General features: G+C 35.1%; 51 protein-coding genes (2 of these 51 cut by a window edge). 32 read left to right on the top strand and 19 right to left on the bottom strand.

The window, feature by feature from the left end; translation table 11 throughout:
- From IEV77_RS13010 to IEV77_RS12990, 6 genes are all read right to left on the bottom strand, one after another.
- Positions 1-487, bottom strand: the beginning of a protein-coding gene (locus tag IEV77_RS13010) for a M14 family metallopeptidase (RefSeq protein WP_188465522.1). 2,006 nt of this gene lie to the left of the window's left edge; 487 of the gene's 2,493 nt are visible here — the first part of the coding sequence; it begins with the start codon at positions 485-487; the stop codon falls past the left edge of the window.
- 354 nt (positions 488-841) lie between these two features.
- Positions 842-1,090 (bottom strand): YdeI/OmpD-associated family protein, encoded by a 249-nt coding sequence (locus IEV77_RS17600; protein WP_308419220.1) that lies wholly within the window; start codon positions 1,088-1,090, stop codon positions 842-844.
- An 80-nt stretch (positions 1,091-1,170) separates the two neighbouring features.
- Positions 1,171-1,479 (bottom strand): DUF1801 domain-containing protein, encoded by a 309-nt coding sequence (locus IEV77_RS17595; protein WP_308419227.1) that lies wholly within the window; start codon positions 1,477-1,479, stop codon positions 1,171-1,173.
- Positions 1,480-1,545: 66 nt separating this feature from the next.
- Complete coding sequence (locus IEV77_RS13000) at positions 1,546-1,755, bottom strand: helix-turn-helix domain-containing protein (protein WP_188465520.1); 210 nt, start codon at positions 1,753-1,755, stop codon at positions 1,546-1,548.
- Between the two features lie 3 nt (positions 1,756-1,758).
- Positions 1,759-2,298 (bottom strand): DUF2975 domain-containing protein, encoded by a 540-nt coding sequence (locus IEV77_RS12995; protein ID WP_188465518.1) that lies wholly within the window; start codon positions 2,296-2,298, stop codon positions 1,759-1,761.
- A gap of 104 nt (positions 2,299-2,402) precedes the next feature.
- Entirely contained in the window at positions 2,403-2,984 is a 582-nt protein-coding gene (locus IEV77_RS12990; protein ID WP_188465517.1) for a MiaE family protein, read from the bottom strand.
- 117 nt (positions 2,985-3,101) lie between these two features.
- Here IEV77_RS12990 and bshC point away from each other — a divergent pair, with 117 nt between their 5' ends.
- The 18 genes from bshC (at position 3,102) to IEV77_RS12900 (ending at position 25,046) form a co-directional block, all read left to right on the top strand.
- On the top strand, positions 3,102-4,706 hold the full coding sequence (gene bshC / locus IEV77_RS12985) for a bacillithiol biosynthesis cysteine-adding enzyme BshC (RefSeq protein ID WP_188465515.1): 1,605 nt from the start codon (positions 3,102-3,104) through the stop codon (positions 4,704-4,706).
- A 4-nt stretch (positions 4,707-4,710) separates the two neighbouring features.
- Positions 4,711-6,081 carry a pyridoxal phosphate-dependent decarboxylase family protein gene (locus IEV77_RS12980; protein ID WP_188465513.1) on the top strand — a complete coding sequence of 457 codons (1,371 nt, stop codon included), beginning with the start codon at positions 4,711-4,713 and terminating at the stop codon, positions 6,079-6,081.
- Positions 6,082-6,137: 56 nt separating this feature from the next.
- The gene (guaA, locus tag IEV77_RS12975; RefSeq protein WP_188465511.1) at positions 6,138-7,673 is read left to right on the top strand and encodes a glutamine-hydrolyzing GMP synthase; all 1,536 of its coding nucleotides are present in this window, start codon (positions 6,138-6,140) and stop codon (positions 7,671-7,673) included.
- A 261-nt stretch (positions 7,674-7,934) separates the two neighbouring features.
- Entirely contained in the window at positions 7,935-9,854 is a 1,920-nt protein-coding gene (locus IEV77_RS12970; protein ID WP_188465509.1) for an amino acid ABC transporter substrate-binding protein, read from the top strand.
- 52 nt (positions 9,855-9,906) lie between these two features.
- Positions 9,907-10,464, top strand: a complete 558-nt coding sequence (locus IEV77_RS12965) for a DUF922 domain-containing protein (protein ID WP_188465507.1) — start codon at positions 9,907-9,909, stop codon at positions 10,462-10,464.
- 2 nt (positions 10,465-10,466) lie between these two features.
- Positions 10,467-10,697, top strand: coding sequence for a DUF3820 family protein (locus IEV77_RS12960; protein ID WP_188465505.1), 231 nt, complete (start codon positions 10,467-10,469; stop codon positions 10,695-10,697).
- 125 nt (positions 10,698-10,822) lie between these two features.
- A complete protein-coding gene (pyrG, locus tag IEV77_RS12955) occupies positions 10,823-12,457 on the top strand; it encodes a CTP synthase (RefSeq protein ID WP_188465503.1) in 1,635 nt (544 codons plus the stop codon).
- A 141-nt stretch (positions 12,458-12,598) separates the two neighbouring features.
- Entirely contained in the window at positions 12,599-14,503 is a 1,905-nt protein-coding gene (yidC, locus tag IEV77_RS12950; protein ID WP_188465501.1) for a membrane protein insertase YidC, read from the top strand.
- Positions 14,504-14,772: 269 nt separating this feature from the next.
- Positions 14,773-15,483, top strand: coding sequence for a toxin-antitoxin system YwqK family antitoxin (locus IEV77_RS12945; protein WP_229736671.1), 711 nt, complete (start codon positions 14,773-14,775; stop codon positions 15,481-15,483).
- A 378-nt stretch (positions 15,484-15,861) separates the two neighbouring features.
- Positions 15,862-17,055: a tRNA 2-thiouridine(34) synthase MnmA gene (gene mnmA / locus IEV77_RS12940; protein ID WP_188466241.1), complete on the top strand. Its 1,194-nt coding sequence runs from the start codon at positions 15,862-15,864 to the stop codon at positions 17,053-17,055.
- A gap of 187 nt (positions 17,056-17,242) precedes the next feature.
- Positions 17,243-18,844 carry a S8 family serine peptidase gene (locus IEV77_RS12935; RefSeq protein ID WP_188465499.1) on the top strand — a complete coding sequence of 534 codons (1,602 nt, stop codon included), beginning with the start codon at positions 17,243-17,245 and terminating at the stop codon, positions 18,842-18,844.
- Positions 18,844-19,785: an NAD(P)H-dependent flavin oxidoreductase gene (locus IEV77_RS12930; protein ID WP_188465497.1), complete on the top strand. Its 942-nt coding sequence runs from the start codon at positions 18,844-18,846 to the stop codon at positions 19,783-19,785. Before IEV77_RS12935 ends, IEV77_RS12930 begins: the two co-directional genes overlap by 1 nt.
- 44 nt (positions 19,786-19,829) lie before the next feature.
- Positions 19,830-21,017, top strand: a complete 1,188-nt coding sequence (locus IEV77_RS12925; protein ID WP_188465495.1) for a T9SS type A sorting domain-containing protein — start codon at positions 19,830-19,832, stop codon at positions 21,015-21,017.
- 18 nt (positions 21,018-21,035) lie between these two features.
- Positions 21,036-21,794, top strand: coding sequence for a toxin-antitoxin system YwqK family antitoxin (locus tag IEV77_RS12920; protein ID WP_188465494.1), 759 nt, complete (start codon positions 21,036-21,038; stop codon positions 21,792-21,794).
- A 53-nt stretch (positions 21,795-21,847) separates the two neighbouring features.
- Entirely contained in the window at positions 21,848-22,612 is a 765-nt protein-coding gene (locus IEV77_RS12915) for a toxin-antitoxin system YwqK family antitoxin (RefSeq protein WP_188465492.1), read from the top strand.
- A 305-nt stretch (positions 22,613-22,917) separates the two neighbouring features.
- Positions 22,918-24,294, top strand: a complete 1,377-nt coding sequence (locus IEV77_RS12910) for an MATE family efflux transporter (protein ID WP_188465490.1) — start codon at positions 22,918-22,920, stop codon at positions 24,292-24,294.
- 74 nt (positions 24,295-24,368) lie between these two features.
- Positions 24,369-24,722, top strand: coding sequence for a four helix bundle protein (locus IEV77_RS12905; protein ID WP_188465488.1), 354 nt, complete (start codon positions 24,369-24,371; stop codon positions 24,720-24,722).
- Positions 24,723-24,818: 96 nt separating this feature from the next.
- Entirely contained in the window at positions 24,819-25,046 is a 228-nt protein-coding gene (locus tag IEV77_RS12900; protein WP_188465486.1) for a DUF8828 family protein, read from the top strand.
- A 59-nt stretch (positions 25,047-25,105) separates the two neighbouring features.
- Here the strand turns inward: IEV77_RS12900 and IEV77_RS17560 are convergent, their stop codons facing one another.
- Entirely contained in the window at positions 25,106-25,237 is a 132-nt protein-coding gene (locus tag IEV77_RS17560) for a hypothetical protein (RefSeq protein WP_262891660.1), read from the bottom strand.
- 47 nt (positions 25,238-25,284) lie between these two features.
- Between IEV77_RS17560 and IEV77_RS12895 the strand changes: the two genes are divergently transcribed.
- Complete coding sequence (locus IEV77_RS12895; RefSeq protein WP_188465484.1) at positions 25,285-25,857, top strand: phosphatase PAP2 family protein; 573 nt, start codon at positions 25,285-25,287, stop codon at positions 25,855-25,857.
- Position 25,858: 1 nt separating this feature from the next.
- Here the strand turns inward: IEV77_RS12895 and IEV77_RS12890 are convergent, their stop codons facing one another.
- The 3 genes from IEV77_RS12890 to IEV77_RS12880 are packed head-to-tail and all read right to left on the bottom strand — an operon-like array spanning position 25,859 to position 28,826.
- Entirely contained in the window at positions 25,859-27,496 is a 1,638-nt protein-coding gene (locus IEV77_RS12890; protein ID WP_188465482.1) for an ArnT family glycosyltransferase, read from the bottom strand.
- On the bottom strand, positions 27,493-28,113 hold the full coding sequence (locus tag IEV77_RS12885) for a lipid-A-disaccharide synthase N-terminal domain-containing protein (RefSeq protein ID WP_188465481.1): 621 nt from the start codon (positions 28,111-28,113) through the stop codon (positions 27,493-27,495). The genes IEV77_RS12890 and IEV77_RS12885 overlap by 4 nt, the downstream gene beginning before the upstream one ends.
- Positions 28,113-28,826 (bottom strand): glycosyltransferase family 2 protein, encoded by a 714-nt coding sequence (locus tag IEV77_RS12880; RefSeq protein ID WP_188465479.1) that lies wholly within the window; start codon positions 28,824-28,826, stop codon positions 28,113-28,115. Before IEV77_RS12880 ends, IEV77_RS12885 begins: the two co-directional genes overlap by 1 nt.
- A 156-nt stretch (positions 28,827-28,982) precedes the next feature.
- Between IEV77_RS12880 and IEV77_RS12875 the strand changes: the two genes are divergently transcribed.
- Entirely contained in the window at positions 28,983-29,927 is a 945-nt protein-coding gene (locus tag IEV77_RS12875; RefSeq protein WP_188465477.1) for an NAD-dependent epimerase/dehydratase family protein, read from the top strand.
- A 16-nt stretch (positions 29,928-29,943) separates the two neighbouring features.
- Here the strand turns inward: IEV77_RS12875 and meaB are convergent, their stop codons facing one another.
- Both meaB and IEV77_RS12865 read right to left on the bottom strand, forming a co-directional pair.
- Complete coding sequence (gene meaB / locus IEV77_RS12870) at positions 29,944-31,026, bottom strand: methylmalonyl Co-A mutase-associated GTPase MeaB (RefSeq protein ID WP_188465475.1); 1,083 nt, start codon at positions 31,024-31,026, stop codon at positions 29,944-29,946.
- 204 nt (positions 31,027-31,230) lie between these two features.
- Complete coding sequence (locus tag IEV77_RS12865) at positions 31,231-31,785, bottom strand: DUF2911 domain-containing protein (protein ID WP_188465473.1); 555 nt, start codon at positions 31,783-31,785, stop codon at positions 31,231-31,233.
- Positions 31,786-32,155: 370 nt separating this feature from the next.
- Between IEV77_RS12865 and IEV77_RS12860 the strand changes: the two genes are divergently transcribed.
- Genes IEV77_RS12860 through IEV77_RS12850 form a run of 3 tightly spaced genes read left to right on the top strand, consistent with a single transcriptional unit; the run spans position 32,156 to position 34,767 of the window.
- Positions 32,156-32,707 (top strand): RNA polymerase sigma factor, encoded by a 552-nt coding sequence (locus IEV77_RS12860; protein ID WP_188465471.1) that lies wholly within the window; start codon positions 32,156-32,158, stop codon positions 32,705-32,707.
- The gene (locus IEV77_RS12855; protein ID WP_188465469.1) at positions 32,691-33,275 is read left to right on the top strand and encodes a hypothetical protein; all 585 of its coding nucleotides are present in this window, start codon (positions 32,691-32,693) and stop codon (positions 33,273-33,275) included. The genes IEV77_RS12860 and IEV77_RS12855 overlap by 17 nt, the downstream gene beginning before the upstream one ends.
- Positions 33,276-33,285: 10 nt before the next feature.
- On the top strand, positions 33,286-34,767 hold the full coding sequence (locus IEV77_RS12850) for a hypothetical protein (protein WP_188465467.1): 1,482 nt from the start codon (positions 33,286-33,288) through the stop codon (positions 34,765-34,767).
- 175 nt (positions 34,768-34,942) lie between these two features.
- On the opposite strand, the gene secA is transcribed toward IEV77_RS12850, so the two are convergent.
- The 5 genes from secA to IEV77_RS12825 form a co-directional block, all read right to left on the bottom strand.
- A complete protein-coding gene (gene secA, locus IEV77_RS12845; RefSeq protein WP_188465465.1) occupies positions 34,943-38,299 on the bottom strand; it encodes a preprotein translocase subunit SecA in 3,357 nt (1,118 codons plus the stop codon).
- A 161-nt stretch (positions 38,300-38,460) separates the two neighbouring features.
- Positions 38,461-38,682, bottom strand: coding sequence for a DUF2795 domain-containing protein (locus IEV77_RS12840; protein WP_007648604.1), 222 nt, complete (start codon positions 38,680-38,682; stop codon positions 38,461-38,463).
- 249 nt (positions 38,683-38,931) lie between these two features.
- Entirely contained in the window at positions 38,932-39,504 is a 573-nt protein-coding gene (locus tag IEV77_RS12835; protein WP_188465463.1) for a cob(I)yrinic acid a,c-diamide adenosyltransferase, read from the bottom strand.
- A gap of 317 nt (positions 39,505-39,821) precedes the next feature.
- Positions 39,822-40,589: an O-methyltransferase gene (locus IEV77_RS12830; protein WP_188465461.1), complete on the bottom strand. Its 768-nt coding sequence runs from the start codon at positions 40,587-40,589 to the stop codon at positions 39,822-39,824.
- 545 nt (positions 40,590-41,134) lie between these two features.
- Complete coding sequence (locus tag IEV77_RS12825) at positions 41,135-42,997, bottom strand: ABC-F family ATP-binding cassette domain-containing protein (RefSeq protein WP_188465459.1); 1,863 nt, start codon at positions 42,995-42,997, stop codon at positions 41,135-41,137.
- A 103-nt stretch (positions 42,998-43,100) separates the two neighbouring features.
- Here IEV77_RS12825 and IEV77_RS12820 point away from each other — a divergent pair, with 103 nt between their 5' ends.
- From IEV77_RS12820 to IEV77_RS12810, 3 genes are all read left to right on the top strand, one after another.
- On the top strand, positions 43,101-43,895 hold the full coding sequence (locus IEV77_RS12820; protein ID WP_188465457.1) for a polysaccharide biosynthesis/export family protein: 795 nt from the start codon (positions 43,101-43,103) through the stop codon (positions 43,893-43,895).
- 3 nt (positions 43,896-43,898) lie between these two features.
- On the top strand, positions 43,899-46,373 hold the full coding sequence (locus IEV77_RS12815; protein ID WP_188465456.1) for a GumC family protein: 2,475 nt from the start codon (positions 43,899-43,901) through the stop codon (positions 46,371-46,373).
- Positions 46,374-46,802: 429 nt separating this feature from the next.
- Positions 46,803-48,092, top strand: a complete 1,290-nt coding sequence (locus tag IEV77_RS12810) for a nucleotide sugar dehydrogenase (RefSeq protein WP_188465454.1) — start codon at positions 46,803-46,805, stop codon at positions 48,090-48,092.
- 850 nt (positions 48,093-48,942) lie between these two features.
- Here IEV77_RS12810 and IEV77_RS12805 read toward each other — a convergent pair.
- Complete coding sequence (locus tag IEV77_RS12805) at positions 48,943-49,314, bottom strand: endonuclease domain-containing protein (protein ID WP_188465452.1); 372 nt, start codon at positions 49,312-49,314, stop codon at positions 48,943-48,945.
- An 891-nt stretch (positions 49,315-50,205) separates the two neighbouring features.
- Between IEV77_RS12805 and IEV77_RS12800 the strand changes: the two genes are divergently transcribed.
- Positions 50,206-51,204 (top strand): SDR family oxidoreductase, encoded by a 999-nt coding sequence (locus tag IEV77_RS12800; protein WP_188465450.1) that lies wholly within the window; start codon positions 50,206-50,208, stop codon positions 51,202-51,204.
- Between the two features lie 661 nt (positions 51,205-51,865).
- On the opposite strand, the gene IEV77_RS12795 is transcribed toward IEV77_RS12800, so the two are convergent.
- Positions 51,866-52,615 (bottom strand): hypothetical protein, encoded by a 750-nt coding sequence (locus IEV77_RS12795; RefSeq protein WP_188465448.1) that lies wholly within the window; start codon positions 52,613-52,615, stop codon positions 51,866-51,868.
- A gap of 517 nt (positions 52,616-53,132) precedes the next feature.
- Between IEV77_RS12795 and IEV77_RS12790 the strand changes: the two genes are divergently transcribed.
- The 5 genes from IEV77_RS12790 to IEV77_RS12770 all read left to right on the top strand — a co-directional run.
- On the top strand, positions 53,133-53,510 hold the full coding sequence (locus IEV77_RS12790) for a hypothetical protein (protein ID WP_188465446.1): 378 nt from the start codon (positions 53,133-53,135) through the stop codon (positions 53,508-53,510).
- A gap of 712 nt (positions 53,511-54,222) precedes the next feature.
- A complete protein-coding gene (locus tag IEV77_RS12785) occupies positions 54,223-54,861 on the top strand; it encodes a hypothetical protein (protein ID WP_188465444.1) in 639 nt (212 codons plus the stop codon).
- A 339-nt stretch (positions 54,862-55,200) separates the two neighbouring features.
- Positions 55,201-56,046: an ABC transporter permease gene (locus IEV77_RS12780; RefSeq protein WP_188465442.1), complete on the top strand. Its 846-nt coding sequence runs from the start codon at positions 55,201-55,203 to the stop codon at positions 56,044-56,046.
- 45 nt (positions 56,047-56,091) lie between these two features.
- The gene (locus IEV77_RS12775; RefSeq protein WP_229736670.1) at positions 56,092-57,327 is read left to right on the top strand and encodes an ABC transporter ATP-binding protein; all 1,236 of its coding nucleotides are present in this window, start codon (positions 56,092-56,094) and stop codon (positions 57,325-57,327) included.
- Between the two features lie 15 nt (positions 57,328-57,342).
- Positions 57,343-57,671, top strand: the 5' end (the start) of a protein-coding gene (locus IEV77_RS12770) for an FkbM family methyltransferase (protein ID WP_188465440.1). 814 nt of this gene lie beyond the right edge of the window; only the first 329 of its 1,143 coding nucleotides appear in the window; its start codon is at positions 57,343-57,345; the stop codon falls past the right edge of the window.

Below are 57,671 nucleotides of genomic sequence, written 5' to 3'. Positions count from 1 at the left end.
GCCCATCAGGATTCACGCAAGGATCAATGATAATCATGGTATTGTTTAGCCAGTCTTGCTTCTGGGTAACTAGGGTATAAAGTGTTTCCATTGATGCTTCTGTACTCGACGCTTCATTACCATGAACATTATAACTTAACCAAACAATGGCCACATCTGTTGTGTTAGAAGTACCATCTAAAATCCCAGCATTTTTTAAATTGTTTTGCTGAATGGTCTCACGCTTACTCATATTGTCTTTGGAACTCAAATATGCTAGATATAGAGGTCTATGTTCATAGGTTTCTCCATATTTTTCAAGTACGACTTGATTAGGCATACTTTCAGCTATATATTTGAAATAGTCTATGACTTGATGATATCTTGTAAACCGAGTACCCAATTCGTATTCTAAAAATTCTGAAGGGGACTTTATGTTTTGTGATGTTACATTGAAAGTGCAGAAAACAGCAGAAACAATTAGAAGGAATTTTGTATATGATTTCATAAGGTGAATGATAAACGGCTAAAGTAATTAAATTAGGGGTTTAAAGATTTGTTTTTATCATGAATGTTTTAGATGAAAAGTTAAATGAGAAGAGACTAAAATTTAGTTAAAAACAGTTAGATTTTTAATTAAAAAAATCACTAAAAATAATAGACTTAGAGTTTTAAAAAAGGGTTTCTGTCATTCAGAGCAAAGCGAAGAATCTGTAACTTAAAGATATAGTTTCTTCTTATAGATGGAATAACATAGTTAATTTAAGTACTTAGGTTGTAAGTTGTTTTATTTTTAGGATTTTGATTTAACACTTAATACCCATTTGCTGGCACAAAGTCAAAACAAGCTTGCTTTTTCAACTTATTCTAATTGTTTGTGAGAGCCATCACAATTAGGTTTTCGTTTAGATAATCCACAAGTACAATCGTTTAAACCATAACCATCAAGTATTCTTTCCATGTTTGTTTCAATTCGTGAAAATCGGGTTTTGGCTTGTTTTGGTTTAGTAAAATGTAAAAGATAACCTCTTTGTCTTCCTTCAGTTAGATTTTTAAAGGCTTTTTTAAATTCCGGATTTACTTCAAATAGTTTCTTTAATTCTTCTGGCATTTCAAATTCTGACGTTTTTTTCTTTTTTACCTCTAGGCCTGCTTTTTCAACTTCAATAGCTTCATAAATATAGGCTTTGATTACAGATTCACGTTCATTAATTTCTGAAGTACTTGTAAACCTAATTTGTCTTGTAGATTGCGTGTTTTCTGTTGATGGACTAAAATATTCATGGAGTCCTTCAACAAGGCTCCCTTGTGGAAAAGAATCGCACAATAATTTTTAAACTCGTGAATTAATACAATATTTTTATTCTTATAGGTATAGCAAGGATGCATCCATTTATATTCTTCGTCCAAACCACAATCAAGGATGAGCTTGCGAAGTTTCGTTAATTCCTTATTCCATTTTTTAAGGTTATTAAGATAAGTATCTACTTCTTGATTCATATTTACTGGGTCTGTCTGCCAATTAGCAGAATCGAAGTTAGTGTATTTCAGGAAAATATTCAAATACTAACTGTCTTGTTCATTCACCAACAAATCTCCAGGTTGGCAATCTAATGCTTCACAAATAGCTTCCAAGGTGCTAAATCTGATGGCTTTTGCTTTTCCCGTTTTAAGAATGGATAAATTTGCTAAGGTTAAGCCTACTTTTTCTGAGAGTTCATTTAGGGACATTTTTCGCTTGGCCATCACAACATCTAAATTTACAGTTATTGCCATGACTTATACAGTTAGTTCATTTTCGGTTTGCAAATCAATCCCTTTTTTGAAGATGAGAGAAATGATAAAAATAATTCCTGCCAGAAGTAGAAATTCCTTGCCTCCGTCTAAATAGTACTGTGTGTCAAGTATAGATTCTTTGCTTCTAATAAGCCAAATATTATATCTGCTTGCTATAATGGCTAAAACCCCAATGCCTAAAGCAATATGGCTAATCTTGCTGATTAATAAAGAGGTAGCTTCAGTAAAAGGTTTTTTAAAATCAATTTTTGAGAAAATCTTGAGAACCAAAAAGGCTAAATACCCTTTTAAAGCTGAAATAGAAATAATGAAACTTGCTACATGAATGTAATACCACTGATTGGTGTTTTGTAATTCAGATAAATCAAGTCCTAGGTATAAATTACTTGCAGCTTCTGGGTTTACTGCCAAGCTTACAATAAAAGAGATTAGTAAAGCCCCTGTTTTAATGCATAATCCAATAAATACAACCCAAAAGATCACTTTCATGGCTGTAAGAATAAGGTCGGTTTGTGTTTTCATTATTATTCGATTTAAAATTATTTAAAGCAAATATCAATAAAAATTTATTGAAAAACAATAAAAATATATTATTATTTAATAAATAACATAATCCTTAAGAATATTTAACCATGCATTGTTTCTTCCTTTCCGTAGCTTTTAATTACTTCTCCTTCAAATTCTATTAATTCTTTCCAGCGCTTGTCTACATCTACATCTTGGCCATATTGTCGGGCAAATCCAATAAAAGTTGTGTAATGTCCAGCTTCACTAATCATTAATTCATGATAAAATTTAGAAAGCTCTGGATCTTTAATTTTTTGAGATAAAAGTTTAAAACGTTCGCAACTTCTGGCTTCAATCATGGCTGAAAACAAAAGTCTATCTACCATGCTTTGAACTCTGCTTCCGCCTTTATTCATAAACTTATAAAGCTCATTGACGTAACTATCCTTGCGTTCGCGTCCAAGTGTATAACCTCGTTTTTTGATAATGTCATGTACCATTTGAAAATGTTCAAGTTCTTCTTTTGCCAAAGCAAGCAATTCCGTAACTAAATCTTCATGTTCCGAATTTAGCGTGATAATAGTAATAGCATTCGTAGCTGCTTTTTGTTCGCACCAAGCGTGATCTGTTAAGATTTCTTCAATATTCGTTTCAACAATATCAACCCATCTTGGGTCTGTAGCTAATTTTAAACCAAGCATATCTCTATTTTTAGGTAAATATAAGTATTCTTTCTAGCTCTAAACCACATATATTTTAAGTTATTTTTAAGACTATAAACCGTATCTTTACTTTTTTAAAAACAGTAAAGAAACACTATGCCATCAGACTGTATCCCCTTTAAAGACACCAATTATTTCTCAGCTTTAATTTGTAATTATTTAGATGAAGAAGACCATCTAAAACCTTTCTATAATAGGTTTCCTAACCTGGGGAATTTTAAAAATCAAATAGAAGAAAAAGGAATATCTTTTTCAGAAAAGTCTAGAACAACTTTGGTGTCCAGTTTAAAACATCAATATCAAGACCTGAAAATTTCATCGCTTACAGATCAAAATATTCAATCTTTACTAGAAGAAAATACCTTCACAATTACAACGGGTCATCAACTTAATTTGTTTACAGGACCTTTGTATTTTTTCTATAAGATTATTTCTACCATCAATCTATGCAAAGAGCTAAAACAAGCCTATCCAAAGCAAAATTTTGTACCTGTTTATTGGATGGCAACAGAAGATCATGATTTTGAGGAAATTAATTATTTTAATTTTGAAGGTAAAAAAATCCGATGGAATAAAGATGCTTCAGGAGCTGTAGGAGAATTAGATTTAGAAGGGTTACAACAAATATCAGATCTGTTTGGATCGCATTTAAATTCTGGACAAAATGCTGAAAGTTTAAAGATTTTGTTTGAAAAGGCTTATACCAAACATGCTAATTTAACCGATGCCACCAGATATTTGGTAAACGAGATGTTTGCAGAAACAGGTCTTGTTATAATTGATGGAAATGATACAGATTTAAAGCGTGAATTTATTCCTAATGCAAAAGACGAATTACTAAATCAAACGTCTTTCAAGAAAGTTACTGAGACTTCTGAACAACTGAATACCTTAACCGAGAACTATAAGATACAAGTTAATCCAAGAGAGATTAATTTATTTTATTTAAATAAAAATCTGAGAGAACGTATTGTTTTTGAAGAAGAGATCTTTAAAGTTCTAAATACAAATATTAAATGGAGCAAGGACGAGATAATAGAACACCTCAATGAGTACCCAGAGCGTTTTAGTCCCAATGTTATTTTAAGACCTTTATATCAAGAAGTGATTCTTCCAAACCTTTGTTATATTGGAGGAGGTGGAGAATTGGCTTATTGGTTTCAGCTAAAGTCTAATTTTGAAGCACATCAAGTGCCTTTTCCTATTTTATTACTTAGGAATTCTGCTTTGTTAGTGTCAGAAAAGCAACAGGCTAAACTGGAAAAATTAGAGCTTACTTTAGCAGATTTATTCCTGAATCAAGTCGACTTAATTGAAAAAGTAACCAGAAAACTTTCGGAAATAGATATCGATTTTTCGAACCAAAAGAATCTCTTAAAAAAGCAATTTGAAGACTTATACGATTTAGCTAATAAAACGGACAAGTCATTTCTAGGAGCAGTCTCTGCTCAAGAAAAGAAACAAATTCAAGGTTTAGAGAATCTTGAGAAAAGATTATTAAAAGCTCAAAAAAGAAAATTAAAAGAGATTTTAGACCGCGTAGTTTTACTTCAAAACGAATTATTTCCAAATCAGAGTCTTCAAGAACGACAAGCTAATTTTTCTGAGTTTTATTTGGAGTATGGAGACCAATTTATTCAGCAGTTAATGTTAAATTTGCAGCCTCTAAAAGGAGAGTTTTTAATATTAAATTTAGAGTAATTCCATGCACAAAATAGATATAGACCTAATAGAAATGACCTTAGATGTTATGAAATATGCCATTGGTAGAATTTCTGCAACCGAGCATCCTATAGGGAAACCAAAAAAGTACGAAGAACTTAAAGAGCTTGTTGGCGAGACCGTAACCGAAAGTGGTGTTGGTGGCGAATATGCTTTCAACTTATGGAAAGAGCATTTGTCTAAAGCCAATGTGCCGGTGGATCATCCTAGAAATTTAGCTTTTGTGCCTGCATCTCCAACACGTGCGGCAATTATGTTCGATTTGGTAACTTCTGCCTCTAGCATTCATGGTGCTTATTGGATGGAAGGTGCAGGTGGTATTTTTTGTGAAAATGAAGCCATGAAATGGATTGTTTCCTTAACAGGTTTACCTGAAGGAGCTTTTGGTGTGTTTACTAGTGGTGGAACTGCAGCCAATTTATCTGCTATAGTAACTGCTAGAGAACATTGGAGGGAAGATGATACCTACAAAAGAGAAAAAGGTTTAATTATTACGTCAATTGGAGCGCATTCATCAGTAAAAGCTATGGCGAAAGTAGCCGATGTGGATATTCTTTTGGTAGATTCTGAAGAGCGATTAACGGGATCTGATCTCCGTGAAACAATTGATAAACTAAATTTTCATCAAAGAAAACGTTTGTTTGCCGTTGTTGCAACTGGTGGTACAACCAATGCCGGAATTATCGACGATTTAGAAGGTATTGCAGAAATTTGCGAAAAAGAAAATATTTGGCTTCATGTAGATGCCGCTTATGGTGGAGGTGCTTTGGCGGCCGATTCTGTAAGACATTTATTTAATGGTATTGAAAGAGCAGATAGTATTACCATAGATCCTCATAAATGGATGTTTTCGCCATACGATTGTGGCGCAGTTATTTATAAAAATCCAGAATTAGCTAAAAACGCGCATTCGCAACAAGGGTCTTATTTGGATATTTTTAAAGATGAAGGTGCTCATGGTTTTAATCCAACAGATTATCAAATACAATTAACGCGTCGTGTTCGTGGTTTACCTTTATGGTTTTCTTTAGCAACACACGGAACCGATAAATATAAAGAAGCCGTAGAGCGTGGTCTGGAATTAGCCCAGATTGCTGGTAAATTAATTGAAGAAAATCCGAATGTCGAATTGGTAAGAGAACCAAGTTTGTCTTGTGTTCTTTACAGAAGAATTGGATGGAAGCCGGAAGACTACACGCATTGGACTTACGAAAATCATAAAAAAGGCTTTGCTTTAGTAACGCCAACCAAATGGAAAAATGGAGATACTTTTGAAACGGTTTCTCGTTTTTGCTTTATCAATCCGGATACCACAGAAGAAGATATTCGGTTGATTTTGGAGTCCATGAATTAATTTCAAAAACAGGTTTGCTAAACAGAGAATTAAAGAATCAATTACTATTTTTGCACATGCAGCATAACAAGGTACTTATATTAGATTTCGGTTCGCAATACACACAACTTATTGCACGAAGAGTGAGAGAACTCAATATTTATTGCGAGATTCATCCCTTCAATAAAATTCCTAACAACGTAGAAGAATACAAGGCAGTCGTTCTTTCTGGAAGTCCATTTTCAGTTAGAGGCGAAAATGCACTTCATCCTGATTTATCAAAAATTAGAGGCAAAAAACCCTTATTAGCTGTTTGTTATGGCGCACAATATTTGGCACACTTTTCAGGTGGCGAAGTAGCTCCTTCAAATACAAGAGAATATGGGCGAGCAAACTTATCTTTTGTAAAATCTGATGAAGCCTTTTTTGAAAATATAAACAAAGGAAGCCAAGTCTGGATGAGTCATAGTGATACCATCAAAAATCTTCCTACTAATGGCGTTTTATTGGCAAGTACAAACGATGTGCAAAATGCCGCTTATAAAATTGAAGGTGAGGATACCTATGCCATTCAATTTCATCCGGAAGTGTATCATTCAACTGATGGGAAACAATTATTAGAAAACTTTTTAGTTCATATTGCAAAAGTTGAGCAAGACTGGACACCACAATCTTTTGTTGAAGAAACGGTTGAAGATTTACAAACCAAATTGGGTAACGATAGAGTTGTTTTAGGTCTCTCTGGAGGAGTTGATTCTTCCGTAGCTGCCATGTTATTGCATAAAGCTATTGGTGAAAACTTGTATTGTATTTTTGTAAATAATGGTTTGTTAAGAAAAAATGAGTTTACAGATGTCTTAGAACAATATAAAGGCATGGGCCTTAATGTAAAAGGTGTCGATGCTTCAACTCGCTTTTTAGATGCCCTTGCAGGACTAAGCGATCCAGAAGAAAAAAGAAAGGCTATTGGTCGAGTATTCATTGAAGTTTTTGATGATGAGGCTCACGAAATATCAGATGTTAAATGGTTGGCTCAAGGTACTATTTATCCAGATGTTATAGAAAGTGTTTCGGCAACTGGAGGTCCAAGTGCTACTATTAAAAGCCATCACAATGTAGGTGGTTTGCCGGATTTTATGAAACTTAGAATAGTAGAGCCTTTAAAAGCTTTATTTAAAGATGAAGTTCGCCGTGTAGGTGCTTCTATGGATATGGATGCTACACTTTTAGGGCGTCACCCATTTCCCGGTCCTGGATTGGCCATCAGAATTTTGGGTGATATTACTGCTGAAAAAGTGCGTATTTTACAAGAAGTGGATGCTGTTTTTATCAATGGTTTAAAGGAATGGAATTTGTACGATAAAGTATGGCAAGCTGGAGCCATTCTCTTACCTGTTAATAGTGTAGGAGTAATGGGAGACGAGCGTACCTACGAAAAATGCGTGGCTCTTAGAGCCGTAGAAAGTACGGATGGTATGACGGCCGATTGGGTGAATTTACCATACGAGTTTTTACAAAAAACTTCAAACGATATAATAAATAAAGTAAAAGGCGTTAATAGAGTAGTGTACGATATTAGCTCAAAACCGCCAGCAACTATCGAGTGGGAGTAGAATTCCTGCGCAGGCAGGAATCTCATTCATAGGAACTCATATTTTTATGTTATGGAAGCTTGCCAGTCGAAAAGTATCGTTTTACACTTAAATCTTTTTTCGCTATTTTTAATGCTTTGGCATAAAAATGGCTTATTAAAAGAACCATGTTTTAGTAACTCAGATAATTAATCATATTTGGGTTTAGGAAGCAAAACAGTAGAAAACGTTTTAACGATTGATGATTATAATTAAAAGTCACTCATTTTCAAGAGTACCCCTATGAAAAAAATAATATACATCCTATGCTTAGTTTTTATGTTTGGTTGTTCTGCTACCCAAGCTCAAAACTTCAAGACCCATAAAGTAAAACAAGGAGAGACCATTGAAAGCATTGCAAAAACTTACCAAGTTTCTGTTAATGATGTCTATGGTTTAAATCCGGATGCTAAAAAAGGTATTAAACCTAATACCGTTTTAATTATTCCAAAGTCTAAAGATTTAAATACTGCGCCACAAGCTACTATAGTAAAAGAATTGGTTGGTTTTAAACAGCATAAAGTTAAACGTAAAGAAACTATGTATAGTTTAGCTAAGGAGTATGATGTTACCCAAGACGAACTAAAAAAACACAACACCTTTTTATATGCCAACAACTTAAAAAAGGGAGATGAATTAAAAATTCCTGTTTACAAAAAAGTTTTAGTTGTTACTGAACCAGAATCCACTACTAAATTATACACCGTGCAGCCTAAGGAAGGAAAATGGCGTATAGCTTATAAATTTGGAATCACAGTAGAACAGTTAGAGGTTTTAAACCCTGGAATGAATGAGGTTCTTAATGCTGAAGACCAAATAAATGTTCCAAATATTGAATTAAAAGAAGAAAAACCAATTGACGACGGGTACTCTTATTATAAGGTTTTACCTAAGGAAGGTTTTTATAGGCTTAAATTAAAACTTGGTTTAGAGCAGGTACAATTAGAAACATTAAATCCAGAGCTTAAGGAGGCTGGTTTAAAAGAGGGGATGATTTTAAAAGTGCCTTACAACGCTTCATTGGAAAAAACAGTTGTAATTGTAGAAGAAGAAGGCACCGATTTAACAGACAATATAAAAAGTTATAAAACCAAGCATATTGTAATTATGCTTCCTTTTCAGCTTAATAAGGTGCATGCCGATTCAATTCAAGATGCAAAAAGAGAATTAAGAACAAATCATTTTTTAAGCACATCTTTAGATTTTTATTCTGGTTCTTTAATGGCCTTAGATTCCCTTAAAAAGTTAGGTATTTCATTAAAGGTCGATGTGTACGACACTAGAAATTCACTAAGTGAAGTTTCAACTATTCTCAGCACAAAATCCTTTAGCGGTGTCAATGCGGTTATCGGTCCAATTATGCCAAATAATATCGAAAAAGTAGCCTCAGAATTAAACGCGTATAACATTCCTGTAATTTCACCAATTACAAAAAATGTCACGCTTTCTGAAAATGTATTTCAATCCAGACCATCTGAAGATTTGTTATATGATAAAATGGTTAATTACGTTAAAAATGATAGTTCTGTAAGTCAGGTGATTATTGTTTCAGATATAAAACATACAAAAGAAAACGATAACTTGAAGCGCACCTTTCCTGCGGCACCACAAGTGTTTTCTAGAAAAAACAAAAAAGAGGAAGACGCTTTCTATATTTTAGATAACGACATTACAAGTAGATTGAAGCCCGGAAAAAATATCATATTTTTAGAAACAGATAATCCTGGATTTATTTCTAATGTAACTAGTAAATTAAATTCCTTAAAAACCAGTACGAGTAGTATTGTTTTAGTTACCACTAACATGAATGATGCTTTTGAAAACGATGAGGTTTCTAATTACCATCTATCGAATTTGCAATTTCATTTTCCTACTATTTCAAAATCTTATAGTGAAGAGGATAGAAATCCGTTTGTAAAAGCCTATGAAAAACGCTACGGAATAACACCAAATAAAATTGCAGTTCGTGGTTTCGATCTTACTATGGATGTGGTGTTGCGTTTAGTAACATCAGAAGATTTATATTTATCTGTAACCGAAACGCCGTTAACAGAATATGTTGAAAATAAATTTGCTTACAAAAAGAAGTTTTTGGGTGGCTATTATAACGAAACGGTTTACCTTGTTAAATATCAAGATTTAAAAATTATAGAAGTAGAATAGCGCTTATTAAAGTCACAAGTTTGATTAAATAATTTGATATAATTGATTTTTTATGTGGCTTAGAAAAATAGGGTTTTTTATTCTTCTTGGAAGTTGGTTTTTTAGTTTCTCACAAAACGAAGAACCAGTAATTATATGGGAAGAATCCAATAAATTATCTTGGGAAAATTTTAAAGAGAAGCCGGAGCCAAATTCAGATGCTGTAGCTATTACAGCTTCGGGAATAACGTTCCAATATGCAGTACAAACAAGCGACAACCAAATTACAGGGTTTACTACTCAGGTACAAACACTTTTTTATCCTGAAAAATCGTGGTGTAAACCTGAAAGAACAAATGCCCATATTTTGTCTCATGAGCAACTTCATTTTGATATTACAGAATGGCATGCAAGAAAATTTAAACAGCAAATAAAAGCTTTAGAAATTTCAGAAAAGCTACCTAAAAATTTAGATGCCTTATATAAAAATAGTATTAAAGATCTAAATAAAATGCAGGACTTATACGATTCTGAAACAGATTATTCCAGAAAAATAGAAGCTCAAGCTAAATGGCAAGAGCAAGTTCATAAAGAATTAACCCAGCTTTCAAATTTTAAATCCTCCAATTAATTTTGTTAGAACCAGATAAAGATTTTTTAATTAAATTGGCTCATACCAAAATGCCATACGGGAAATATAAGAATAGAGATCTTATAGAGCTACCCGAATATTATGTGGTTTGGTATCATAATAAAGGGTTTCCAAAAGGGAAATTGGGCGACATGCTTCAAACAGTTTATGAACTAAAGTTAAATGGTTTAGAAGATTTAATTAGGAATATTAAAAGGCAATTCCCAAAATAAATTAGGTTAAAGTAAGTTAATTCTCCATCGAATGACCTTCATAATAAAATGCCGAATAAATTACTAGAAACAATACCTTAATAACTCTTTAATTTTGTAATTTTGCAGGCGTTTAACAACGCAACATGACAACTACAACAAAATACATATTTGTAACAGGAGGTGTTACTTCTTCTTTAGGAAAAGGAATCATAGCCGCTTCTCTTGCAAAATTACTTCAAGCCCAAGGTTACCGTACAACCATACAGAAACTAGATCCATATATCAATGTCGATCCAGGAACTTTAAACCCATACGAACATGGCGAATGTTATGTAACCGACGATGGTGCTGAAACAGATTTAGATTTAGGTCATTACGAGCGTTTTTTAAACGTCCCTACTAGTCAGGCAAATAATGTCACGACTGGGCGTATCTACCAAAGCGTTATTCAAAAAGAACGTAGAGGTGAATTTTTAGGAAAAACCGTTCAGGTTATTCCTCATATTACAGACGAAATTAAAGAGCGTGTTCAAATTCTAGGGAAATCTGGAAATTTCGATATCGTTATTACTGAAATTGGTGGAACTGTTGGAGATATAGAGTCCTTGCCATATATTGAAGCTGTAAGACAGTTAAAATGGGATTTAGGAGATAACAATGCTATTGTAATTCATTTAACCCTAGTGCCATATTTATCTGCTGCTGGAGAGTTAAAAACAAAACCAACCCAACACAGTGTAAAAACCTTAATGGAAAGTGGTGTGATGGCAGACATTTTAGTGTGTAGAACAGAACATGAATTACCACAAGAGTTAAGAAGTAAATTAGCAAAGTTTTGTAATGTTCGTGAAGAAGCTGTAATTCAGTCTATAGATGCTTCAACCATTTATGATGTGCCTAACTTAATGTTAGAACAAGGCTTGGATAAAGTTGTTTTAAAGAAACTAGCTTTAGAAAGTCGCATTCCAGATTTAACCAAATGGAACAAATTTGTACAACGTCATAAAAACCCAAAAACTGAAATCACTATTGGTTTGATTGGGAAATACGTTGAATTACAAGATTCTTATAAATCTATTTTAGAATCTTTTATTCACGCAGGAGCTGAAAATGAAGTGAAGGTTAATGTAGAGCCAATCCATTCAGAATATTTAAACGAAGACAACATAAAGGCAAAACTATCTCATTTAGATGGTGTTTTAGTAGCTCCAGGTTTTGGAGAAAGAGGTATTGAAGGAAAAATAGCCGCTGTAAAATATGTACGTGAAAATAACATTCCCTTTTTAGGAATTTGTTTGGGAATGCAAATGGCAGTTATAGAGTTTGCTAGAAACGTGCTAAACCTTAAAGATGCTAATTCTACCGAAATGGATAGCAAAACACCAGATCCTGTTATTGCATTAATGGAAGCCCAAAAAGATGTTACAGAAAAAGGAGGTACCATGAGACTTGGTGCTTGGGCTTGCGATTTAAAAATGGACTCTCTTGCTCAAAAAATTTATAAAGCGAACACCATTTTAGAAAGACACAGACATCGTTTTGAATTTAATAATGAATACAAGGAAAAGATTGAAGCAGCAGGAATGCTTGCTACAGGATTAAATCCAGAAACAGGACTTGTGGAAATTATTGAAATTCCAAATCACCCTTGGTTTGTTGGCGTACAATACCATCCAGAATATAAGAGTACGGTTGCCAATCCGCATCCGCTATTTGTTGCTTTTATTAAGGCCGCTTTAAAGCATAAAAAAAATGCCAAAAGTGTCAGTATGGCATAAAAATAATATTGGATTAATTTTTGACTAATTAATCGATCCAGACCTACCAGGTTTCTAAAACCTGGTAGGTCTCAAATACATTAAGATAAAAACTAACCACTACTTGGCTCTCTTCATATAATAGAGGAGAAAATATTAAATATGGAAGAAAAGAAACTTGACGTAAAATCTATAATCGGATTTGTACTAATTTTTGGAATACTTGTGTACATGATGTACATGAACAAACCAACCGAAGAAGAGCAAGCCGCTCAAGAAAAAGCCAAACAAGAACAAGTTGAAGCAGAGAAAGTAGCCGCCATAGAAGCCGATGTAGCAGTTGCAGTTGCCGAAGATTTTTCAGTAGCAACAACTACAGATTCTCTACAATTAATTGCTTTAAACAATAAATTAGGCGCTTTTGCTTATTCTTCAACGCTTCCTTCAGCAACAGATAACGAAACAGTTATTGAAACAGAGGTGCTAGCCCTGAAATTCAGTAACAAAGGTGGTTATTTATCTGAAATAAAATTAAAACAGTTTGTCGATTTTGATTCTGTTCCAATTTATTTGGTTAGAAATGGTAATACGGATTTCAATATCAATTTTGGTACTACAGACAGTCGTATTTTAAATACCAAAGATCTTTATTTTCAACCTACAGTTACAAAAAATGGTGAGAATACAGTAGTTTCTATGAAACTGATGGTGTCTCCAGAAAAATATTTAGAGTATCGTTACGAATTGAAACCAGACGATTATATGGTAGATTTTACCATTAAATCTCAAGGTTTAAATAATGTGATTAATAGTTCTCAAGAGGTTAATTTAGATTGGAAGTTAAAAACCTATCGTCATGACCAAAGTATTACTTATGAAAATCGTTACACACGTTTAACATACCAATACGAAGATGGTAAGATAGACAAGCTCTCTCAAGCCGGGGAAGATGAAGAGATTATTAACGACCTAACATGGTTATCATACAGACAGCACTTTTTTAGTTCTATTTTAGTTTCTAAAGCACCTTTAAATGGGGTTATTATTTCTTCGGAAGATTTAGTAGCAAACGAAGATATTGATACCGTTTTTACAAAACAGTTCAATACAAAACTTCCTTTGAATTTTGTAGCCGGTGAAATCAACCAACCTTTAAGATTCTATTTTGGACCAACCGATAGTAAAATATTAAAAAAATACGACGAAAATTTAGAAGAAAGTATTCCATTTGGTTGGGGTATTTTTGGATGGATTAACAAAGCCTTGTTTATTCCATTATTCGGCTTTTTAAGTGGGTTCCTTCCTTATGGAGTTGCTATTATTGTCATGACTATTCTTATTAAAGTACTTATGTCTTTTGTACAATACAAGCAATTTTTATCTCAAGCAAAATTGAAGGTATTAAAACCGGAATTGGATGCTATTAGAGAAAAGTACAAAGACAATAAAATGAAAGCGCAACAAGAAACTATGGCGCTTCAAAATAAAGCAGGAGCTAGTCCTTTAAGTGGATGTTTACCAGGGTTAATACAATTACCGGTATTCTACGCCTTGTTCATGTTTTTCCCAACAGCATTCGCATTAAGACAAAAAAGTTTCCTTTGGGCAGACGATTTATCATCTTATGATGCTGTGGCTTATTTACCATTTAAAATTCCATGGTATGGAGACCACGTAAGTTTGTTCCCAATCTTGGCAGCAATCGCTATTTTCTTTTATATGAAAATGACAACAGGACAGCAAATGGCTTCACAACCAACACAAGAAGGGATGCCTGATATGGCTAAAATGATGAAGTATATGATTTACTTGTCGCCTTTAATGATGTTATTCTTCTTTAATAACTACGCTTCAGGTTTAAGTTTATATTACTTTGTCTCGAATGCTATTAGTATTGGAATCATGTTGGTAATTAAGAATTTTATTCTTGATGAAGATAAAATACATGCTCAAATTCAGGTGAATAAAGCCAAGCCTAAAAAGCAAAATAAATTCCAAAAGAAGATGGCGGATATGATGGAGCAAGCAGAGCAACAAAAAGAAGCGCAGCAAAAGCGTAAGAAATAAAAGTAAGAAGCTGCCTTTATTGGCAGCTTTTTTTTTATACTAATTTAAAGACTAAAGCGTTTTAAAAGTTCTTTTATAGGCTAAATACATAAATTATATTGCGCTACGATTCACACTGATTTTTAGAAAATTTTAGATTTTTACATGTGTGTTAATTAGTGTAATTCCTGTCTTAAAAAGAGAAAGTCGATTTTAATACATTTATCCCATACTGTAACATTTTAGTAAAACTATCGTTATAATTACGAATCTTAAAGAAACTGATCCAAATGAACATAAAACAAATTCATATTTTTATATTTCTATTAATTCCAACCTTGTTCATGGCGCAATCCGTTAATCAATTGGATAAAAACGGGAAAAGAGATGGTGTTTGGAAAAAGAACTTCGACAACACAAATATCGTAAGATATGAAGGGACATTTTTACACGGAAAAGAAATTGGGTTATTCAAATTTTATAAAAGCATCAATAAAACAGCGGTTTTAACAGCAACCAAGCAGTTTAATGAAAAGGACAATCTTGCTGAGGTAACCTATTATGCATCCAACGGAAAAGTAATAAGTAAAGGGATCATGAATGGAAAAGATAATATTGGGGAATGGACCATTTATCATAATAGTTCCACCCAAGTAATGACCTTAGAACATTATAATAACCAAGGACAATTAGATGGGGAAAGCATGGTTTATTATAGTGACGGACAGCTGGCAGAAAAGCGCCATTTTATCAAAAATAAAGTGCAAGGTAAAGCTATCTGGTATTATGAAAATGGCAATGAAATGAAAATATATCATTACGAGAATGGTTTATTACACGGAGAGGCTAAATTTTACCTAGCTGAAGGAGCTTTAGAAATTGAAGGTCAGTATAAAAACGACCAAAAGGATGGTATTTGGAAATACTATAAGGATGGTGAACTTTCAGATGAAAAGGACTATACCCGTTATTCTAAAAACCCATATAATAAAAAGGACTAATGTATCTTTAATCAAAAGAATTCCTCGATATTTTATTTCGAGGTTTCCGAAACACCTCTCCTTTGGAGAGGTCAGAACTGCCATTTTGCAGTTCTGGGAGAGGCCAAATATAAAAGCTCCTTATAAAAATAAGGAGCTTTACTTTTTTAGGGATATCACAAGTTGAGTAAGCTATTAATCAAACGAAGAAAGGATTCCACCTAAACATAAGTGCTGTAAATATAAAAAAAATGAGCTTATTCGAAAGGTTATAACTTTATAAAAATAAAATAATTTATAAATTATTGAGTATCATAAAGGTAATTAAGCGGCATTTAATTTTAAATATACTTAATAAACAGATTTAGTTAAAATCCGTATCTTTGCAAATTGAAAATGATGAAGAAAAAACGCGTAATAGTTGGACTTTCTGGAGGTGTAGATTCCAGTGTAGCTGCTTACTTATTAAAGGAGCAAGGGTATGAGGTTATAGGCTTGTTTATGAAAAACTGGCATGACGATTCAGTGACTATTTCTAACGAATGTCCTTGGTTAGATGATAGTAATGATGCCATGTTAGTAGCCGATAAATTAGGCATTCCATTTCAATCGGTCGATTTAAGCAAGGAATACAAAGAACGTATCGTGGACTATATGTTTAACGAATATGAAAAAGGTAGAACGCCAAACCCAGACGTCCTTTGTAATCGCGAAATTAAGTTCGATGTCTTTATGAAAATTGCTTTAGAACTTGGAGCAGATTATGTCGCTACAGGTCATTATTGCAAAAAAAGCACTCTTGAAAAAGATGGTAAAGAGGTTTATCAATTAATAGCTGGAGCAGATAACAATAAAGACCAATCTTATTTTTTATGTCAGTTATCTCAAGAGCAGTTAGCAAAAGCTTTATTTCCAATTGGAGAATTGCAAAAGCCAGAAGTTAGGGAAATTGCCAAGCAACAAGATTTAATTACTGCCGAGAAGAAAGATTCTCAAGGCCTATGTTTTATTGGAAAAGTAAGGTTGCCAGAATTCCTTCAACAACAACTAAAACCTAAAGAAGGGGTTATTGTTGAAGTTCCTGCAGATTTGGATGCTTATAAACAAGAGCGTCCTACCTTTCATTCAAAAGAAGAGGAACTCCAATATCTCTCAAGAAAAATAGCCTATACGCTTTCCTCGGGAAAAGTAGTTGGTAAACATCAAGGCGCACATTATTTCACTAAAGGACAACGCAAAGGCTTGGCTGTTGGGGGAACCGTAGAACCTCTTTTTGTTATCGATACAGATGTGGTGGAAAACGTTATTTACACAGGACAAGGCAATCAGCATCCGGGATTATTTAAGTCGGCTCTTTTTGTTTCAAATGAAGAATTACATTGGATTCGGGAAGATTTAAAACTTCAGGATGGGGAGAATATGGAGGTTCTGGCGAGAATTCGTTATAGACAACCTTTAGAAAAAGCCATGCTTTATAAAGAAGCATCAGGTTTGTATGTGGAATTTCAAAATCCTCAATCAGCCATTACCGAAGGGCAATTTGTTGCTTGGTATCTGAAAAATGAATTAGTAGGTTCAGGAGTAATTTCTTAAATTGCATGAATTGCACCAAATAAAATTCAAAATGATCGATTAAATTCGTTTCTTTTTTCTTAATTTTTCAACATTAAATAGAACCGTAACTGAGGCTATGCTTATATTTTCTGTTTCATCTAAAGAAAAAATAATTCAAATTTATTATCAATCGTTCTAATATTCATTTGGTATTAAATAAAAACTCATGACCTCAAAACTACTTTTAGTATGCTTACTATGTTATCAATTTCAAGCTTTTGCCCAAGAAGATGCCTGGGTTTATCTTACAGATAAAGAAGCTGTTGTTGCTTCCATAGCAAATCCCATTTCAATTTTAACTCAAAAAGCTATTGATAGGAAAGTAGCTCATAATGTTCCAATAGACGTACGAGATGTGCCTGTAAACGAAACATATATTTCACAATTAAAAACCCAAACTGGCATTACTGTTCTTGCTAAATCCAAATGGTTTAATGCGGTTCATGTGCGAGGTAGTGAAACAAACATCAATACTTTAACCGATTTAACTTTTGTAAATTATATTGTTTTTGCTGATAATAATTTGAATGCAAGAACAAGCGAGCCAAAGAATAAATTCGAATTAGAAGGTGCGAGAACTACCTATACTTATGGTTCGGCTGCAAATCAAATTGAAATGATTCAAGGCGATGTGCTTCATCAAGATGATTATACCGGAACAGGAATGACTATTGCTGTTATTGACGCTGGTTTTGCAGATGTCATCAACATGGGAGCCTTTCAGTATGCAAGGGATAATGGCCTAATTTTAGGGGGTTACGATTTTTATGATAGAAACCCTGATATGTATGTTAACACATCCAGCTCTCATGGCACTCTAGTTTTGAGCACTATGGCTGGTTATATAGTTGACGAATATGTGGGTACCGCGCCAGATGCTTTTTATTATTTGTTTAGAACTGAAAATGCTCCAAACGAAAATCCCGTGGAAGAAAGCCTTTGGGTAGAAGCCGCAGAACGTGCAGATAGCTTAGGTGTAGATATTATTAACTCGTCTTTAGGTTATAAAACATACGATAATCCCAATTATAGTCATACGGATGCATCTTTAGATGGATTAACTACTTACATTAGTAAAGGTGCCAATATCGCATTCGAAAAAGGTATTCTTATTGTGAATTCTGCTGGTAATTCTGGAGAAGATGGCTTAAATGCGCCTGCAGATGCCGCTGGTGTTTTTACTATTGCAGCAGTAAATTCTAATGGCGATTATGCTACTTTTAGTTCTGTAGGTAGCGCTTTCCAACCTACTCAAAAACCAGATGTTGCTACTCAAGGACAGGCAAGTGCCGTTATTTGGGGAGATAATTCAATAGGTGCTGCAAATGGAACCTCTTTTAGTTCTCCAATCATGGCAGGTGCTTTGGCTTGTTTGTGGCAAGCTTTACCCGATTTAAGCAATGCGGAAATCATGCAACTCGTTAGGGAATCGGCTTCACAATTCAATATGCCAGATTATTTTATAGGATATGGTATTCCTAATCTGGCTATAGCTTTAAATCAAGGCTTAAGTATCAACGAAGTGGAACTTTTTCAAAATCAGATGAATGTGTATCCCAACCCTGTTCTTAATGAACTTCATATTTCAATGCCTTCAACAGAAAAGCAGGTTCAAGTTATTGTTTATAATATCTTAGGAAAAAAGGTGTTGGAAACCCAGATAAATTCATCTTCAATTATTAATGTGTCGTCTTTATCAAATGGAATTTATCTATTAAAATTGGAAACTCAAAATGGCACACAAACTAAAAAACTTATCAAAAGGTAATGCAAAATAGAATCACCCAATTATTCAATATAAAATACCCAATTATTCAAGCAGGCATGATCTGGAATTCTGGTTGGCGTTTGGCTTCGGCAGCAAGTAATGCAGGAGTTTTAGGCTTAATTGGAGCAGGAAGCATGTATCCAGATGTATTGCACGAGCACATTCAGAAATGTAAAAAAGCAACTAACAAACCTTTTGGGGTGAATGTGCCCATGTTATATCCTAATGTTCAAGAAATCATGGATATTATTGTGGAAGAAGGTGTTAAAATTGTTTTCACCTCTGCTGGAAATCCGAAAACATGGACGAGCTGGTTACAGGAAAAAGGCATTACAGTAGTTCATGTGGTTAGTAGTGTGAAATTTGCTTTAAAAGCACAAGAAGCAGGCGTAGATGCCATAGTTGCTGAAGGTTTTGAAGCAGGAGGTCATAACGGAAGAGATGAAACGACCACTTTAACATTGATTCCCATGGTGAAGGAACAGTTACAAATTCCATTAATCGCAGCAGGAGGGATTGCCACAGGAAAAGCCATGTTGGCTGCTATGATTTTGGGAGCAGATGCCGTTCAAGTTGGGAGTAGATTTGTTGCTAGTGAGGAAAGTTCGGCACATCAAGCCTTTAAACAAGTAGTAGTAGATGCCAAAGAAGGGGACACCCAATTAACTTTAAAAGAATTGGCGCCTGTAAGACTGGTAAAGAACAAGTTTTTTAATGAGATTCAAGACTTATATAAAACGTCCCCAACTAAAGAACAACTTATAGAATTACTTGGAAGAGCCAGAGCCAAACGAGGTATGTTTGAAGGCGATTTAGAAGATGGCGAATTAGAAATCGGACAAATTGCAGGCTTGATTCACGACATTAAACCAACAGCTCAAATTGTAGAAGATATGATGCAGGAGTTCGAGGAGGCTAAACAGTTTGTTTCGAATTTGTAAATTAATTCGTATTATTAATATTTAAATTATAGACCCCAACTACTATGAAACATTTTTACTTATCGTTATTTTCTTGCCTATTTTTTTTAAATTTTTCCAATGCCCAAGTGCCAACTTCAGAAAGGGATGCTTTAATAGCATTTTATAACGCTACAGATGGGCCAAATTGGAATCCATATATGTTTGAAAATTGGAATACAAGCAATCCTGTTTCTACTTGGTCAGGTATCACAGTTACTAACATTTCAGGAACAGACCATGTAACAGAATTTGATCTAATGCAGACAACTAACACAGTAACGGGAGTTATACCTCCTGAAATAGGGGATTTAACATATCTTACCATACTTAAAATAAATCGGAAGGATTTATACGGTAGTATTCCTTCAGAAATAGGAAATCTTACTAATTTGGTTGAGATAGAACTGAACCATAACCGTCTATCTGGAAGTATTCCTTCAGAAATAGGCAATTTAAATAACCTAGAGTGGTTATTGTTGTGGGATAATCAGTTAACAGGGAGTATACCAGTTAGTCTAGCTAATTGTACAAATCTTAATTCTCTTTCTTTAGAAGAAAATCAATTATCAGGTGAAATACCAGCAGAGTTTTCAAACTTAATAAATATGGAGCAATTCTGGATTAATGATAATAATTTATCAGGATCTGTATCTGGAATTTTTGATTCATGGGAGAACTTAGGAACCTTTGGCATTTATAATAACCAATTAACTGGTAATTTAGATTTAAGCTCTAGTATAGATATTGTTTGGATTCTTGCTGAAGACAATTTACTAGAAAATATTAAAATTAAAAATGGAAATAATTCTTTTCAAGCTACATTTAACGCATTTAATAACCCTAATTTGGTTTGTATTGAAGTGGATAATGCTTCTGATGCCATAAATGGGTTAGCTCCTTATGATTCAGGTTGGTATGTGGATAATGTCAATATCTACTCAGAAGATTGTGGTTCTTTAAGTACGGAAGAGTTTGTAACAAATTCACTAAAAATATATCCAAATCCAGTTTCAGACATACTCTACTTAGAGAATTCTAATAATCAAATTAAGGAATTTTGGATTTTTGATGCCCTTGGAAATCAAGTGTTTTCAAGTACTATAGTTAATAGAAAGCATAAAATTGATTTTTCTAGTTTTAGCAGTGGTGTTTATTTTCTAAAAGCTAAAGATACAGAAAATGCTATAGTCATAAAAAAAATTATTAAGTAAGACATCTAAAACCTAACGATGAAATTTAAATACCTACTCACTCTTTGCTTTTGTCTATTTTTAGGTTTTATAGTTATAGCTCAAAACCCTATAAAACTCAAAAAAATAACTAAAAAAAACTTTTTAATTTCCACTTCATATCAAGTATTAAAATCTGACAAGGAAACAAAACAAGGCTATTATAAGGAGTATAATTTATTTCATAAAATGCTCGTGGTTTCTGGAAACTATCATTTAAATAAAAAAGATGGTTTATGGCAAGAGTGGTTTACTTCAACTAGGTTACCTAGAAGTATAGGGTATTATAAAGATGGAAAAAAAGTAGGGGTTTGGGAGTATTATGAATTTGTTGACGGAAAAAAGCTTCATACCTATAATTATGATACGAATACCTTATTGTACGCAAGTAAACACCATAAAACGAGTGAGTACCATGTTATAGTAAATGGTGAGATTGTTTGGGATGCTCTGGATAATCCTCCTTTGTTAATAGGGGAGTTTTCATACACGAAACAAGATATAGGATTAGCATATATTACATTAAAAAAGAAACATCCTGACAAAAAAGATTTTTTTGCTGATGTTGATATTTTAATTAGAAAAGATGGGAGTATAGGTGATATAAAAGCCACAACTTCTTTTTCGAATCCAGATTTCTTAGATATTTTAAAAGCACAAATAAACGAAACCAGAGGTGAGTGGTTACCTGCTGAACTTCATGGCGAAAAAGTGGATGCCTATGTAAGTATGAGATTCAAGTTAGGTGAGTATTTTTAAATTAATTCGTATTATTATTATTATTATTATTTAAATTTTAAACCCCAACTACTATGAAATTTAAACACCTTCTCACTCTTTCCTTTTGTATCTTTTTAATCTCCATAGCATCAGCTCAGAAACCTGAAAAAGTAAAAATAAAAACGGAAAAAGGTATAAATGGCATAACCAACATTAAATACCAAGTTTTAAAATCTAATAAGAAAACTAAACATGGTTATTATAAAATAATTAATACGCATTACAAACAACTAGAAGTTTCAGGAACCTATAAATTTGGTAAAAAGGAAGGTTTGTGGCAAGAATGGATGTTTAGTCCTAGATCTCTTAAAAGCGAAGGGTATTATAAAAATGGAAAAAAAGTAGGAGTTTGGGAATATTATGATGAAGTGAGAAGGAGCCTGCTACATACCTACAATCATGACACAAATACCTTGAATTACTCAAGTAGCTGTGGCAAAAACTATCCACGCGATGTGATTATAAATAGCGAACGTGTTAAAAGAGAAATGGATTGTGTTCCCGATTTAGTTGGAGGAGTTACTACCTTAATGAATGATATTAATCTAACTTATTTTTTAACACAAAAGAAAAACGAACCATCAGAATCTTTTGTCGCAAATATCTCTATTTTAATTAAAAAAGATGGAACTATAGGTGAAATTGATGCTAATGGATCTTATTTAAATAAAAGGTTCATAGCTATTATAAAGGAAAAAACTAATAATCCAGAATTAATTTGGTTGCCAGGTACGCTCAATGGAGAAAAAGTGGATTCTTATACAAGTTTTGGGATTTATTCATCTAGTTATGATTAATTTAATAACTACTAGAAGCTCAAAATAAGGAAAGCCCTCAAATAGTTTAAAATTGAAATACCTTCTATCACTTTGCCTTTTTATATTTTAAATAGCCATACCTTTTTTATCAGTTCCTTTCTAAAAATATCATAACAACTTCGCACCAAATACAAGTAACCTAGTTTTACATTATAAAAATCATGCTTAGTTAGTTTTACAAAAACCTAAATACTATTTTTGCCAATGGTTTAAGCCTTTTCTTAAAATTCTTATTTTAATGAAAACAAAAGGCATTATATAATCTAAGAAACCACGAGTATTAAATGGTATTAAGTAACTACACGAAAGAATTTAAATACAACTGGAAACTATCGGCTCCAGTTATGTTGGGTATGCTTGGTCATACCTTTGTACAATTTGTCGACAATATCATGGTTGGACAAATTGGAACAGCCGAATTAGCGGCCGTATCCTTAGGAAATAGTTTTATGTTTATTGCCATGTCTTTAGGAATTGGTTTTTCAACGGCTATTACACCTTTGGTTGCCGAAGCAGATGCCTCTAAAAACTTTGCTAGAGGAAAATCGGCTTTCAAACATGGCTTGTTTTTATGTACGGTTTTAGGGATTGCATTATTCGGAATTTTGCTTTTTGCAAAACCCCTTATGTATCTAATGAAACAACCTATTGAGGTAGTCGAACTGGCCATTCCCTATTTAAACTTAGTAGCAGCGTCTATCATTCCTTTAATTATTTTTCAAGCCTTTAAACAGTTTAGTGATGGCTTGTCCATGACTAGATACCCAATGTATGCCACTATTTTGGCAAACGTGATAAACGTTATTCTAAATTACCTGCTAATTTTTGGTAAGTTCGGATTTCCAGAAATGGGAATCGTTGGAGCCGCTTATGGAACCTTAGTGTCTCGTCTTGTTATGGTAGCCTACATTTGGTGGTTACTTAAAGGCAAAGAGAAATCCAAAGCCTATGTCACGAATATCAAATTCTTTACTTTAAATAAATTGATGCTTAAAAAGCTGATGAATTTAGGGTCACCTAGCGCCATGCAAATGTTTTTTGAAGTGGCTATTTTTACGGCGGCCATTTGGCTTAGTGGCTTATTAGGTAAAAACCCTCAAGCGGCAAATCAGATTGCATTAAACCTATCGTCAATGACTTTCATGATTGCTATGGGATTAAGTGTCACATCCATGATTCGTGTTGGAAACCAAAAAGGCTTAAAGAATTATTTAGAACTAAGACGTATCGCATTTTCAATATTTTTATTAGGTTTTATTTTCGCCTGTATCTTTGGTTTACTCTTTTTTATATTCCATAAGCAACTTCCAAAAATCTATGTCGATTTCAACGATTTAGAAAATCTGGCAGATAACACCGAAGTGGTCAGCATTGCTTCCAAATTATTAATTGCTGCGGCGTTCTTTCAAATAAGCGATAGCATACAAGTAGTGATGCTTGGAGCTTTAAGAGGTTTGCAAGATGTGAAAATACCAACCATTATAACCTTTATTTCATATTGGGTAATAGGCTTTCCTATTAGTTTTTTCTTAGGAAAAGAAGAAATGTACGGAAGTTTCGGAATCTGGATGGGACTACTGGCTGGCTTAACCACTGCGGCTATTTTATTGTATCTTCGATTTAATTATCTGACTAAAAAATTGATTTCACAAAGTGCCTAAAGTGTGCTAAAGTTATAAGTGCTCTAAAGTGCCTAGGCTACTTGTAGTTTATTGGAATTTTATACACAGAGATTATGACAAATAAAGAATTTGGGCAGCAATTAGAAAAGAGAACTGTAAAGTTTGCCATAGATGTATTAATGTTTTCCAGCAGTTTACCGCACACACCTGAAGCTTTAGTTCTAAGAAATCAACTCTCAAAATCAGGCACTAGTATTGGTGCCAATTACCGAGAAGCGAATAGGTCTAGAAGTCCAAACGATTTTAAAAACAAAATAAAGATTAGTGTTGCAGAAGCAAGTGAGACAGATTATTGGTTAGAAATTATTGAAACTCTAAATTGGAGTAAAATGGATAATTTAAAGTCATTAAGGGCTGAATCTAAAGAACTACTGGCTATATTTACATCCATTGCAAACAAACTATAAAAACACAAACTCTAGACACTCATAACTTTAAACACTCATAACTCTAGACACTTATAACTCTAGGCACTTATAACTTTAAATACTTATAACTTAAACATGGACTTCCCAAAATTCTTACTCGGCGATAACACAGATTATCCAACAGCAATTTTTGTAATACATACAGAATTTCCAAGATTTATAATCAATTTGGAAGACGACGAAGTAGAATGGCTTGAAGATTTCGATCAGCACGACCAGAAAGAACTTGAGATCGAAGCTGAAGGTTTAATCCAGCAAGCTACAGATTTCTACGACCGAGAAATCTCTCGTTACGATGACTAACTAAGAGCAAACAAAACTTTAAGTCTTTTTAACTATGAAGAAGCATAAGTTTATTTATTTTACACTTTAGACACTTTAGACACTTTAGACACTTTAGACACTTTAGACACTTTAGACACTTTAGACACTTTAGACACTTTAGACACTTTAGACACTTTAGACACTTTAGACACTTTAGACACTTTAGACACATAACTCTAGGCACTTATAACTTTAGTACACTTTAGGCACTCAAAATATGTTAGAACAATTAGTACAATTAGACACAGAACTTTTTTTATATCTTAATAATTTAGGCAGTACCTCTTGGGATGCCTTTTGGATGTTTTATACAACCAAGTTTTATTGGATTCCGTTCTATGCTATTCTATTATTTTTAATTTTCAGACAACATACGCCTAGAATGTTTTTAATTATTCTGGTTACAATTGCCCTTATGATTACGTTTACAGACCAAATCACCAATTTGTTTAAGGATAGTTTTGAACGATTAAGACCTTGTCATCAAGTAGGTGTCAAAGAAGTCATGAGAATTGTTAAGGAAGGTTGTGGGGGACAATTTGGTTATTTTTCTGGCCATGCATCAAACTCCATGGCAGTAGCCGTTTTTGCAGGTTTGTTGTTAAGACATAAGTACAAATATATGATCTTCATCTTACTGTTCTGGTCTGCATTAATGGGGTATAGTAGAATCTATATCGGAGTTCATTATCCATTAGATATCTTATGTGGATTTATTTTTGGAGGGCTTTCAGGACTTATGTTTTATAAATTAAGTCAGTTTTTAAAGCATAAATACAAACTGCACTAATCTATTTTCTCTCAAAAATATAATACACATTTAAAAGTCTATCGTTATACTGTCTGGAATCTTGAGAAACACGATTTAAATTATAGGTCGTAATTTTCTTAATGTGAAAGGTAGGTTCTAGCTTATTTAGCATGTTTTCATCTAGCACATCTTTGGTGAGAAGCCCAAATGTATCATCTTTTGGTAAGGTTTCTAAATCGTCATGTAAAGAGATAAAAGGGATTTTATCACCATAATACCAAAGCATTTCTGGCGAAATATATTCGCTTCCATACAAAGTGAATCCGTCTTTTTCAACCTCAGTTTTGAGATTTGAAATGGGATGGTAGGTGTCACTTGTAAAACCTTTAGAAAGCGGTAAAGCTGTTAAGATCAAACAGGCGAAAAATAACACCGTGAGTTTGAAAACCACATTCATATTTTTTCTCTTTAAATAAAGAAGAATAAAAACACCTATGGTAAATAACACCACTGAAGCTAATATGAATGAAAACCAATGATTGGCAATACTATCTTTTAAGAATACATAAGCTAAAACAGGAAAAGCAAGGCCAATACAAGCAATCAACCCGAAATTAAAATACACAGGAATGGTTTCTCGTTTATCGGACATGGTTTTAAAGCGTCTGATTAAATAATCGATATAAAACCCAATATTAATAGCCAACGGAATTAATACAGGCATGAGATATCTCGATTTCTTTTCAGGAATAATGGATAATAACACCACCGCAAAAAGGGTCCAAAGCAAACTAAATTGATAGCCTTTTAAATGATTGACTCTGGTTTTTAAATAAGGATATAACAAACTGATAAAGGCTGGAATCGTCCAAAGGCCACTTTGTACAAAAAAGCTCCAGTAGTAATAAAAAGGTCTAATATTATAACTTGACCAATTCGAAGTTTCTTTTTCTGTAATTGTGTTGAAAACAAGGGGATCTTGAAATCGAACGTAAATATACCACCAACCACCAACTACAAGTGCTAAAATTAAAACACTTACATAAGAAAATGCTTTGGCTTTTAAGTTTTTAAATTTATAAGTAAACCCATAAGCTAATAAAAAAGGAAGCATTAAAGCATACATGGAAACCGGGCCTTTACTTAAAAAGGAGAACCCAATAAAACATCCTGCTAGCAACGTGTGTTTCCAATAGGATTTGTTTTTTTCAAACAATAGAAACAGCTGATAAATACCCACGCACATAAAACCATGGGTAAAAATATCCCAAGGAGCTTCTATGGTGATTCCAATAATATAAAAGGAGGTTATGGCTATAAAAGCATGTTGCAAGCTCTGTGTCGTGTCCTTAACAAGTAATAAGGATATTTTAAAGATAGATACTGCAAGCAACATAATAAACAAAATAGCAGGAAGCCTGAGAGCAAAGGTGCTATTCATGCCAAAAATACTGCCAGAAATAGCCGTTAACCAAGTTGGTAAAGGCGGTTTTTCGTAGCGTGGTTCGCCATTCATAGTCGTTAATAACCAGTTGCCATCTGTTACCATTTCTCTAGCAGTTATAAAACTTCTGGCTTCCATAATGGTCACATCTAAGACATCTAGATTTGGCAATAGCATGATGGCTGTAAACAAGCAAATAGCAATTACCGGATACTTTTTAACAGGTTTTATCATGCAGATTTACGTATTAAAACAAGATTTCTAATGTAAATAACCATTCCTAAAATATGACCGACAAAAAGAACTGGATCCTGTCTAAAAATAGCATAGGTTAAAATTAAAATAGAACCTATTAAACTTAAGATCCAAAAACCTAGTGGTAAAACAGATTCTTTACGTCTTTCAGAATATATCCATTGATAAACAAACCGAAGGGTAAAGACTACCTGAGAAACAATACCTAAGACTAATAACCAAAACGGAATGGCTTCATTTTTAAATAACAATTCCACATCTATCGCATTATTATTGTAATAAAATATGACGATAAAGATAGGTACAAAAAATAATAGCCATTGAACCAACTTAGGCAAACGTTGCCATTGGTTCTGTAACTGTAAATTTCTAATATAGATGTAATAGGTAAGGGCTTGCCCAAACATAATGGCAAAATCATTTCTTAAATACCCGTAAATAAATAACAGGAAGGATGCAAATAAACTTAAAGACCAAAATAAGGTGGGAGTGGTCACTTGTTTTTTCTTTTCCGAAGTCAGCCATTGAATTATAAGTCTGGAAGAGAATAAAATTTGGGCTAAAAAGCCAATACTATATATAATCCAGCTACTCATTACCCTTTTTTAGCTATAGAATAGTTAATATATTTTCTCTTCATCCACAAGTAAGCAAAACAATCCATTAAAGGCCCCAGCAGTCTATTCCAAACCCCAAAATTGGCAGTTCCAGCAAGACGGGGGAAATGTTGTACAGGAATTTGAATAATTTTTCCTTCCTGTAATAAAATCATGGCAGGTAAAAAACGATGTAACCCTTTAAACATTGGGATTCGTTTGGCATAATCTGTTTTAATTACTTTTAACGGACATCCCGTATCATCCATCCCATCGTGGGTAAACGCACGACGAATGCCGTTGGCTATAGTCGATGACATGTTTTTCACAAAACTATCTTTTCTGTTGGCGCGAACACCGGTAACTAAATCGTATGGTCCAATTTGGTCCAAAAGTAAATTAAAATCCTCAGGAGCTGTTTGTAAATCAGAATCAATATACCCCACAAATTCGGTGTTAACATGGTCAAATCCTGCTTTTATAGCCGCGCTTAAACCTCTGTTTTCTCGAAAACTAATAAAGGTAAAATCGGGTTGTCTATGACATATAGCTTCAATAAGTTCCTGGCTTTTGTCTTTAGAACCATCGTTAACAAAAAGAATTTTAGTTTTCTTAGTTGCTATTTTTATAAAGTCCAATAAAGCTTGTTCAACACGAAGTAAATTTTCTTCTTCATTATAAACGGGAACAATAATGGTAAACTGATAATTCATAGATAGATTTTAATAATACAAATGTATTCTTTTTTAAAGAATTCTAATCTTACAGAAAAAAAATGTTTCTTTGTACTAGATTAAATACTTCTAAAATCGAAGAATAATAAAGGATTTGATTTTTTATTTGAAGGTGATAATTAATAGGAAATAGATATGAAAATTTTAGTAACAGGAGCCGTCGGATTTATTGGTTCTCATACAGCAGAACGTTTACAGAGCTTGGGACATGAAGTGATAGGAGTGGATAATTATTCACCATATTACAGCGTAGCCTTGAAGGAATTAAATGAAAAAGCGCTTGCCGATAAGGGTATTTCTGTTATTAAAAAAGATTTAAGAGATGCTGACTTAAAAGATGCCTTACCAAATGATATTGAATACATCTTTCATTTTGCTGCACAACCAGGAATTTCTAAAACTTCGACTTTCGAAGATTATTTCACAAATAACATCTTGGCTACTAAAAATTTGATGGATTATGCCCAACAATTAACCGACTTAAAAATGTTTGTTAATATTGGAACCTCCTCTATTTATGGTTTGGAAGCCACCTTTCCCGAAAGTATGGCTCCGGAACCTGCCTCTCATTATGGAGTAACTAAATTAGCAGCAGAACAATTGGTGCTTCAAAAATCAAGAGAAAAACAGATGAAAACCTGTTCCTTAAGATTGTATTCTGTTATTGGACCACGTGAAAGACCAGAAAAAATGTACACCAAATTAATTGCCTGTGCCTTTAATAACGATTCCTTTCCTTTATATGAAGGTAGCGCAACCCATTTACGTAGTTTTACCTATGTTGGAGATATTGTGGATGGTATTGTTAGTATAATTGGCAAAGAAGTTGTTGTAGATGGAGAGATTATTAATCTAGGAACAGAAGTAGAACATACTACCCAAGATGGTATTGAAGCTGTAGAAGCTGTTATAGGGAAATCTATTAAGATAAACCATGTTGAGGCTAGGGCAGGAGATCAACTTCGTACCAAAGCCATTATAGACAAGGCTAGAGACTTACTTGATTACAATCCTCAGACTACTTTACTGGAAGGAGTTAGAAAACAAGTAGAATGGTATCAGGCTAATTTTGAAAATTAACCTCAGACCTCAAACCTTAAACCTCAAACCTCAAACCCAATAAGTAATCAGCCGCCGCAAAAGGAGTCGTTTTATGGTCTTCAATAAGTTGTAGCTGTATTTCTAAAGCAATTTTTATCTCTTTATTATTAAAGAAGTTCGATTTTAAATGATCTTCAATAGTCTGAATCAACCAGAATTTATTTTGTTCACTGCGTTTCTTCTGAAAGTAATCATTTTCTGAAACTAAAAGAGTGTACTCTTGAATCTGTTCCCAAATGGCTCCAATTCCTTCATTTTTTATAGCACTACAAAGCAAGACAATGGGTTGCCAATCCGATGATTTCTTAGGGTATAAATGCAGGGCTCTGTTAAATTCTAGTTTCGCTATTTTAGCGGATCTCAAATTCTCTCCATCAGCTTTATTGATAGCAATTAGGTCAGCCATTTCAATAATACCGCGTTTAATGCCTTGTAATTCGTCTCCAGCGCCTGAAAGTTTTAATAATAGGAAGAAATCCACCATGCTATGAACAGCAGTTTCACTTTGTCCCACGCCTACAGTTTCAATAATAATGGTATCAAAACCTGCCGCTTCACATAAAATAATGGTTTCACGAGTTTTTCTAGCAACCCCACCAAGAGAATCTCCCGAAGCTGAAGGTCTAATAAAAGCATTGGGGTCTTTAACAAGTGCTTCCATTCTAGTTTTATCTCCCAGAATACTGCCCTTAGTCAAAGAGCTACTAGGGTCCACTGCCAACACAGCCACTTTTTTACCCAAACCTGTTAAATGGGTTCCAAAGACTTCTATAAAGGTGCTTTTTCCAACACCTGGAACTCCTGTGATGCCAATTCTTATGGAATTATTAGCGTGTGGTAAACAGTTTGTAACCAGTGTATTTGCTTTTTCAAAATGAGCAGGATTTTTACTTTCTATAATAGTAATGGCACGACTTAATGCCGTAATGTCTCCCTTTAAAATCCCTGAAATTAAGTCTTCCGTACTGGGTTGCTTATGCCGCTTAGATTTTAATTTTTCTATATAAGATGTGTTGATAGTGTCTGGTTGTAAGACCCCATCTTTTTCCTCTAATGCCGATTTTCTTTCTGTAGCCACGAAGTCTTTTATTCAAAATTTAAGGTTCAACATGTCATTGAGCCAATAAAATATAAAGATATCAATTATTGTTTTGAAGAAAAAACAAATAGTAAATCAAATTCCCTGCCTTAACATTTACAAAGAAGGAAACACTGCGACTGCGACTGTAAACTGAGACAGAGACTACTTGCCCGTCCGTAGCTTCAGCGAAGGCGTGAGAACTTATTTCAAAGGCACTACCACCTTAGTGTCATCCCAAGCCAAAGTAAGTAAGAGATGATCTGTAGAATTATCAAAACCAATAGTAAATTGTTCAACCGTAGTATCTATTTTTTGAGAAGGAACTTCTACATCTATCACATCAAATTCTGGTTCTCTCATGGCTTTCATTTCCATGTCCACACCCCAAGAATATTGTTTTTTGTTAAACATCACGTGCCAAGTCGAGTCACTAGGAACCGTCCATAAAGTATATTTTCCAGCAGGAAGCGAATCATTTCCAACTTTTAAAGCTTTGTTGGTTTCAAAAGTAGTTGCTTCATTAGCTCCAGTCCGCCAAACCTCATTGAAAGGTACAAGCGCACCAAAGACATCTCGGTTGCGTTTAGATGGGCGGTTGTAAAAAACTTTCAGCTCAATATCATCCACTTTAAAACTGACAATTTTTTTCGGACTTAAAGGTTTCTTCAATAAGCCATCATTTAAAACAGAATACCCGAAAACACCGATAGCCACAAGAACTAAAATTCCAATGATCCATTTTAAAAATCTATTCATAACGACTTATTTAATTGTGAGATAAAGATACTTCAAAAGTAAAGATTTAGTAAAAATGAAACGCAAATTTCTGTTAAATTATTTTAATCTAATGAATTCCTCGATGGCTTTGCCTCGAGGTTTCCGATTTACCTCTTCTAAGGAGACATAAGAACTGCCGTTTTGCAGTTCTTGGTGAGGCAAAATATAGAATTTTGGTTTCTTATGTTAAAACCAAAATGAATCCAGTTTAATACCTCAATGGTTCTATCGTGGATACTTGGTTTCAAGAAATTCTTTATTACCTTGAAAAATAATTCCATTTTTTTGCAACAATGTAATTTTTCACACGTCTTTATAGTGAACGAACCAAAAAAACCAAAAGTAAGGCATGTTTCAAAATCAGCTTATTGAAAAATGTAAGCAAAACAATCGTCAGGCACAAATGCAGTTATACAACCAGTACTGCCAAGGGATGTATGTTGTGGCAAAACGATTTGTTAAGCATGATGCCGAAGCCGAAGATGTGGTGCAGGATGCTTTTATTAAAGCTTTCTCTAAACTCCATCAATATCAAGCTGAGGTGACTTTTGGTGCCTGGTTAAAACGTATTGTTATTAACACAAGTATCGACGCTTTAAAATCTAAAAACCAATATTTGGTGGAATTGGATGAGGTGCACCTCAAAGTAGTTGACGCAAGTGATGAGGACAACTGGTTAGTAGACGATGCGAGCACTCTAGAGACTATTAAAGAAGCTATAAACACCTTATCTGAAAAATATAGATACGTGGTACAACTTTATTTAATAGATGGCTACGATCATCAGGAAATTTCAGAGATCTTAGAAATTTCGGAAGTAGCTTCAAGAACACAGCTTTACAGAGGGAAATTAAAATTGCAAGAACTGTTAAAACAGACAAAAGATGCCACAAGATATTAAAGAGTTACTTAAAATGGAGACGAAACAAGTCGCAGATAAAATGCCTGAAGGCCATGAAGCACGCTTTTTAGAAAAGCTAGAAACGGAGCTTCCAAGAAATCAAAAATTATCTTGGTCTTGGATGCGTGTGGCAGCAAGTATTGTGGTGATTTTGGGCCTGGGTTTTGGTACTTATAAGTATTTTGAAAAACCTGTAGCCATCCAAGTGGTAGACATAGAAACGGAAACGAGTTCTGAAGAAATAACATCAAAAACCTTAGGGGATATTTCGCCAGATTTAAAAAAGGTGGAAGATTATTATTTGGCAAATATCAATTTAGAATTGTCTAAAGTCTCTATGACACCAGAGAATAAAGAGCTTATTAATAGTTATATCAGTCAGTTAGATGCGTTAAATAAAGAATACAAACGTATTTCAGTGGAGCTTACCAATTCTGGTCCAAACGAGTTAACCGTCAATGCACTAATTACCAATTTAAAGTTTCGTTTAAACCTCATGTATCGTCTTAAAGAACAATTACAAACCTTGCAAACAACAGATTCAATCACAAAACGAACAAACATTTAAAACAATCACAATGAAACATATTATAATAATCGGATTATTCTTTCTGAGTGTCTTAAATCTTTCGGCACAACAGAAATTAGATAAAATATCACAATCTATTAAGGTGACAGATGATGTAACTATCGATCTAAATACCAATTATACGACCATTGAAATAGATACTTGGAATAAGGATATTATTGAAATTGAAGCCTATGTAGAAAGTAGTACTTTAAGCAAAGAAGAGCTCCAAACCTACCTTGATAATTGGAAAATTCAGGTAGCAGGCTCCAGCAATTTGGTGACCATTTCGTCCGGCACCAATAACCAAACTTGGGCTGTAGACGGACTCATTTTTAATGAACAATCTTTCGAGGCCTTACAGGGTTTGGAGTTTGAATTAGCAAATATGCCAATTATGGATGGCCTTCTAGAATCTTTAAATTTATCAGAGATTCCTGAATTGCCTGAGATGCCAGAAATGCCAAGACTGCCAGAGCTTCCGGAAGGAATGACCACCTCAGATTTTGATTATGAAAGATATCAAGATGAAGGAGATGCCTACATGGAAACATGGAGTAAAACCTACAGCGACAAATACGGAAAAGAATATACCTTAAGAATGGAGGCTTGGGCTAAACAAGTGGAGTCCAGCGAAGAAATGAAAGTTTTTCAAAAGAACATGGAAGCCTGGGGAGAAAAATTTGGAAAAGAATTTGAAGAAAAGTATAGTAAAGATATGGAAGCTTGGGGCGAGCAATTTGGGCAACAAATGGAAGTCAGAGCCGCCGCTATGGAACAACGCATGGAAGCTGAGGGACAAAGAGGTCAGGCTTTAGAGGCTAGGGAAGCAGCTTTGCAAAACAGGAATCAAGCTTATGAAATTAGAAAACAATCTTTACAGGAATCTTCATCTAATATGAAGCATCAGAAAGTGAAGAAAATTATTAAAATAAAAATGCCAAAAGGTGCCAAGCTGAAAGTGAATGTTAGGTATGGCGAATTAATAATGGCTTCTGCCATTCATAATTTAAAAGCAGATTTATCACACACCAGTTTATTAGCTAATAGCATTGATGGAAGCCAGACTTCCATCAATGCATCTTATTCTCCAGTTAAAATATCAAACTGGATCATGGGAGAATTAAAACTGAATTATGTCGAAAATGCCAATATAAATACAGTCAATAGATTGGTGCTTAGTGCTAATTCTTCCAATATTAACATAGGCACGCTTCAAGGAAATGCTATTATCGACGGAAGTTTTGGGGATCTAATTATCGGGAACATCACAGATACCTTTAATAACCTGAATATTGTTTTAGAAAACAGTAAAGCCAAAGTAAGCTTGCCTAAAGCCGATTATAACCTGCAATATAAAGGTAAAAACTCTCGCTTAAAACACCCTAAAAAATCAACCGACGAGGTAAATTCTAGTTTCACTACAGGCAATTTAACAAGTACTAAGACCATTGTGGTAAATGCCAAGTACAGTCAAGTGATAATGCAATAAATGAAAATCAATAACCAAAACTCAATTTCCAAATCCCAAAAGCAAAAAAAATCCCAAAGTGAAAAACACTAAGGGACTTTGTTATTAAGTTAAAGATTATAACTCTTTATTTCTTTAATCTATTTTCTTTTTTCACTTCTCAAATCAAAAATCATCAATCGTTAATCAACAATCCCTAATCTTCAACGATTACCCATTCTCCAGCAACAATAAGTGCTTCAGCTTGCTTGTATTTCATGGTTTTACTTTCACCACTCATCACGTGTTTTAGAGTCACTTTATCGTTTCTACCAATTTTTGGTTTATCACGAACAATGGTTTCTACAACTTCTTGCTGACGTTGCGTGTTTCCAGCTTCTCTATTTTGAGCAGAACGTTCATCTAAATTAGGAATCTCGTCTTTTTGAGTTCTAAGATTTTCTTTGCTCTTAGTTTGTTTCGCTTCTTGAATAGCCGAAGTTTCTTCAGAAGGAAGTTCCCCTTTAAATAAGAAAGAAATCACGTCTTTGTTTACTTGGTCAATCATTGCTTTAAACAATTCAAAGGCCTCAAACTTGTAGATTAACAACGGATCTTTTTGCTCGTGAACAGCTAATTGAACCGATTGTTTCAGCTCATCCATTTTACGTAAATGCGTTTTCCAAGCATCATCAATAATAGCAAGAGCAATGTTTTTCTCGAAATCGTTGATTAATTGTTTTCCTTGAGTTTCATATGCTTTTTCAAGATCTGTAACTACTTGTAAGGTTTTTAGGCCGTCAGTAAAAGGAACGACAATACGTCTAAATTTATCACGTTGATTCTCGTACACATTCTTAATAACTGGGAAAGCTGTTTCAGCATTTCTAGTCATTTTATTTTTATAATGCTCAAAAGCTGCTTTATACACTTTGGAAGCAATCTCTTGAATAGATAGTTTTCCAAACTCATCTGCAGTAATAGGAGAGCTCATGGAGAAATAACGAATCAATTCGAATTCAAAGTTTTTAAAATCGTTGGTTGCTTTATTGGTTTCAGTAATTCCTTCGGTAGTGTCGTAAATCATGTTGGCAATATCCACACGAAGACGTTCTCCAAATAAAGCATGGTGACGACGTTTGTAAACCACCTCACGTTGGGAGTTCATAACATCATCATATTCTAATAAACGCTTACGAACACCAAAGTTATTTTCCTCTACTTTTTTCTGTGCACGCTCAATAGATTTTGAAATCATGGAATGTTGAATCACTTCCCCTTCCTGTAATCCCATTCTATCCATCATTTTGGCAATACGTTCACTACCAAAAAGACGCATTAAATTATCTTCCAAAGACACATAAAATTGTGAACTTCCTGGATCTCCTTGACGTCCAGCACGACCACGTAATTGTCTGTCTACACGACGAGAATCATGACGTTCTGTACCAATAATGGCTAAACCTCCAGCTTTTTTAACCTCGTCTGATAATTTAATATCCGTACCACGACCAGCCATATTGGTTGCAATAGTTACCTGACCTGTTTTACCAGCTTGGTCTACAATTTCAGCTTCCTTTTTATGCTGCTTCGCGTTTAATACGTTATGTGGTACTTTTCGAATGCTTAACATTTTACCAAGTAACTCACTAATTTCAACAGACGTTGTTCCAATTAATACAGGACGTCCCGCTTCAGTTAAGGTAGTTACATCATCAATTACGGCATTGTATTTTTCACGTTTGGTTTTATAAACCAAATCTTCTCTATCATCTCTAGCAATAGGTCTGTTGGTAGGAATTTCTACAACATCTAATTTATAGATTTCCCAGAATTCTCCAGCTTCAGTTACCGCTGTACCTGTCATCCCTGCCAGTTTGTTGTACATTCTAAAGTAATTTTGAAGGGTAACGGTTGCAAAGGTTTGGGTTGCCGCTTCAATCTTTACATTTTCTTTGGCTTCAATAGCTTGGTGTAAACCATCACTATAACGACGCCCATCCATAATACGCCCAGTCTGCTCATCAACAATCATAACCTTGTTGTCCATGACCACATACTGAATGTCTTTTTCAAATAAAGCGTAAGCTTTTAATAACTGGTTTAAAGTGTGGATACGTTCAGATTTTACTCCAAAATCTCTAAATAATTCTTCTTTAGCGTCTGCTTCTGCATCAGGAGCCAAGCCTTGTGCTTCAATTTTAGCTATTTCGATCCCTATTTCTGGCATCACGAAGAAATCAGGATTGTCTGGCCCAGAAAGGTATTCAATTCCTTTATCGGACAATTCTATTTGATTATTCTTTTCTTCAATAACATAGTACAACTCGGCATCTACCTTAGGCATTTCTCTGTTGTTGTCAGACATGTAAGAATTCTCAGTTTTCTGAAGAAGTTGTTTGATCCCTTCTTCACTTAAAAACTTAATAAGCGCCTTGTTTTTAGGAATCCCTCTGTAAACACGAAGTAATTTAAAACCACCTTCTTTAGTATTCCCTTCAGCAATTAATTTCTTAGCTTCGGCTAAAACACCAGTAAGGTATTTACGTTGTACAGAAACAATATCGTCCACTTTAGGTTTTAAAGCATCGAATTCATGGATTTCTCCTTTCGGAATAGGTCCTGAGATAATTAAAGGCGTACGTGCATCATCGACTAATACAGAATCGACCTCATCGACAATGGCAAAATGATGTGGACGTTGTACCAAATCGTCTGGCGAATGTGCCATATTATCACGCAAGTAATCGAACCCAAATTCGTTGTTGGTTCCGTAAGTTATATCAGATAGATAGGCTTTTTTACGAGCATCAGAATTTGGTTGATGGTAATCAATACAATCCACGCTTAACCCATGAAATTGAAAAATAGGAGCCATCCACGCGCTATCACGTTTGGCTAAGTAATCGTTTACAGTTACTAAGTGAACCCCTTTTCCTGCAAGCGCATTTAAATACATAGGTAAGGTTGCCACTAAGGTTTTTCCTTCCCCTGTGTGCATTTCGGCAATTTTACCTTCGTGCATGGCAATACCACCAATAAGTTGCACATCGTAATGTATCATATCCCAGGTAATGGCTTTTCCAGCAGCATCCCAAGAGTTGGCCCAAATAGCTTGATCGTTATCTAAGGTGACATAGTCTTTTTCTCCAGACAATTCTCTGTCGTAAGTACTAGCCGTCACTTTAATTTCAGTATTATGTACAAAACGTTTAGCAGTTTCTTTAACAACTCCAAAAGCTTCTGGTAAAATATCAGTCAAAACAGCTTCAGTCACCTGATAAATGGTGTCTTTAATACTATCAATTTCTTGATAGATTTCTTCTCTTTTGTCTATGTCTTCGGTGGTCTCTGCTTCTGCCATTAAGGTGTCTATCACATCTTGATGTGGCTTCCTCGCTTCAGCAATTTGTGCTTTAAAGGCAGCAGTCTTACCACGCAACTCATCGTGCGAAAGCTTCTCTAAAGCGGCTCCAAAAGTTTTAATTTTTTCTACTAAAGGCATCATAGCCTTCACGTCTTGTTTCGACTTGTCGCCGACAAAGATTTTTAGTACAGAATCTAAAAAGGTCATTTGTATGTTATTTTTAGTTGTATCAGCTAGAAGCCGATAAATAAATGTGTTGTAATTTTAAGAATTTTGCAACTCTCAAAGGTACGGTTTGTTATTAAGTTTCCCGAAAAATTAGGCACAAAAAAAGTCTCAAAACGAGACTTTTAAATAATGTTGAATTATTAATATTCATCCTCATTCCAGAGGTAATCTTCGTCTGTTGGATAATCAGGCCAAATCTCTTGGATTGATTCATATTGGTCTCCTTCGTCTTCTATAGACTGAAGATTTTCAACTACTTCCAATGGGGCTCCAGTTCTAATTGAATAATCAATTAATTCATCTTTAGTTGCTGGCCAAGGCGCATCGCTTAAATAAGATGCTAATTCTAATGTCCAATACATGTTATAATTGTTTTAATTTTTTGCAAAAATAAATTTTTAGTTCATATAAACAAGAAAAAAAGCAATTAATTACTCATTATAAAAAAGAACGTATGATCTCATTGTGGCTTCCTAAAATTAAAATGGGTCTAACCAATAATATGTTTCCTCAGTAACAATTTAAAACCTTTGGTTATCATTAGAGATCATTGTGTTAGGTTCACTGATTTATGATGTCATTTTCGCCATAAACTCACACCTCACACCTAATCAATACTTCTCAGGTAACCATTTAATTTCGTCTGCCTTTAAATCTGAGGACAACTTTCGTGCCAAGACAAAAAGATAGTCAGATAGACGGTTTAAATACATCAGGGTATTAGGTTCTACAGGTTCTAAATCGTTTAAAGCGGTAGCTAAACGTTCCGCTCTACGGCACACACAGCGGGCTATGTGACAGAATGACACGGTTTGATGTCCGCCCGGAAGAATGAAGTTTGTCATAGGGGGCAAGCTATCATTCATAGCGTCCATTTCGCTTTCCAAGAGTTCAATATTCTCGTTAGAAATTTTAGGAATGTTTAAGCGGTCTTTCCCACTTTTTAAAATGGCTTTGTCTGGATCTGTCGCCAAAACAGCACCCACCGTAAACAGTCGGTCTTGAATGTGAATGAGCACATCTTTATAATGTTGGTCTATCTGCTGATCTTTTAATAAGCCTATATGGGCATTTAATTCATCGACAGTACCATAACTTTCTATACGAATATGATGTTTTGGAACCCTAGTGCCTCCAAAGAGGGCGGTGGTTCCTTTGTCACCTGTTTTTGTGTAAATTTTCATGCCATAAAGTTAAAAGGAATAAGTTAAAAGGCAAAAGATTCAGCCAGGAATCTGTAGAGATAATTCTTGAATTGATTGATCTGAAGGGGCAGGTCGCGACCTGCCCGTACGCGATATGCCCGTACGCGATATGCCCGTACGCGATCTGCCTGTGCCTGATCTGCCTGTGCCTGATCTGCCCGTGTTTGATATGCCTGTGTTTGATATGCCTGTGCCAGATCTGCCCGGATGGGGATTGGCCGAAGGGAATAGTCCGAAGGGAATCGTTTGAGCGGTTTTCATTTTTTGGAATAGTCCCTGCGATTCAAAAAATAGGATTATAGACGCACCACAAAATCCTCCCGCACCTGTTCCTTCCTAAAAAACACCAAGCCCCAAAAAAAAGTATCTACGGTTACTGTTACTTTTGGATGTGCCTTTATAATTTCCCAAGCTTGGGTCATGTCTTCCGACCAATAAATATCATCAAAAATAAAGATGGTGTTGTTATGTGTCTTCGGTAGGAGTTTTTCAAAATACCTTAAGGTTGCTTCTTTATTATGATTCCCATCGAAGAACACCAGGTCGAAGTTGTTTTGTTTCAAAGTATCTAGACGACTGTCAAAATCTCCAATTAAAAGATTTAATTGTGTCAGGTCTCCTAATTGAACTTTCGCCGTATGCGAAATATTAGGACAGCCTTCAATGCTAGTAATAGTAGCCTCAGGATTTCCAAGATGCAAGGCTTGTGTGGCAATGCCTAAAGAAGTGCCTAATTCTAAAATCTGTTTACTTTGAAAATACTTAGACAATCTAAATAGCAATTTGGCTCTTTTTAAAGTCGTTCCAGAATGTTTGGCTATAGACGAAATAGCTCTCGTTTTATTTTCAGAAACCTTGGAGCCAGCTCCTAAATCGGTAATTTCAAGCTCTTTCTTATTTGCAAGTAACTTCTTTTTATACTCTTTTAATTGATGGTATTCCGGATACCTTGTAGAATCGTAGAAACACTTCGTTATCAAATTGTACACAAAAGGGGAGTGGACCCCATGTTGGTTGGTCGATTTTAGAAGGAATTTTATGTATTGTTTTTGTTGGTAGAACATTTTTAATTTGAAACTTTGATATAAAAGTAGTTTGTTTTGTTGCGAGCCCTTCTAAGCTGTCATTGCGAGGAGTGACGTAAGGAGCGACGTGGCAATCTGTAACTTATTTCATTCCGATACTTCTAGTCATCCCTACTCTGCGAGCTTATCACTTCAAGAAATTGTTATAACTTGTTTATTTTGGTACTCTATGAAACTTCCAACCCCTGCCTGACGGCAGGCAGGTTCCATAGGATTACTCACGCGTTATCATTTTAAAAATTTGATTTCGTGAATGCTTTGCATGTGCCACGCTTCGCTCGCAATGACACCATGTTGTATTATATTATAGCTTAGACTTCGTCTTACTTTAAAATAAAACACCAACAATCGGTAATCCTAAATTGTCAATCATCAATCATCAATCGTTAATGATTTTTGATTATTCAATCCTCATTCTCCAGTTTATAACATAACAACTGAGACTGCGACTGCAAACTCTTTTAACTCCCATTCTTCAATTTAAAACAAAACAACTGAGACTGAGACTGAGACTGCAAACTTTTTCAATCTTCCAGCTTAGAGCTCAACTCAAACCAACGCATCTCCTTTTCATCAATATCATCCAAAACTTTTTGTAGTTTCTCTGAAAGTTTTTGAATGGCTTCCGGACTTAAACTCTCATCAAAAAATTGTTTCTCTAAAGTTTCTTTATCGAAAGCTAAAGAGCTTAACTTGCTTTCAATGTTTTTATATTCCTTTTGTTCGTTATAAGAAAGCTTGGCATTGCTGTCCTTTTTCCAATCTTTTTTATCCTTTTTAGCATTAGAGGAGCTGGATTCTTGTTCCTGACTGTCCTCATAGGTTCTATAATCAGAATAATTTCCAGGGAAATCTTCAACTACCCCTTCACCACGGAAAATAAGTAAATGGTCCACAATCTTATCCATAAAATACCTGTCGTGAGAAACCACAATTAAGCAACCTGGAAAGTCTAATAAAAAACTTTCTAACACATTTAAAGTTACAATGTCTAAATCGTTTGTAGGTTCATCTAGGATAAGGAAGTTGGGGTTCTGTATTAAAATGGTACATAAATACAAACGCTTACGTTCGCCACCACTTAATTTTTCAACAAAATCGTATTGTTTTTTACGGTCGAATAAAAAGCGTTCTAATAATTGTTGAGCACTAATTTGACGGCCTTTTTTAAGAGGAATAAAATCGCCAAAATCTTTAATCACATCAATGACTTTCTGGTTGGGTTTTACGGCGATTCCTTTTTGAGTGTAATACCCAATTTTTATGGTTTCCCCTAAAACCACTTTCCCAGAATCAGGTGCTTGTTGTTCGGTAAGGATGTTTAAAAAGGTGGATTTCCCAGTTCCGTTCTTACCAATAATCCCAAGGCGTTCCCCTCTTTGAAAGTTATAATCAAAACCATCCAAAATGGTTTTATCTTCATAAGCCTTAGAAACTTTATGAAGTTCTAATATTTTACTTCCCATACGTTCCATGTTTAATTCCAATTGAATTTCATGGTCGTTACGGCGTTGCTGTGCTTTGTGTTTGATGTCGTGAAAATCGTCTATTCGCGACTTAGACTTCGTTGTTCTGGCCTTAGGCTGTTTCCGCATCCAATCCAATTCTTTTTTAAAGAGTTGTTTGGTTTTGCCAAGCTCTACGGCTTCATTTTCAATGCGTGCCTCTTTCTTTTCTAGGTAATAAGAATAATTCCCTTTATAGGTATGTAGTTGCCCTTGGTCGAGTTCTATAATTTCATTACAAACACGTTCCAAGAAATACCTGTCGTGGGTAACCATAAACAAAGTCATTTGTTCTTTGGCAAAAAAGGCTTCCAACCATTCAATCATTTCCAGATCTAGGTGGTTGGTAGGTTCATCTAAAATTAAGAGGTCGGGTTTTTGTAATAGAGCTATGGCTAAAGCTAGTCGCTTTTTCTGTCCTCCAGACAAAGTACTTACTTTCTGACTCAGGTCTTCCAGTTTTAATTGAGACAAGATTTGCTTGTATTGCGTTTCAAAATCCCAAGCCTCATGGATGTCCATTTGCTCAAAGGCTTTTTGGTAGGCCTCGGCATCATCCGGATGTTCTAAAGCTTTTTCATAGGCTTTTATGACATCTAAAATAGGATTCTTAGTATCAAAAATAGCTGCTTCAATGGTTAAATCGTTATTAATGTCCGGGTCTTGCGACAAGAAGGCCACCTGAATGTCTTTTCGGTAGATGATGTTCCCCGAGTCTGGCGAATCTTTCCCAGAAAGCATGTTTAAAATGGACGTTTTTCCGGTCCCATTTTTGGCCACAAAGGCTATTTTTTGATCCTTATGGATACTAAAAGAAAGGTCTTGGAAGAGGTTCAGCTCTCCATAAGATTTCGAAATATTTTCAACTGTAAGATAGTTCAAGAGGTAGATTTTTTGCAAATTAACGTATAAAAACCAAAATTAACTACATTAGTTTTGATATTCATACTGAAAAGTTATATTTGTGATAAACTAAAAAACCTTCATGAAGAAGTCCTTCTTTCTTGTGTGCCTGATGCTTAGTCTGGCCTTTATGTCTTGTATTCCCAATAAAGATTTGGTGTATTTGCAACATATGGAAACAGCTATGGATTCCACACAAGTGCTAACAGAGACCCAAAAGCCTTATCGCGTACAAATAAACGACATACTAAACATTCGTGTGAAGGCCTTAGACCAAGAAAACGTGCAGATTTTTAACCCTGCAGGAGAAGAGGATTTTGGTGCAAATGGAGAACAACGGGCTTACTTTGATGGTTTTACGGTCGATTTACATGGAAATGTGCGGATTCCAGTCTTGGGTGAAGTCAATGTCCTAGGATTTACCACCGAAGAAATCGAACAGTTATTAGAGAAGAAATTATTAGAGGAAGAGTTTAAGGAAACCGCCAATATTTTTGTGTCTGTTAAATTAACTGGGATTCGTTACACAGTCAATGGGGAAGTAGGAAGCACTGGAAGCAAAACCTTGTATCAGGCCCAAGTCAATATTTTTGAAGCCATAGCCAATGCAGGAGATATACAAATGACAGGGAACCGAAAGGATGTACTAGTCATCAGGCAATATCCTCAAGGCCAGCAAATTCATCATTTAAACTTGCTAGACGAGAAGGTCATGCAATCGCCTTATTATTATATCCAACCCAACGATTTAATTTATGTGAAGCCACTGAAGCAAAAGTCTTGGGGTACAGGTACCACTACCATGCAGACCGTTGCTACTATTGTAACAGCCTTGTCTTTAGTAACCACCACACTCTTGTTAATCGATAAAATTTAGATCATGGCAGAACAGGATTATGACGATGTAGATTCCGGGGAGAATGGCAGTATTAATTTCGATTTTAAGGGCTTTTTATTTAAAGTGCTTAACCTTTGGAAGTTTGTATTGGTATGTATAGGCCTAGCGCTTATAATTGCCTATTTCATCAATGTTAGAAAACAAAATGTTTATAAATTGGATTCGCTTATTTCTGTAGAGAGCGATCAAAACCCTTTTTTTACGGCCAATACCAGTATTTCCTTTAACTGGGGAGGGGTGTCTGGAAAAATGGGAAAAACCATTACCACCTTACAAACGCGGACTCATAATGAAAAAGTCGTGGATTCGCTTAAGTCTTATATGAATTACTTTATAGAAGGTAAGTATAATAAAATAGATGTCTATAAGGACGCCCCCTTTGTCTTTGAACTCGATAAGTCTAAACCGCAGCTACTAGGGCATTATATAGGGATTCGGTTTTTAACAGTAACTAGTTTTGAGGTTTTTACAGAGTTTGAAGGAGATAAAGGCTCTGGCCAGATGTACGATTCTAAGGAGCGTATCCCAGTATCCTTACCCGTAGGGCCTTTTGCAAAGGAGTTTCAATTGGGGCAGGTGATCGATTTACCCTTTTTACATGGTATTATTAGAGAGCGAGACGAACGGACTATCAAACCTGACTCCGAATATTATTTGCAGTTTACCAATTATGATGGGGTTGTTGATGGTTATAAGAGAGGGATTGGCGTTAGGCCTAATAGTAACTCTTCTGCTTCTGTTTTGGTCTTATCCTTGACTGGATTTAACAAGTCCAAAATAGTAGATTATTTAAATACCACTTCCGTTATTTTAAGCAAGTCGGAGTTAGAGCGTAAGAATTTATATGCTACCAATACCATCAAATTTATTGATAGTTCTTTGGCCGCAGTGAATGCCAGTTTAAAAGATTTTGGGGACGAGATGAATAGTTTCCGAAAGAAAAATAAGGTTTTCGATGTGTCTATAGAAATGACTGACGTTTCCAATAAGTTAAGAGCCTTCGAATCCCAACAGGAAGCAGAACAAACCAAGCTCAATTATTTAGAGGCTTTAGAAACCTATTTACGTACTAAAACGGATTATACAGGCATTGCAGCTCCAAGTTCCGTAGGGATTCAGGAAGGGAATATCATGAGTTCGGTGTCTAAAATTACCGCCTTGGCTATTGAACGTCAAAGTATGGAATACACCACCCGTGAAACTTCAGATATTTTTAAAGACATTGACAGGCGCATCGATGCTGAAAAAAATGTCTTGCTAGAAACCATTGCTGCAACCAAAACAACCATACGTGGTCTGCTAAAGAGTTTGCAAGGTAGCATGGCTACTTTAGAAGCTAAGCTTCGCGGCCTGCCTGAAGACCAACAGGAGTTCTTAAAGATTCAACGCAAGTTGGATATCAGTCAAGAGGCCTATAACATCTATATGGACAAACGTTCTGAAGCTGCCATTGTAAAAGCGGCGAACGTATCGGATATCAGTATCATAGACGAAGCTAAGGATATTGGAGGGGGCTTTATTGGACCGAACAAATCCTTAAATTATATTATGGGATTGATGTTAGGTTTTTTTATTCCTATGTTCCTAATCTTTGTTGTGTTTCTTTTAGATCACACGATTCATGGCTCTGATGAAATTGAACGCTTATCTAAAATTCCTATTATTGGCTTGATTGGGAAATACCGCTACCATAACAATCTGGTGGTTTTTGAAAAGCCTAAGTCGGCCGTAGCAGAGTCCTTTAGAGCCATTCGCTCTAGTTTGCAATTCACCTTAAATAAAAACCCTAAAGAAGGCGGGAGAACCATTATGGTAACCTCTTCGGTATCTGGAGAAGGAAAAACCTTTACTTCTATCAATATTGCTACCGTCTATGCCTTAAGTGGAAAAAAGACTATTTTATTAGGACTAGATTTACGGAAACCAAAGATCTTTGACGATTTTGAAATAACCAACGATAACGGGATGGTGAACTACCTAATCGGTGAAAAACCTTTTAGCGAAGTTATCAATCATACCCATATCGATAATTTAGTTGTGGTACCAGCGGGCCCTATTCCTCCTAACCCTTCCGAATTATTAATGAGTCCGCTTTTAACGACTTTAATTGCCGAGTTGCGTGAAACCTATGATATTATTGTATTAGATACCCCGCCTTTAGGTTTGGTAACCGATGCTTTCGAATTGGTGAAATATGCTGATACCTCTATTTTTATGATTCGTTTGGATTATACCAAGAAAGGGATGTTGCAATTAATCAATGCCAAATACCGAAATGGAGAAATCAAGAACATCCATTTCATATTGAACTTTTATAAGCATAAAACCAATCACAATTACGGCTATGGTTACGGGTATGGATACGGTTATGGCTATGGGGTTTATGGAAATGCCTACCATGAGACCGATAATAAAGGGATTGTTAAGAAGGTGAAGGCGTTTTTGAAGAGGATCTAATTTGAAGTTGATACTTCGACTTCGCTCAGTAACCAAACTGAAACTGAACTTGAAGTTGAATTTGAAGTTGAACTTGAAGTTGATACTTCGACTTCGCTCAGTAACCAAACTGAAATTGAAGTTGGCTGCCTGTTGGTAGATAGGACGATTGACGGTTGACCGTAGACAGGTCAGTCTGATATTAGCCTGTGCTGAGCTAAGCCTGCCCAGAGCTTGTCGAAGGGTCGAAGCATCGAAGCATCGAAGTGCAGTCCAGTCATGGAGGACCACTAAATAAGCTAATAGAAAAAAAGATAGTTAATTCTATTGAGTTAAATTATTTTTGCAACTAACAGCTCTTGTCCGTCCGTAGCTTAAGCGAAGGCGGGAACAGCTTAAAAAAGAATAGAACAAAAATATAAAGAATACATATTAAACAAGTTAAAAGATATGAGTACAGATAAAATAACTGTTGTTGGATTGGGTTACGTCGGATTGCCCTTGGCTGTAGAGTTTGCTAAAAAATATCCTGTAGTTGGGTTTGATGTGAATACGAAACGAATTTCCGAATTACAAGCAGGAAAAGATCGCACCTTAGAAGTAGAAACGCCTGAATTACAGCAGGTTTTAAACACGGAGAATTCTAAAGAAAATGGGCTCTTTGTTACCAATCAGCTAGAGGATTTAAAAGATTCTAATATCTATATTATTACCGTTCCGACCCCTACAGACGAGCTAAAAAAACCTGTTTTCACCCCTTTAATAAAGGCCAGTGAAAGTATTGGGAGCGTCTTAAAAAAGGGAGACATTGTTATTTATGAATCCACAGTATATCCTGGAGTTACAGAAGATATCTGTGTGCCTATTTTAGAAAAAGTATCTGGACTTAAGTTTAATACAGATTTCTTTGCAGGCTATTCCCCAGAAAGAATCAATCCAGGAGATAAAACACATACCGTTACTAAAATACTAAAAGTAACTTCTGGTTCCACTCCAGAGATTGCCAAGGTGGTAGACGACTTATATAAATCTATTATCACAGCTGGAACTCATATGGCACCTTCCATAAAAGTGGCAGAGGCTGCAAAGGTGATTGAAAACTCACAAAGAGATATCAATATTGCCTTTGTAAACGAACTGTCTAAAATATTTAGATTGTTAGATATCGATACCAAAGCGGTATTGGAAGCGGCAGGTACCAAGTGGAACTTCATCAATTTCTCTCCAGGGTTAGTAGGAGGACATTGTATTGGAGTCGATCCGTATTACCTAGCTCAAAAAGCCATCGAATCTGGATACAACCCAGAAATTATTCTAGCTGGGAGAAAGATGAACGACAGTATGGGATCTTACGTGGCTACCGAAACGGTTAAAATGATGATCAAAAAAGGAGCAACCATCAAAGGTTCTAATGTTTTGGTGCTTGGGATTACCTTTAAAGAAAACTGTCCAGACATTCGTAATTCACGAGTTATAGATATTATCAAGGAATTTGAAAGCTATGATGTTAATGTGGATGTCTTCGACCCATGGGCTTCTGCCGAAGAAGTGAAGCACGAATATGGTTTCGACTTACTATGCGAGAAAACAGAAATTAACTCTAATTACGATGCTATTATATTGGCTGTGAGTCATAATGAATTTATGAAATTAGATATCGCGAAGCTGAAATCACCTATCGGAGTTATTTTTGATGTGAAGTCATTGTTGCCACGTGAGATGGTAGATGGGAGGCTTTAGGCCTCTAAATCTTCGAAGGGGATTTTCTAACTCTTGTGGAGATTTGGGTTAGATATTTATATTATCTACACCTAAAAAATAATTACATAATATAAAAATAACCAAGCCTAGGCTCCGCCCTTCAGATGAAGGGCGACCAAGCGTTAAGAAATAGTCCTGTGGACTATTTTAGTAAAAAGGGTTGGCTGGTGCGCTGGCTAATTGTTTAGACGGAGAGCTAGACGGAGCCTGCCCGAATGCCGGACAGAATGGGAGGCAGGCAGGGGATTGAAAAAACCCAGTGTAATTAAAATTGCAGACAAACTCCCCGTCCAGACTTCGTCTGTCCACCCCTCTTCAACTGAAGAGGGGAGCCGTGTAGTTATTTTTTACTGATATTATTAATTTCAAGTCTTTTTCATTAAATTAAAACTGAAAGTCTAGTAAAATTATAATGACATAATATAAAAAAAAAACCAAGCTTTGGCTCCGCCCTTTAGTTAAAGGGAGGTGGCTAGCCCGACGAGAGGAGGGCTAGACTGAGGGATTGAAAAAAACCAATGTAATTAAAATTGTTGGCAAACTCCCCTTTCTTCACCTCCGTTGCACTCCGGTAAATTCATTCCCCTCTTCAACTGAAGAGGGGAGCCGTGTAGTTATTTTTTACTGAAATTGGTTATATTATTAATTTCAAGTCTTTTTCATTAAATTAAAGCTGAAAGTCCAGTAAAATTATAATGACATAATATAAAAAAAAACCAAGCCTTGGCTCCGCCCTTTAGTTAAAGGGAGGTGGCTAGCTCGACGATAGGAGAGTTAGACGGAGGGATTGAAAATAGCATAAGTGAATTTCAATCTATATTTAATTTTATTATTTCATAATATTAAAACTCTCCTGTATCTCTTTTAAAACAGAAGGTAAATAGTCAAATACCATTTTATTTTCAAAGCGGATAACTTTATATCCTTGGCTTTCTAAATATAACGTACGTTTACTATCATACTCTTGAGCTTCAAGATTGTTATGAACTTCTCCATCTAATTCAATAATTAATTTTTCTGAAGCACAATAAAAGTCAACTATATAAAACCCGATCCCATGTTGTTTGGTAAAGCGTTTATTATCTAACTGTTTAGATTTTAATTGTGACCATAGAAAAGCTTCGGCAGGAGTTAAGTTTTTACGTAGGTATTTTCTACGATCATGATAATCTTTCTTGTTATGTGTGTGTTGCTTAGACATATAATAAAAATACACATTATTTAAATAGGTTGTATTAAAAAAACCAAGCTAAGGCTCCGCCCTTCAGATGAAGGGCGACCAAGCGTTAAGAAATAGGCATGTGGACTATTTTAGCACAGGGGCTTGCCCGAATTCCGAGTAAAATGAACGGCAGGCGGGTGAGCTGGTGCGCTGGCAAATTGTTTAGACGGAGAGCTAGACGGAGCCTGCCCGAATGCCGGACAGAATGGGAGGCAGGCAGGGGATTGAAAAAGCTCCAATGTAATTAAAATTGCAGGCAAACTCCCCTTTCTTCACCTCCGTTGCACTCCGGTAAATTCATTCCCCTCTTCAACTGAAGAGGGGAGCCGTTTAGTTATTGTTTATTGATATTTTTCATATATTTAATTACAAGTTCTTTTTCATAAACATGAAACTGAAAGTCTAGTAAAATTATAATTACAGAATAAAAAAAAATACCAAGCCAAGGCTCCGCCCTTTAGTTAAAGGGAGGTGGCTAGCTCGACGAGAGGAGGGCTAGACGGAGGGATTGAAAAGGCCCCAATATTATAAAATTGCAGACAAACTCCCTGCCTGCCGGCAGGCAGGCCCTTTCTTCTCCTCCGTTGCACTCCGGTAAATTCATTCCCCTCTTCAACTGAAGAGGGGAGCCGTGTAGTTATTTTTTACTGAAATTGTTTATATTATTAATTTCAAGTCTTTTTCATTAAATTAAAACTGAAAGTCCAGTAAAATTATCATGTCATAATATAAAAAAAAACCAAGCTTGGTTTTTATTTCATAAAATCGGATAATTGTTTCTTAAATTTTACCTAATAAATCAAACAATAAACAGTTTTGTTTTTAGTGCTTGGCTAAAACCTTTACTTTTACCTTAATTAAACAAACATCATGTATATCAATCCATATCATAAGAAAGATTTATCAACCCTAAGTTTTCTAGTAACTGGTGGCGCAGGCTTTATAGGCTCTAACCTAGTTGCATACCTATTAAAATACGGTGCAAAAAAAGTAAGAGTCCTAGACGATTTCTCTAACGGATACAGAGAAAACATAAAGGAATTCATGGATCATCCAGCTTTTGAATTATTGGAAGGCGATATTAGAGAGTTAGCAACCTGCAAACAAGCTATGGAAGGGATTGATTACGTCTCTCATCAAGCGGCTTTAGGTTCGGTGCCTCGTTCTATAAACGATCCAGCAACCACCAATGCCGTGAATATTTCTGGGTTTTTAAACATGATGATTGCCTTAAAAGATAGTGATACCGTAAAACGGATGGTGTATGCAGCTTCCAGTTCTACTTATGGCGATAGTCCTTCCTTACCGAAAATAGAAGAGACTATTGGAAAACCCTTATCCCCTTATGCGGTTACCAAATATGTAAATGAATTATATGCCGATGTTTTCGGAAAAACCTATGACACAGATGTTGTAGGGTTGCGTTATTTCAATGTCTTCGGACCAAAACAAAGTCCGAATGGGGCTTATGCAGCGGTGATTCCTTTATTCATGCAAGCTCTTAAAGATAAAGAGTCGCCTACCATTAATGGAGACGGCTTTCAAACGCGCGATTTTACCTTTGTAGCCAATGCGGTGCAAGCCAATGTACGTGGCTTTTTTGCTCCAAAAGCGGCAGCTAACGAAGTTTTTAATGTGGCTTGTGGCGAACGTATTTCAGTCAATTATTTATGGGATTCCCTAAACCAAGCTGCCCAGCTAGATATCAAAGCCATTTACGGCCCAGACCGTCAAGGCGATGTTAGAGATTCTTTAGCAGATATTTCTAAAGCTGAACGTTTGTTAGGCTATGCTCCGGAGTATACGGTTGCAGAAGGTTTGGCAGTAACCTGGAAATGGTTTGAAAGATCTTTGCCTGCGCAGGGGTAAACTTGGGATTATTATAATAATTAAAAGCCTGCACTGAGCTTGTCGAAGTGTCATTGCGATGGAGGTACGACTGTGGCAAATGCAAAGCATTCACGAAATCCAATTTTGAAAATAATAACGCGTGAGTAATCTTTTGGAACCTGCCTGCCGTCAGGCGGGGGTTGGAGGATTATATTAAAGAGATGAACACCTTACTTTATCTAAGCGCATTACCAGAACGAAGGACCTGGCAATCTCATTAAAGAGGTGCTAAAATAGACTCGTTGTAATGATATTCCACAAACTTCCCGTTCTTCACCTCCGTTGCACTCCGGTAAATTCATTCCCCTTTAATTCAATTCAAACTCCCCGTCCAGACTTCGTCTGTCCACCCCTCTTCATCTGAAGAGGGGAGCCGTGTAGTTATTTTATTGAGATTTGTGAAATTATTATAATACTATTCTTTTTAAATAACTTGAAATTAGAGGCTAGGAAAAATATAAATACATAGTATAAAAATAACCAAGCCAGGCTCCGCCCTTCAGATGAAGGGAGGTGGATAGACTGACGTGAGGAAGTCTAGACGGAGGGTTTGCTTATTAGGTACAAAAATTTAAGAACAATGCTAACAAAAAAAGCGAACACTTTCATGTTCGCTTTAAATACTACTACACCCTAAGGGTTATAAGACTTCAATTAATTGAAGTGCGTTGTAGGCTCCATTGTTTAATGGATATTGCACCGTGTTGACTTCTTGGAAAAAAGCCACTTTTAAAAAGAAAAATTGATTTCCAGTTCCTACAGGTGCTCCAACTGGCGTTAATATGATATTGGATGATGTTCCATTAATTATCATATTTTGAACGGGACTTAATTGTAAGTCCTTATCGCCAGTAACAAAGTCTAAATCCAGAAATCCTGATGTGAAGCTGACATGTGTTGCTCCGCCTGGAATTCCTAAATTTTGATTTGGAGTGAAATCGGCAATCGTGATTTCTCCCGTTAATGGATCCAATTCGAAATCGGATAACAATACCGCACTTAGAAGCGCATTGTTATTAAACTCGAAGCCTTTTAATAAGGCACGACCTTGAATGTTTGCCAAACCGATTGGGACTTGCCGTTGCCCACGAAGCGACGTCAAATCTTGGTTTTTAACTAAAGTCATGGACTTTGTTAAGCGAGAGGTGACTCTCCCATCTTTGACATCAGATAGTAAGTTTACAATAGCACGTCTTAATGTTTTACCACTAGTTGCGCTATGTCCAAACTCCGTACCATTTTCACGAGTTCTTGCAAATGCTGGATCGTTTTTAATACGATTGGCACTTACTCCACTTTTCGTTTTTACTAAATACCCGTCTTTGCCCTTATAAAAGGTAAGATCGTCTAGGGTTCCTTCGATCTTGATTAAGCTTTTTAATTTTGCCATTATATTATGGTATTAAAAAATTATACATTCAGTTATATCAGGTTATCATTTTGATCTCCTTGCTTCACGGGCGCCTAAGTGTTGTTTGGATGCTAGCGAATGATTGTCTGATGAGGTAAATGTATTGCAGCTTTTCGATTGTATTTTTCCAGATTTCCGTTTAGGTACATAGGAAACCAACTTTTCCGTTTAGGTACTAAATTTCTTTTTCAGACCTGTTTAAAAACGTATTTCGATATTTCGTTTTCATACACTCCTCATACATTAGCTATACATGAGCCATACATGAGCTATACATGAACCATTTGGAAGCTATTTTTAATTAGGGAGCGACATTATTTGTATAACACTTACAAAATCGACTATTATTCTTACATTCAGAATAATTCTGTAATTTTTAACTTACATAAAAAGTGTATTTCATCGAATTAATATGCTTTTAAAAGTGAATATATTTATTATTGTATATCTTTCAATCAATTAATTATTAATCCATTAAACCCTAAATTTTAATATCATGGTAAAGAAAAAATTATTTTTAAGTTCTACAGATATTAGTCAGATGACTGGCTTGTGTATGCGTTCGGCAAGAAACATGATGGCCTACATTAGAGAAGAAAGAAAATTAGGAAAACAACAGGTTGTTAGTGTTTTTGATTTTTGTATTTGTTTTCACCTTCCTATTCATGTGGTATTTATGTATATAAACAGCAATCTTTTTAATAAAGTTGCCCTTCAGGAAGATGAATTACATTATGATTTTCAAAAACAAGTTTTAGAATCTGGCGATATGAGTTATTTGCATCATAAGGATTTTGATCCTTTTATGACGGCTAAAGATTTGAAAGCGCGTCGTGACATAGAGGATCTTGAAAACGCGACTTTGATAGCTTAAATTTAAGAATGTTTGTTAGGATTGCATTTCGATGCTTCGATGCTTCGACCCTTCGACAAGCTCAGGACTGCACTTCGACAAGCTCAGTGTGACAGCATTTCGACAAGCTCAGGGCAGGCTTAGCTCAGGACTGCACTTCGATGCTTCGACAAGCTCAGCACATGCTTAGCTCAGTGTGACATATTTTAAATAAAAAATAACATCATTTTATAGTTGTCCCAGCTGTTTTCAGAAATAGTGAGCTACAAAATAAAGTAAGAGATACCTAGGCAAGGGGGTTATTAACATTATAGGATAGACAATCCAAAATAACCTTAAGGAAAAAGCGAACGTCACGCAGTGATTTCCTTAAAACAGTTTTGATCTTTTGGTTCTTTTGTATCAAGACAAAAGAATGAGAAATAAGTTAAGTTTATTCCCACTTCATAATTTTGAAAGGCACTTCGACCTTTTGAACCTTTGACCCTTCGTCAAGCTCAGCACAAGCTCAACTCAGCACAAACTTAGCTCAGTGTGACATCAAGCTCTGTGCAACAACATCACTACTTTTTTTTCCATCCATCCCACAATCCTAAAAATCGTATCCCTATTTTTCTTATTTTAGATATATTATATGGAATGGTAACTAACGAGTTTAGTTTTTTTACTAACCTGTCTAGCGACAGGCAACCAACCTGTCTAACGACAGGCAGGCAACCAAAAACTAACATCTATGGCACAACTAAAAGATTTTTGGGATTGGTTTCTAGAATACCACGAAGCCATTTACTACTTAAGAGATTTTACACTAGAGGAGCAAGCTTTTTACTATCAAGAGCTTGACGACAGATTACAGGACTATCACCCAGACCTTACCTATGTGATTGCCTTTCCAAAAAAGGACAAGAAAGCTATTTTAACACTTACGGCTAATGGGAGCAAAGATGCCATGCTATTTGTGTCGCAGCTGGCAAGCGTAGCGCCTAAAATCCCTAAATGGAAGGTGAAAAAAATTTTACAAGCTCAACTGAGTATTAAGGCTATCACTAAGGGCAAGGATGATCCCTATGAATTTGAAGAATTCCCCATAAAACCAAGCGACTTGAGATGGATTCCTATGCATAGAGAAGCCGATCATGATCCCTGTGATTTAATCTTTCACCTTACAAGTTTTCCCAATATCAATCCGCCTATGGATGAAGAGAAGCTATTAATTTACATCCATTTTATTCTGTTAGATTTATTAGGCGAGCTAGTAGTAAGTAAAGCCATTGGCGCTGGGTATTATATGGACACCTTAGAGCCAGATGACGAGTGGTTTACTCTAGACTTTTTACCAATGTATTTGGAGGGTGAAGGTTTTGATGTTTAGATTGTTGGATGTTTAGATTGTTGGATTGTTGGATTGTTGGGTTGCTAGATTGTTGGATGGGATATGGTGTTTTGTCTGTGGTTGTCGCTCAGGACTGCACTTCGACCCTTCGGCTACGCTCTGGGCAGGCTTAGCTCAGTGTAACAATACCTATGTCAGTCTGAGCCTGTCGAAGACCCTTCCCGAAAATTATTTGTTATTTCCTTCTCCCGTCATCCATCTTCCGTCAAAAACCCAAACACCTTTTTTCAAAATAATTTTTCATTCTTAACGCCTCAATCCCTATATTAGCGCCAACCAAAAAAGACGGATTATCATCCTGAATACTAGTAACCAATCATGGCTTTAGAGACTCGAGTTTATCAAAAAGAACGTACTATAAAATTTGGAGCGCTTTTAAAAGCGAGTTTGAAGGATATGTACCACTCTCGTTTTTTAGCCAGACAATTGGCAGAGCGTGATATCAAAGCCATGTACCGACAATCTTATTTGGGGATTATCTGGGCTTTTATAACACCTATAGCTACAGCTGCGGTATGGATTTTTTTAAATAGCTCTGGTACTATTAACTTGTCGGATACCGGAATTCCATATCCAGTGTATGCCTTTTCAGGTACTCTTATTTGGTCCATTATTGTGGCAGCCATCAATTCGCCCATGCAAGGTACACAAGCTGCAAAAGGGATTCTAACTAAAATTAATTTCCCTAAAGAAGCCTTGTTACTTTCAGGTGTGTATAAGTTATTGTTTGATAGTGCCATTAAAATTTTCCTTTTAATTCTGTTTGTTTTTATATATGGCGTAGGCTTTCATTGGAGTTTGCTGCTATTTCCGATTGCCATATTAGGAGCTATTATTTTTGGCACAACAGTAGGCTTATTTTTAACCCCAATGGGACTTTTATATAATGATATTGGTAAAATTATTACTTTCGGCATGCAGTTTTTAATGTATGTAACTCCGGTGGTTTACGCCATTCCAAAAGAAGGGATTATGAAAACATTAATGCTTTGGAATCCGATAACCCCTATTGTGTTAACAGCTAGAGATTTGGTAGTAGGTTTTACACCGGTCCATCTAACTTATTTTGCCATAGTTTTAATGGGATGCATCCCGCTCTTGTTTTTAGGTTTAATTATTTATCGCTTGTCTATTCCAATTATAGTGGAGCGTTTGAGTGCTTAATTAGAGAAAATAAAAAAGAGAATAGAGAAAAGACTAATAAAATAAATGTCTGACAAAAATAAAATGACATCCAACACCCAAGAGATCCTTGTTAAGGTAGAAGGTCTAAGCAAAAAGTTTTGCAAAGAGCTAAAGACTAGTCTGTGGTATGGGGTAAAAGATTTAGTAAGTGGTGTTCGTGGATCTAGTGAGGAACGGGAATTACGCCCCAAAGAGTTTTGGGCAGTAAAAGATATTAATTTTGAGCTTCGTCGTGGGGAATGCTTGGGTTTAATTGGCCATAATGGCGCAGGGAAATCCACCTTATTAAAAATATTGAATGGTTTAATCAATCCAGATGCAGGGAAAGTAACGATTAAAGGCCGAGTTGGAGCTCTTATAGAATTGGGAGCAGGTTTTAATCCCATACTTAGCGGTCGAGAAAATATTTATAACAATGGCGCTATTTTGGGCTTTAGCCGTAAAGAAATAGATAGTAAACTAGAAGAAATTATTGCCTTTGCAGAGCTAGAAGAGTTTATAGACATGCCGGTGCAACATTACAGTTCGGGTATGAAAGTGCGCTTAGGTTTTGCCGTAGCCGCACAAATGGAACCAGATGTTTTAATTATTGATGAGGTATTGGCTGTGGGGGATTTAGGTTTTATTTTAAAATGCTTTAAAACCATAGATACCATTTTACCTCATACGGCAGTGATTTTTGTATCTCATAATATGCCTATGGTATCTCGAATTTGCAATCAAGTTATTTTGATGGAAAGAGGAGAAAATAAGTTTCAAGGTGAGGATGTATCTAGAGGAATCGATTATTATTATAATACATTTTTAACAAGTGAAGATTCTAATGTTGTCTATACAGATAATAGTTTAGAGCTTATTGATGCCTCTGTTAAAGGTGTTACTCCTATAAATAATGTGTACTCAGTTAAATGGGGAGAAACCGTTGTGTTAAATTTTAATATCAAAAATTTCAGTTTAACTAAAGCACCTTATATATCGTTGGCTGTTTATGATAAAGAGCAAAGAGCAGTTGCGGAGATTTATCCTGAAGGACAACAATTAAATAAAATAGTAATAGATGAAGAAATTAGTTTTTCTTTTGTTTTAAAAAACATCTATTTATCAAAAGGAATCTATCACATTACCTTTAATGCTTCTGAAAAAGCGGCTTTCAATGTAAATTATAAAATACATAAAGCAATTACATTGAAAATTGATCATGAAAAACAAATGTGGACGCCTTTTTTATTGGATTCAGAAGTAATTAATAGAATTAAGTAAATATATAAAATAGCAATGACTTCATTTCAAAAAGCTTTAGATAAAAAAATAATTCAATCGTTATCAAATAACTATGGTATAGATAATTATGATGTATATCGATTTGGGGAATATAATTTGAAAATTCATGAAACTAATTCCTCACGAAAAGAAGTATTTATAAAGGAGCTTAAAAAAGGTATAAAAACAGCAATTAATTACCATCCAGAATATAAACAATATTTAAATAAAGGATCTAATTTAGTGGCTCCATATTTAAAAGAATTTGAAAACACTTGGAACAATATAAGTGTTTTAGATCAGGATTTATTAGTTAGTTTGCTTGCATTTAGGGTTTTAGGTTT

Source organism: Xanthomarina arctica, from assembly GCF_014638915.1.
GTDB lineage: Bacteria > Bacteroidota > Bacteroidia > Flavobacteriales > Flavobacteriaceae > Xanthomarina > Xanthomarina arctica.
This window is presented reverse-complemented; position numbering and strand designations above follow the sequence as displayed.

Coding starts and splice junctions, on each gene's coding strand:
- IEV77_RS12930 (WP_188465497.1), top strand. CDS start 18,844: ATGCAAAATAGAATCACCCAATTATTCAATATAAAATACCCAATTATT.
- IEV77_RS12850 (WP_188465467.1), top strand. CDS start 33,286: ATGAAACATATTATAATAATCGGATTATTCTTTCTGAGTGTCTTAAAT.
- IEV77_RS12935 (WP_188465499.1), top strand. CDS start 17,243: ATGACCTCAAAACTACTTTTAGTATGCTTACTATGTTATCAATTTCAA.
- IEV77_RS12805 (WP_188465452.1), bottom strand. CDS start 49,314: ATGTCTAAGCAACACACACATAACAAGAAAGATTATCATGATCGTAGA.
- IEV77_RS12875 (WP_188465477.1), top strand. CDS start 28,983: ATGAAAATTTTAGTAACAGGAGCCGTCGGATTTATTGGTTCTCATACA.
- mnmA (WP_188466241.1), top strand. CDS start 15,862: ATGAAGAAAAAACGCGTAATAGTTGGACTTTCTGGAGGTGTAGATTCC.
- IEV77_RS12820 (WP_188465457.1), top strand. CDS start 43,101: ATGAAGAAGTCCTTCTTTCTTGTGTGCCTGATGCTTAGTCTGGCCTTT.
- IEV77_RS12800 (WP_188465450.1), top strand. CDS start 50,206: ATGTATATCAATCCATATCATAAGAAAGATTTATCAACCCTAAGTTTT.
- IEV77_RS12925 (WP_188465495.1), top strand. CDS start 19,830: ATGAAACATTTTTACTTATCGTTATTTTCTTGCCTATTTTTTTTAAAT.
- IEV77_RS12895 (WP_188465484.1), top strand. CDS start 25,285: ATGTTAGAACAATTAGTACAATTAGACACAGAACTTTTTTTATATCTT.
- IEV77_RS12785 (WP_188465444.1), top strand. CDS start 54,223: ATGGCACAACTAAAAGATTTTTGGGATTGGTTTCTAGAATACCACGAA.
- IEV77_RS12860 (WP_188465471.1), top strand. CDS start 32,156: ATGTTTCAAAATCAGCTTATTGAAAAATGTAAGCAAAACAATCGTCAG.
- IEV77_RS17595 (WP_308419227.1), bottom strand. CDS start 1,479: ATGAATCAAGAAGTAGATACTTATCTTAATAACCTTAAAAAATGGAAT.
- IEV77_RS12910 (WP_188465490.1), top strand. CDS start 22,918: ATGGTATTAAGTAACTACACGAAAGAATTTAAATACAACTGGAAACTA.
- IEV77_RS12795 (WP_188465448.1), bottom strand. CDS start 52,615: ATGGCAAAATTAAAAAGCTTAATCAAGATCGAAGGAACCCTAGACGAT.
- IEV77_RS12900 (WP_188465486.1), top strand. CDS start 24,819: ATGGACTTCCCAAAATTCTTACTCGGCGATAACACAGATTATCCAACA.
- IEV77_RS12980 (WP_188465513.1), top strand. CDS start 4,711: ATGCACAAAATAGATATAGACCTAATAGAAATGACCTTAGATGTTATG.
- IEV77_RS12815 (WP_188465456.1), top strand. CDS start 43,899: ATGGCAGAACAGGATTATGACGATGTAGATTCCGGGGAGAATGGCAGT.
- guaA (WP_188465511.1), top strand. CDS start 6,138: ATGCAGCATAACAAGGTACTTATATTAGATTTCGGTTCGCAATACACA.
- bshC (WP_188465515.1), top strand. CDS start 3,102: ATGCCATCAGACTGTATCCCCTTTAAAGACACCAATTATTTCTCAGCT.
- IEV77_RS12965 (WP_188465507.1), top strand. CDS start 9,907: ATGTGGCTTAGAAAAATAGGGTTTTTTATTCTTCTTGGAAGTTGGTTT.
- IEV77_RS13000 (WP_188465520.1), bottom strand. CDS start 1,755: ATGGCAATAACTGTAAATTTAGATGTTGTGATGGCCAAGCGAAAAATG.
- IEV77_RS12920 (WP_188465494.1), top strand. CDS start 21,036: ATGAAATTTAAATACCTACTCACTCTTTGCTTTTGTCTATTTTTAGGT.
- IEV77_RS12790 (WP_188465446.1), top strand. CDS start 53,133: ATGGTAAAGAAAAAATTATTTTTAAGTTCTACAGATATTAGTCAGATG.
- IEV77_RS12880 (WP_188465479.1), bottom strand. CDS start 28,826: ATGAATTATCAGTTTACCATTATTGTTCCCGTTTATAATGAAGAAGAA.
- yidC (WP_188465501.1), top strand. CDS start 12,599: ATGGAAGAAAAGAAACTTGACGTAAAATCTATAATCGGATTTGTACTA.
- IEV77_RS12890 (WP_188465482.1), bottom strand. CDS start 27,496: ATGATAAAACCTGTTAAAAAGTATCCGGTAATTGCTATTTGCTTGTTT.
- pyrG (WP_188465503.1), top strand. CDS start 10,823: ATGACAACTACAACAAAATACATATTTGTAACAGGAGGTGTTACTTCT.
- IEV77_RS12970 (WP_188465509.1), top strand. CDS start 7,935: ATGAAAAAAATAATATACATCCTATGCTTAGTTTTTATGTTTGGTTGT.
- IEV77_RS12915 (WP_188465492.1), top strand. CDS start 21,848: ATGAAATTTAAACACCTTCTCACTCTTTCCTTTTGTATCTTTTTAATC.
- IEV77_RS12885 (WP_188465481.1), bottom strand. CDS start 28,113: ATGAGTAGCTGGATTATATATAGTATTGGCTTTTTAGCCCAAATTTTA.
- IEV77_RS12780 (WP_188465442.1), top strand. CDS start 55,201: ATGGCTTTAGAGACTCGAGTTTATCAAAAAGAACGTACTATAAAATTT.
- IEV77_RS12835 (WP_188465463.1), bottom strand. CDS start 39,504: ATGAAAATTTACACAAAAACAGGTGACAAAGGAACCACCGCCCTCTTT.
- IEV77_RS12855 (WP_188465469.1), top strand. CDS start 32,691: ATGCCACAAGATATTAAAGAGTTACTTAAAATGGAGACGAAACAAGTC.
- IEV77_RS12905 (WP_188465488.1), top strand. CDS start 24,369: ATGACAAATAAAGAATTTGGGCAGCAATTAGAAAAGAGAACTGTAAAG.
- IEV77_RS12865 (WP_188465473.1), bottom strand. CDS start 31,785: ATGAATAGATTTTTAAAATGGATCATTGGAATTTTAGTTCTTGTGGCT.
- IEV77_RS12840 (WP_007648604.1), bottom strand. CDS start 38,682: ATGTATTGGACATTAGAATTAGCATCTTATTTAAGCGATGCGCCTTGG.
- IEV77_RS12995 (WP_188465518.1), bottom strand. CDS start 2,298: ATGAAAACACAAACCGACCTTATTCTTACAGCCATGAAAGTGATCTTT.
- IEV77_RS12990 (WP_188465517.1), bottom strand. CDS start 2,984: ATGCTTGGTTTAAAATTAGCTACAGACCCAAGATGGGTTGATATTGTT.
- IEV77_RS12945 (WP_229736671.1), top strand. CDS start 14,773: ATGAACATAAAACAAATTCATATTTTTATATTTCTATTAATTCCAACC.
- IEV77_RS17600 (WP_308419220.1), bottom strand. CDS start 1,090: ATGCCAGAAGAATTAAAGAAACTATTTGAAGTAAATCCGGAATTTAAA.
- IEV77_RS12810 (WP_188465454.1), top strand. CDS start 46,803: ATGAGTACAGATAAAATAACTGTTGTTGGATTGGGTTACGTCGGATTG.
- IEV77_RS12830 (WP_188465461.1), bottom strand. CDS start 40,589: ATGTTCTACCAACAAAAACAATACATAAAATTCCTTCTAAAATCGACC.
- IEV77_RS12775 (WP_229736670.1), top strand. CDS start 56,092: ATGTCTGACAAAAATAAAATGACATCCAACACCCAAGAGATCCTTGTT.
- secA (WP_188465465.1), bottom strand. CDS start 38,299: ATGACCTTTTTAGATTCTGTACTAAAAATCTTTGTCGGCGACAAGTCG.